Annotated in this window: 58 protein-coding genes (1 of these 58 cut by a window edge); 23 read left to right on the plus strand and 35 right to left on the minus strand. The window is 59.9% G+C overall.

Features of this window, described 5'->3' with window-relative positions; all coding sequences use genetic code 11:
• Positions 1–456 carry the 5' portion of a hypothetical protein gene (locus HCG46_RS21955; protein ID WP_168687379.1) on the minus strand. It extends 222 nt beyond the left edge of the window, so the window shows 456 of its 678 coding nt (coding positions 1–456); its start codon is at positions 454–456; the stop codon falls past the left edge of the window.
• A 209-nt stretch (positions 457–665) separates the two neighbouring features.
• Between HCG46_RS21955 and HCG46_RS21960 the strand changes: the two genes are divergently transcribed.
• The 4 genes from HCG46_RS21960 to HCG46_RS21975 are packed head-to-tail and all read left to right on the plus strand — an operon-like array spanning position 666 to position 2,509.
• Positions 666–1,244: a YqaA family protein gene (locus HCG46_RS21960; RefSeq protein ID WP_023002683.1), complete on the plus strand. Its 579-nt coding sequence runs from the start codon at positions 666–668 to the stop codon at positions 1,242–1,244.
• 15 nt (positions 1,245–1,259) lie between these two features.
• The gene (locus tag HCG46_RS21965) at positions 1,260–1,784 is read left to right on the plus strand and encodes a disulfide bond formation protein B (RefSeq protein WP_168687380.1); all 525 of its coding nucleotides are present in this window, start codon (positions 1,260–1,262) and stop codon (positions 1,782–1,784) included.
• Positions 1,781–2,047, plus strand: coding sequence for a hypothetical protein (locus tag HCG46_RS21970; RefSeq protein ID WP_168687381.1), 267 nt, complete (start codon positions 1,781–1,783; stop codon positions 2,045–2,047). Before HCG46_RS21965 ends, HCG46_RS21970 begins: the two co-directional genes overlap by 4 nt.
• A gap of 27 nt (positions 2,048–2,074) precedes the next feature.
• Complete coding sequence (locus HCG46_RS21975; RefSeq protein WP_031270101.1) at positions 2,075–2,509, plus strand: metallopeptidase family protein; 435 nt, start codon at positions 2,075–2,077, stop codon at positions 2,507–2,509.
• A gap of 81 nt (positions 2,510–2,590) precedes the next feature.
• Here the strand turns inward: HCG46_RS21975 and ppa are convergent, their stop codons facing one another.
• On the minus strand, positions 2,591–3,130 hold the full coding sequence (gene ppa / locus HCG46_RS21980; protein ID WP_023002687.1) for an inorganic diphosphatase: 540 nt from the start codon (positions 3,128–3,130) through the stop codon (positions 2,591–2,593).
• 134 nt (positions 3,131–3,264) lie between these two features.
• Between ppa and HCG46_RS21985 the strand changes: the two genes are divergently transcribed.
• The gene (locus tag HCG46_RS21985) at positions 3,265–3,831 is read left to right on the plus strand and encodes a hypothetical protein (RefSeq protein WP_168687382.1); all 567 of its coding nucleotides are present in this window, start codon (positions 3,265–3,267) and stop codon (positions 3,829–3,831) included.
• Between the two features lie 16 nt (positions 3,832–3,847).
• On the opposite strand, the gene HCG46_RS21990 is transcribed toward HCG46_RS21985, so the two are convergent.
• From HCG46_RS21990 to dctP, 5 genes are all read right to left on the minus strand, one after another.
• Positions 3,848–4,384: a GNAT family N-acetyltransferase gene (locus HCG46_RS21990; RefSeq protein WP_208992223.1), complete on the minus strand. Its 537-nt coding sequence runs from the start codon at positions 4,382–4,384 to the stop codon at positions 3,848–3,850.
• Positions 4,385–4,532: 148 nt separating this feature from the next.
• Positions 4,533–5,816 (minus strand): hydroxymethylglutaryl-CoA reductase, degradative, encoded by a 1,284-nt coding sequence (locus HCG46_RS21995; protein WP_168687383.1) that lies wholly within the window; start codon positions 5,814–5,816, stop codon positions 4,533–4,535.
• A gap of 17 nt (positions 5,817–5,833) precedes the next feature.
• On the minus strand, positions 5,834–7,147 hold the full coding sequence (locus HCG46_RS22000) for a TRAP transporter large permease subunit (protein WP_168687384.1): 1,314 nt from the start codon (positions 7,145–7,147) through the stop codon (positions 5,834–5,836).
• Complete coding sequence (locus HCG46_RS22005; protein ID WP_209009578.1) at positions 7,144–7,650, minus strand: TRAP transporter small permease subunit; 507 nt, start codon at positions 7,648–7,650, stop codon at positions 7,144–7,146. The genes HCG46_RS22000 and HCG46_RS22005 overlap by 4 nt, the downstream gene beginning before the upstream one ends.
• Positions 7,651–7,733: 83 nt before the next feature.
• Positions 7,734–8,765 carry a TRAP transporter substrate-binding protein DctP gene (gene dctP, locus HCG46_RS22010; RefSeq protein WP_168687386.1) on the minus strand — a complete coding sequence of 344 codons (1,032 nt, stop codon included), beginning with the start codon at positions 8,763–8,765 and terminating at the stop codon, positions 7,734–7,736.
• Positions 8,766–8,891: 126 nt separating this feature from the next.
• Here dctP and HCG46_RS22015 point away from each other — a divergent pair, with 126 nt between their 5' ends.
• Together HCG46_RS22015 and HCG46_RS22020 are read left to right on the plus strand one after the other, a co-directional pair.
• Positions 8,892–10,289: a PLP-dependent aminotransferase family protein gene (locus HCG46_RS22015; protein WP_023002694.1), complete on the plus strand. Its 1,398-nt coding sequence runs from the start codon at positions 8,892–8,894 to the stop codon at positions 10,287–10,289.
• A 464-nt stretch (positions 10,290–10,753) separates the two neighbouring features.
• A complete protein-coding gene (locus HCG46_RS22020; protein WP_023002696.1) occupies positions 10,754–11,143 on the plus strand; it encodes a DUF2794 domain-containing protein in 390 nt (129 codons plus the stop codon).
• Between the two features lie 316 nt (positions 11,144–11,459).
• Here the strand turns inward: HCG46_RS22020 and HCG46_RS22025 are convergent, their stop codons facing one another.
• The 4 genes from HCG46_RS22025 to HCG46_RS22040 form a co-directional block, all read right to left on the minus strand.
• On the minus strand, positions 11,460–12,242 hold the full coding sequence (locus HCG46_RS22025) for a Bax inhibitor-1/YccA family protein (RefSeq protein ID WP_023002698.1): 783 nt from the start codon (positions 12,240–12,242) through the stop codon (positions 11,460–11,462).
• A 182-nt stretch (positions 12,243–12,424) separates the two neighbouring features.
• Positions 12,425–13,198, minus strand: a complete 774-nt coding sequence (locus HCG46_RS22030) for a hypothetical protein (protein WP_023002699.1) — start codon at positions 13,196–13,198, stop codon at positions 12,425–12,427.
• A 329-nt stretch (positions 13,199–13,527) separates the two neighbouring features.
• Complete coding sequence (locus HCG46_RS22035) at positions 13,528–16,110, minus strand: ABC transporter permease (RefSeq protein WP_209009579.1); 2,583 nt, start codon at positions 16,108–16,110, stop codon at positions 13,528–13,530.
• Entirely contained in the window at positions 16,107–16,817 is a 711-nt protein-coding gene (locus HCG46_RS22040; protein WP_168687387.1) for an ABC transporter ATP-binding protein, read from the minus strand. Before HCG46_RS22040 ends, HCG46_RS22035 begins: the two co-directional genes overlap by 4 nt.
• A 123-nt stretch (positions 16,818–16,940) precedes the next feature.
• On the opposite strand from HCG46_RS22040, the gene HCG46_RS22045 reads away from it, so the two are divergent.
• The 4 genes from HCG46_RS22045 to HCG46_RS22060 all read left to right on the plus strand — a co-directional run bounded on the left by HCG46_RS22045 (position 16,941) and on the right by HCG46_RS22060 (position 21,831).
• A complete protein-coding gene (locus HCG46_RS22045) occupies positions 16,941–17,567 on the plus strand; it encodes an arylesterase (RefSeq protein WP_228870844.1) in 627 nt (208 codons plus the stop codon).
• 78 nt (positions 17,568–17,645) lie between these two features.
• Positions 17,646–18,698, plus strand: coding sequence for an NADP(H)-dependent aldo-keto reductase (locus HCG46_RS22050; RefSeq protein WP_168687388.1), 1,053 nt, complete (start codon positions 17,646–17,648; stop codon positions 18,696–18,698).
• 200 nt (positions 18,699–18,898) lie between these two features.
• Entirely contained in the window at positions 18,899–19,435 is a 537-nt protein-coding gene (gene thpR / locus HCG46_RS22055) for an RNA 2',3'-cyclic phosphodiesterase (RefSeq protein ID WP_023002705.1), read from the plus strand.
• A 431-nt stretch (positions 19,436–19,866) separates the two neighbouring features.
• Positions 19,867–21,831: a methyl-accepting chemotaxis protein gene (locus tag HCG46_RS22060; protein WP_168687389.1), complete on the plus strand. Its 1,965-nt coding sequence runs from the start codon at positions 19,867–19,869 to the stop codon at positions 21,829–21,831.
• A gap of 2 nt (positions 21,832–21,833) precedes the next feature.
• Here HCG46_RS22060 and HCG46_RS22065 read toward each other — a convergent pair whose 3' ends face one another.
• On the minus strand, positions 21,834–23,009 hold the full coding sequence (locus HCG46_RS22065) for a glycosyltransferase family 4 protein (RefSeq protein ID WP_353607844.1): 1,176 nt from the start codon (positions 23,007–23,009) through the stop codon (positions 21,834–21,836).
• Positions 23,010–23,095: 86 nt separating this feature from the next.
• Between HCG46_RS22065 and HCG46_RS22070 the strand changes: the two genes are divergently transcribed.
• The gene (locus HCG46_RS22070) at positions 23,096–23,881 is read left to right on the plus strand and encodes an alpha/beta hydrolase (RefSeq protein WP_168687390.1); all 786 of its coding nucleotides are present in this window, start codon (positions 23,096–23,098) and stop codon (positions 23,879–23,881) included.
• Positions 23,882–23,891: 10 nt separating this feature from the next.
• On the opposite strand, the gene HCG46_RS22075 is transcribed toward HCG46_RS22070, so the two are convergent.
• The gene (locus HCG46_RS22075) at positions 23,892–24,533 is read right to left on the minus strand and encodes a DNA-3-methyladenine glycosylase (RefSeq protein ID WP_055659951.1); all 642 of its coding nucleotides are present in this window, start codon (positions 24,531–24,533) and stop codon (positions 23,892–23,894) included.
• A gap of 127 nt (positions 24,534–24,660) precedes the next feature.
• Here HCG46_RS22075 and gluQRS point away from each other — a divergent pair, with 127 nt between their 5' ends.
• Positions 24,661–25,545, plus strand: coding sequence for a tRNA glutamyl-Q(34) synthetase GluQRS (gene gluQRS, locus HCG46_RS22080; RefSeq protein ID WP_168687391.1), 885 nt, complete (start codon positions 24,661–24,663; stop codon positions 25,543–25,545).
• Between the two features lie 12 nt (positions 25,546–25,557).
• On the opposite strand, the gene HCG46_RS22085 is transcribed toward gluQRS, so the two are convergent.
• Positions 25,558–26,532, minus strand: a complete 975-nt coding sequence (locus HCG46_RS22085) for an AEC family transporter (RefSeq protein ID WP_055659947.1) — start codon at positions 26,530–26,532, stop codon at positions 25,558–25,560.
• Positions 26,533–26,708: 176 nt separating this feature from the next.
• On the opposite strand from HCG46_RS22085, the gene HCG46_RS22090 reads away from it, so the two are divergent.
• The gene (locus HCG46_RS22090) at positions 26,709–27,872 is read left to right on the plus strand and encodes a hybrid sensor histidine kinase/response regulator (protein WP_168687392.1); all 1,164 of its coding nucleotides are present in this window, start codon (positions 26,709–26,711) and stop codon (positions 27,870–27,872) included.
• A gap of 19 nt (positions 27,873–27,891) precedes the next feature.
• Here HCG46_RS22090 and map read toward each other — a convergent pair whose 3' ends face one another.
• The 3 genes from map to HCG46_RS22105 all read right to left on the minus strand — a co-directional run bounded on the left by map (position 27,892) and on the right by HCG46_RS22105 (position 29,665).
• Positions 27,892–28,662: a type I methionyl aminopeptidase gene (gene map / locus HCG46_RS22095; protein ID WP_152505264.1), complete on the minus strand. Its 771-nt coding sequence runs from the start codon at positions 28,660–28,662 to the stop codon at positions 27,892–27,894.
• A 1-nt stretch (position 28,663) separates the two neighbouring features.
• A complete protein-coding gene (locus tag HCG46_RS22100) occupies positions 28,664–28,870 on the minus strand; it encodes a ParD-like family protein (protein WP_023002714.1) in 207 nt (68 codons plus the stop codon).
• Positions 28,871–28,987: 117 nt separating this feature from the next.
• Positions 28,988–29,665: a 2-hydroxychromene-2-carboxylate isomerase gene (locus tag HCG46_RS22105; protein ID WP_228932301.1), complete on the minus strand. Its 678-nt coding sequence runs from the start codon at positions 29,663–29,665 to the stop codon at positions 28,988–28,990.
• An 81-nt stretch (positions 29,666–29,746) separates the two neighbouring features.
• Between HCG46_RS22105 and HCG46_RS22110 the strand changes: the two genes are divergently transcribed.
• On the plus strand, positions 29,747–30,607 hold the full coding sequence (locus tag HCG46_RS22110) for a phosphatase PAP2 family protein (RefSeq protein ID WP_209009580.1): 861 nt from the start codon (positions 29,747–29,749) through the stop codon (positions 30,605–30,607).
• Between the two features lie 8 nt (positions 30,608–30,615).
• Here HCG46_RS22110 and HCG46_RS22115 read toward each other — a convergent pair whose 3' ends face one another.
• Together HCG46_RS22115 and HCG46_RS22120 are read right to left on the minus strand one after the other, a co-directional pair.
• Positions 30,616–30,876: a hypothetical protein gene (locus HCG46_RS22115; protein ID WP_023002717.1), complete on the minus strand. Its 261-nt coding sequence runs from the start codon at positions 30,874–30,876 to the stop codon at positions 30,616–30,618.
• A 120-nt stretch (positions 30,877–30,996) separates the two neighbouring features.
• A complete protein-coding gene (locus HCG46_RS22120) occupies positions 30,997–31,464 on the minus strand; it encodes a low molecular weight protein-tyrosine-phosphatase (protein ID WP_353621834.1) in 468 nt (155 codons plus the stop codon).
• A 125-nt stretch (positions 31,465–31,589) separates the two neighbouring features.
• Here HCG46_RS22120 and HCG46_RS22125 point away from each other — a divergent pair, with 125 nt between their 5' ends.
• A complete protein-coding gene (locus tag HCG46_RS22125; RefSeq protein WP_023002719.1) occupies positions 31,590–31,889 on the plus strand; it encodes a 4a-hydroxytetrahydrobiopterin dehydratase in 300 nt (99 codons plus the stop codon).
• Positions 31,890–31,921: 32 nt separating this feature from the next.
• Here the strand turns inward: HCG46_RS22125 and HCG46_RS22130 are convergent, their stop codons facing one another.
• Positions 31,922–32,155, minus strand: coding sequence for a sulfurtransferase TusA family protein (locus HCG46_RS22130; RefSeq protein ID WP_055660494.1), 234 nt, complete (start codon positions 32,153–32,155; stop codon positions 31,922–31,924).
• A 286-nt stretch (positions 32,156–32,441) separates the two neighbouring features.
• Between HCG46_RS22130 and HCG46_RS22135 the strand changes: the two genes are divergently transcribed.
• Both HCG46_RS22135 and HCG46_RS22140 read left to right on the plus strand, forming a co-directional pair.
• Positions 32,442–33,239 carry an ABC transporter substrate-binding protein gene (locus tag HCG46_RS22135; RefSeq protein ID WP_168687394.1) on the plus strand — a complete coding sequence of 266 codons (798 nt, stop codon included), beginning with the start codon at positions 32,442–32,444 and terminating at the stop codon, positions 33,237–33,239.
• A 56-nt stretch (positions 33,240–33,295) separates the two neighbouring features.
• Positions 33,296–33,847: a DUF924 family protein gene (locus HCG46_RS22140; RefSeq protein ID WP_077291489.1), complete on the plus strand. Its 552-nt coding sequence runs from the start codon at positions 33,296–33,298 to the stop codon at positions 33,845–33,847.
• A gap of 100 nt (positions 33,848–33,947) precedes the next feature.
• On the opposite strand, the gene HCG46_RS22145 is transcribed toward HCG46_RS22140, so the two are convergent.
• Positions 33,948–35,759 (minus strand): amidohydrolase family protein, encoded by a 1,812-nt coding sequence (locus HCG46_RS22145; RefSeq protein WP_168687395.1) that lies wholly within the window; start codon positions 35,757–35,759, stop codon positions 33,948–33,950.
• 679 nt (positions 35,760–36,438) lie between these two features.
• Between HCG46_RS22145 and HCG46_RS22150 the strand changes: the two genes are divergently transcribed.
• From HCG46_RS22150 to HCG46_RS22160, 3 genes are all read left to right on the plus strand, one after another.
• Positions 36,439–36,777 (plus strand): P-II family nitrogen regulator, encoded by a 339-nt coding sequence (locus HCG46_RS22150; protein WP_006938248.1) that lies wholly within the window; start codon positions 36,439–36,441, stop codon positions 36,775–36,777.
• A gap of 20 nt (positions 36,778–36,797) precedes the next feature.
• Positions 36,798–38,162 (plus strand): ammonium transporter, encoded by a 1,365-nt coding sequence (locus HCG46_RS22155; RefSeq protein WP_055659930.1) that lies wholly within the window; start codon positions 36,798–36,800, stop codon positions 38,160–38,162.
• A gap of 308 nt (positions 38,163–38,470) precedes the next feature.
• Entirely contained in the window at positions 38,471–39,691 is a 1,221-nt protein-coding gene (locus tag HCG46_RS22160; RefSeq protein ID WP_075282230.1) for an ammonium transporter, read from the plus strand.
• Between the two features lie 88 nt (positions 39,692–39,779).
• Here HCG46_RS22160 and HCG46_RS22165 read toward each other — a convergent pair whose 3' ends face one another.
• Entirely contained in the window at positions 39,780–40,463 is a 684-nt protein-coding gene (locus HCG46_RS22165) for an HAD family hydrolase (protein WP_077291491.1), read from the minus strand.
• 70 nt (positions 40,464–40,533) lie between these two features.
• Positions 40,534–41,358, minus strand: a complete 825-nt coding sequence (locus tag HCG46_RS22170) for an ABC transporter permease subunit (RefSeq protein WP_023002728.1) — start codon at positions 41,356–41,358, stop codon at positions 40,534–40,536.
• Positions 41,359–41,803: 445 nt separating this feature from the next.
• On the opposite strand from HCG46_RS22170, the gene HCG46_RS22175 reads away from it, so the two are divergent.
• On the plus strand, positions 41,804–42,289 hold the full coding sequence (locus HCG46_RS22175; RefSeq protein WP_023002729.1) for a hypothetical protein: 486 nt from the start codon (positions 41,804–41,806) through the stop codon (positions 42,287–42,289).
• Positions 42,290–42,312: 23 nt separating this feature from the next.
• Here HCG46_RS22175 and HCG46_RS22180 read toward each other — a convergent pair whose 3' ends face one another.
• Positions 42,313–43,206 (minus strand): cation diffusion facilitator family transporter, encoded by an 894-nt coding sequence (locus tag HCG46_RS22180; RefSeq protein WP_023002730.1) that lies wholly within the window; start codon positions 43,204–43,206, stop codon positions 42,313–42,315.
• Between the two features lie 222 nt (positions 43,207–43,428).
• Positions 43,429–44,202 (minus strand): DUF1223 domain-containing protein, encoded by a 774-nt coding sequence (locus tag HCG46_RS22185; RefSeq protein WP_023002731.1) that lies wholly within the window; start codon positions 44,200–44,202, stop codon positions 43,429–43,431.
• Between the two features lie 327 nt (positions 44,203–44,529).
• On the opposite strand from HCG46_RS22185, the gene HCG46_RS22190 reads away from it, so the two are divergent.
• Entirely contained in the window at positions 44,530–45,696 is a 1,167-nt protein-coding gene (locus HCG46_RS22190; protein ID WP_205838626.1) for a hypothetical protein, read from the plus strand.
• A gap of 15 nt (positions 45,697–45,711) precedes the next feature.
• Here HCG46_RS22190 and HCG46_RS22195 read toward each other — a convergent pair whose 3' ends face one another.
• The 10 genes from HCG46_RS22195 to ccmD form a co-directional block, all read right to left on the minus strand.
• Entirely contained in the window at positions 45,712–46,644 is a 933-nt protein-coding gene (locus HCG46_RS22195) for a diacylglycerol kinase family protein (protein ID WP_168687396.1), read from the minus strand.
• Positions 46,645–46,647: 3 nt separating this feature from the next.
• The gene (locus tag HCG46_RS22200) at positions 46,648–47,865 is read right to left on the minus strand and encodes a glycosyltransferase (RefSeq protein WP_168687397.1); all 1,218 of its coding nucleotides are present in this window, start codon (positions 47,863–47,865) and stop codon (positions 46,648–46,650) included.
• Complete coding sequence (locus tag HCG46_RS22205) at positions 47,862–49,094, minus strand: cyclopropane-fatty-acyl-phospholipid synthase family protein (RefSeq protein WP_168687398.1); 1,233 nt, start codon at positions 49,092–49,094, stop codon at positions 47,862–47,864. The genes HCG46_RS22200 and HCG46_RS22205 overlap by 4 nt, the downstream gene beginning before the upstream one ends.
• A 16-nt stretch (positions 49,095–49,110) precedes the next feature.
• The gene (locus tag HCG46_RS22210) at positions 49,111–50,046 is read right to left on the minus strand and encodes a fatty acid desaturase (RefSeq protein ID WP_055659916.1); all 936 of its coding nucleotides are present in this window, start codon (positions 50,044–50,046) and stop codon (positions 49,111–49,113) included.
• A 57-nt stretch (positions 50,047–50,103) separates the two neighbouring features.
• On the minus strand, positions 50,104–51,243 hold the full coding sequence (locus HCG46_RS22215; RefSeq protein ID WP_023002737.1) for a cyclic nucleotide-binding domain-containing protein: 1,140 nt from the start codon (positions 51,241–51,243) through the stop codon (positions 50,104–50,106).
• Between the two features lie 9 nt (positions 51,244–51,252).
• Entirely contained in the window at positions 51,253–51,882 is a 630-nt protein-coding gene (locus tag HCG46_RS22220; protein ID WP_168687399.1) for a hypothetical protein, read from the minus strand.
• Positions 51,883–52,024: 142 nt separating this feature from the next.
• Positions 52,025–53,143, minus strand: a complete 1,119-nt coding sequence (locus HCG46_RS22225; RefSeq protein ID WP_055659908.1) for an acyltransferase — start codon at positions 53,141–53,143, stop codon at positions 52,025–52,027.
• Between the two features lie 158 nt (positions 53,144–53,301).
• Positions 53,302–54,222, minus strand: coding sequence for an NAD-dependent epimerase/dehydratase family protein (locus HCG46_RS22230; protein WP_168687400.1), 921 nt, complete (start codon positions 54,220–54,222; stop codon positions 53,302–53,304).
• 163 nt (positions 54,223–54,385) lie between these two features.
• Complete coding sequence (locus tag HCG46_RS22235; protein ID WP_168687401.1) at positions 54,386–55,006, minus strand: DsbE family thiol:disulfide interchange protein; 621 nt, start codon at positions 55,004–55,006, stop codon at positions 54,386–54,388.
• Positions 55,003–55,185, minus strand: a complete 183-nt coding sequence (gene ccmD, locus HCG46_RS22240) for a heme exporter protein CcmD (RefSeq protein WP_023002742.1) — start codon at positions 55,183–55,185, stop codon at positions 55,003–55,005. The genes HCG46_RS22235 and ccmD overlap by 4 nt, the downstream gene beginning before the upstream one ends.
• Between the last annotated feature and the right edge of the window lies 1 nt (position 55,186).

Here is a 55,186-nt window from a genome sequence, read left to right on the forward strand (position 1 = left end):
CTGGCGGCGGATATTCAGGCGTGTATCGTCTGTGGTGCCGAGCTGTTTCAAGAGCTCGATGGCAACATAGTCGCCCACCTCGAGGCGCTTTTGCGGATCATCGGTCTTCATGGTGTAGGTGACGATCTGCAGGGACGAATAGATGCGCTTGGTTTCGTCGTCGGTGGTGAAGTAGATCTTGATCGGACCGCCGCCGGCCGGTTTCGCCTGGGCCAGAATTTGCTGTGCCTCGCGCCGGGGTGCGGCAAGGCTGAACGGTACGGGGACCTCGACATCGTGTTTTGCGCCGAACGCCGCATCCACCGTGTAGATCGTCGACAGGGTTACGCCCTGTGCTTCAAAAGGTGTCAGCTTGACCGATCCTTCCAGCTCGACCTGCTGGGCAACTGCCGCAGCTGGCGCGCTCATCGCGAGAACCAATGCCAGTCTGGCGATGCTTGAGGCCGTTCCGTTCATGTCCCCCTCCCAACGTCGTGTGAAACCTGGCGAGGTTTCAATGCTACCAGATACGGGCGAAAAGTCTGCCTTGTGTCTTGATGCCCGTTTTTGAGGTGGCTTCACATCAGGCTGGGATCGTTTGTGCCGGTGGCTACGCGACAACGTGCTGCTGGCGGTGCGCATTTCCCTAGGTGACTTTTTGCAGCGCAGCGGCTAAGGGAAGCGCCATGATCAGACGCCTCTACGACTGGACCTTGTCCCTTGCCGCCGGACCGCGTGCGCCTGCCGCACTCGGCACCGTATCCTTTGTCGAAAGCTCGGTGTTTCCGATCCCGCCGGACATCCTGCTGATCCCGATGGTGATTGCCCGGCGCGAGAAAGCCTGGTGGTACGCGCTGCTGTGCACGCTGACGTCGGTCGCCGGCGGTATCCTGGGATATCTGATCGGCCTCTTCCTGTTCGAACAGGTGGCGGTGCCGATCCTGACCTTCTACGGCAAGATGGGGTTCGTCGACGAGTTCAAGGACATTTATCATCAGTACGGCTGGTGGTTCGTCTTTATCGCCGGGCTGACGCCGTTTCCCTACAAGGTGATCACCATTGCCTCCGGTGCGCTGGGGCTCAGCCTGCCGGTGTTCATTGCCGCGAGCATCGTTTCTCGGGGGATCCGGTTCTTTGTCGTCGCCGGATTGCTCTATCTGTTCGGCCCGCCGATCCGCGATTTCATCGAAAAGCGGCTTGGTCTCATGTTCACCATATTTGTGGTGCTGCTGGTCGGCGGATTTGTTGTGCTTAGGTATATCTGACAATAAGAGGGTGAGATGACAGCCGACCGGATTTCGCGCAATCTGACGGGGCTCTTGCTGGTGGGCGGTCTGGCGGCAATTGCGACCGCCTGGGGCTTTCAGCTGATAGGCGGCTATGTGCCCTGCAAGCTGTGCCTCGAGCAACGCATTCCCTATTACGTCGGCCTTCCCTTGGCGTTGCTAGCGCTTTTCCTGATGCAGGCCAGGCGGACCGGGTTGGCGTTGGCTCTGCTTCTGGTCGTTGCGGTCGTGTTTGCCTATGGTTCTGGCCTCGGTATCTATCAGTCCGGCGCCGAGTGGCAGTTCTGGGACGGCCCGAGCGATTGCGGTGGCGGTACCTCGACACCAACGTCTGCAGCCAACATGCTGCAAGCGTTGAAATCGACGCGCGTCGTCAGCTGCACCGAGGCCAGCTGGCGCATGTTCGGCCTGTCCTTTGCCGGCTGGAACGCGGTTGCGTCCGTCGGGCTTGCCCTTCTGGCGCTTTTGGCCGCTTTCGGGTTGAAACGCCGTGGCAACACGGCCAGTGTAGGTGCATGAGCGAGAACAAGCACCCGAAGGAAAAACTGCGCGATGAAGCGCTCCGCACACTCGAACGGGTGAATGCGGAGAGCGAGACCGTTGCCGGGTCAACCTTCGTCCGCATGGCCGACCGGGCAAAGGATCACCTGAGCGCCGCCGACAAGGACGAAGACGACCGGATCGAGGTTTGGGGCAGCCGGATCGGCCGAGGTCTCGGGCTTGTGTTCGCAATCGGACTGGCGATTTATCTACTGGTCACCTACGTACTGCCCAACACCTGAATGAACCGATCCGTCAAAGGAACCGATATGGCATCCGTCCGGCCGGTCAGCCACAGCAGCTGGACCGAACGCAAAGCACCTGACCTGGAAGACTTCGAGGCGATGGCGAGCGAGATCCTCTCCGGGCTTCCGGATGATCTTCTGCTGCGCTGTGGTCATCTGCAGATCAGCCTTGCGGACTATGCGCCCGACGACGTTCTGGATGAACTTCGCATCGAGGATCCGCACGACCTTCTGGGCCTGTTCGAAGGCCAGGGGCTGAGCGAAGGCGAAGAGACCGTGATGACCGGCCAGATGCCCAACCGCATCTGGCTCTTCCGCCGGCCGATCCTCGACTACTGGGCCGCGATGGACGAGACGCTGGGCGATGTGGTTGCCCATGTGCTGATCCACGAGATCGGGCATCATTTCGGCCTGTCCGACCAGGATATGGAGCGCATCGAGGCGGCAGCGGAACGCTAATTCTGACCCTTGCAATGAAAAAGGCCTCCCGCGTCTTGCGACACTCGGGAGGCCTTTTTGATTTCGTCCGTTCGGAAGCGCTTATTCAGCGGCTTCCTTCTGGGCGCGTGCGATCGATTCGACGATCAGCCGCTTTGCGGATTCGACACCTTCAACACCGGTGATCTTCACCCACTTGCCCGGCTCCAGATCCTTGTAGTGTTCAAAGAAATGCTTCACCTGGGCAACGGTGATTTCCGGAAGGTCGGTCACGTCGTTGATGTTGTCGTAGCGCTTGCTGAGCTTGTGGGACGGAACCGCGAGGATCTTTTCGTCCTGGCCGGATTCGTCTTCCATCAGCAGTACGCCGATCGGACGGCAGCTCATGATGGCGCCCGGAACGATCGGGCGCTGGTTGACCACGATCACGTCGATCGGGTCGCCATCGCCGCACAGGGTGTGGGGAACGAAGCCGTAGTTGCCCGGGTACCGCATCGGAGTGTACAGGAAGCGGTCGACGTACATCGCACCGGCTTCTTTATCCATCTCGTATTTGATCGGCTCGCCGCCAACGGAGACCTCGATAATGACGTTGATGTCTTCCGGCGGATTCTTGCCAATCGGCACAGCGTCGATACGCATTTAGGAAACTCCTGTTATTCGTTGCTGCGTCTATCGCAATCCCGCCGAAGAAGTTCAAGTCCTTTATTTTTGCATTGCACCTAATTGATTAACATGCGTCTATTCGCGCGGCAGGCTCTGGAGGAGATAGATTTATGAAACGGCTTACTGTTTCCCTTTTGATGCTCGGCGGATTGCTTGTGTCTCTGCAGGCTGCAGGGGCAGCGTCGGTCGACAGTGCCTATACCAAGATCCTGCTGGACAGCTGCCCGCTGATCGAGGCCGGGGACGAGGAAGAAGGCACCTTCGGCGGTGCCTGGCAGTGCCCCGGCTACAAGGGAGAGGGTGTCTATGTTGCCGAGGGCGACCTGCGCATGTTCGTCTCCTTCGGTCCCGACGCCGCCAACGAGCCTGCGGCAGGCCAGACCCTGCCCAATTTCAACACGGTCAACGAAACACTGGAATGGCGCCTCAGGGGCGGTGTTCCGTTTGCGACCATCCTGCGCTGGTTTCCGAGCCTCGACGAGGGGTCCAAGACCGGCAGCGTGCTGATCGTGACCCAATTGCAGCCCGGTGGCGGCACCTGCCAGATTGCCCGGATCGATGCCCAGGCCAACAAGAACGCCAACGATTTGGCGCGCCAGGCCGCTGATACCATGGCCGGTTCTTTCGACTGCACGCAGCCGCCGCAGATCATCGGCAATCCCGGAATTCTCTATTAGGCAAGCGCCCTGTGGCTCAGGTGCTGATTTGCGGCCAGGCGTAGATGCTGAGCTCCAGCCTGCGGCCGCCGATCCTGTACCAGGATTTTGCCGCAAGCTTGCCACCGACGGCCTTGTAGAATGAGCGCGCGGGCTCGTTGGCGCTCAGGACCTGCACGGCGACACCAGGCATGCTCTTCGCCGACAGCGTTTCCCGAACATTCTGGAAAAGGGCCCTGCCGAAACCGAGGCCCTGATATTCCGGCTTCAGGTAAAGCTCGTAGATTTCGCCATCCATGCCGGTGTCCCTCAGTCGGCACGGCCCATAGGTCGCGTAACCGGCGGGAATTTCGGCAATGCTGAGGATCTTGATGTCGACACCCCTGGCAAGGGCACCGCGCCACCAGCTGCTGCCTCGGCGCGAAATCATCTTCTGAAGATCGACACCGTGCAAGACTCCGCGATAGGCGCCCAGCCAGGCTTCGCTATGGATGCCGGCGAGTGCCTCACAATCGGCGGTCCGGGCCGCGCGCAGATCTATCAGGTCGGTTGTCATGCTTTTAGAAAGATACAACAAGCAATCCGACGGAAAAGAGGCAATCGCGTCGTAGAAACGCCAATTATGCCGATTTCATTGCGTTCGGCATCCGGGAGTTGATCGGCCGGAGGGGCAACACGGTAATAGTGCCGAGACCTCTCCGGTCGAACCTTGTCAAAAGGCCTCAGGCATTGGCGCCCTGCCGCAGCCGGGCGAGAATTTCCTCGGCCAGATCCTGCCGCACCTTGCCAAGCGATTTCAGCTCGTTGGCCACCAGGTCGATTTCCTCGCCGGTCGCGCCCACCATCAGGGCAACGTTCTGGGCGTGCAGGGCCATGTGGCCTTTCTGGATGCCGGTGGTGGCAAGCGCGCGCAATGCGCCGAAATTCTGCGCCAGGCCGACGGCAACGATGATCCGGGCCAGTTCGTCTGCCGTGGTCACGCCGAGTATTTTCAGATTGGCCTGCGCGGTGGGGTGGATCTTGGTGGCACCACCGACCAGTCCGACAGCCATCGGCAGTTCCAGAATGCCCACAAGATTGCCGTCGCCGTCCTTTTCCCAGCGGGACATCGAGCGGTAGCGGCCGTCTTTCGACGCGAAGGCATGGGCACCTGCCTCCACGGCTCTGGTATCGTTGCCGGTTGCCAGAACCACCGCGCTGATGCCGTTCATGATGCCCTTGTTATGAGTGGCTGCCCGATAAGGGTCGGCATCGGCAAAGTGATAGGCCGACAACATGTCGTCCCGAACCTTTTCGCCTCCGATTTCCTCCAGCGGCCAGACAGCCCGCACGCGTGCCACGCGGCGGTCGGCGAGGTTGGTCAGGATCCGCAGGAGACTGCGGGCGCCGGTCCATTCCTCCAGCTTGGGTGCAAGGGCCTCGGCCATACTGTTGACGGCGTTGGCGCCCATCGCGTCGCGCGTGTCGACGATGATGTGAACGATGGTCATCGGTCCTTCGGCAGTGTCGATGACCCTTATGTCGAGGTCACGGAAGCCGCCGCCGAGCTTCACCAGAAGCGGATCGATCTCTTCGCAGATGGTGCGGATGTCGTCGATGCGTTCAAAAACCTGCAGGCGGACGTTTTCAGGGTCGCTGGCGCCCAGAAGCTGGATCTGGGCTGCCATCAGCGGGCCGCTTGTGGAGGTCTTGAAGCCACCGGTCGGCCGGCAGCGCTTGGCCGAGTTGCACACGGCGGCGATTACGGAGGATTCCTCGCTGGCCATCGGCACCAGAATGTCCCGTCCGTCCACGGTCATGTTGGTCGCGATACCGACAGGAATGGACATGGAAGAAATGGCGTTTTCGACAAGGCGGTCGGCCAGTTCGATGTTTCCGGATGCCGCTTCCACAAGGTCGGAGACGGACTTGTTGTCGAGATTCGCCTGGCGCTGGACCGCCTGGAGCCGGCCGGCCGGGTCCAGCTTGTGAAAACCTTCAATACGGGACGAAGTGACGTCACTCATCGGGGGAAACCTGTCTGTCAATTGATCATGGATTGCGGCAGCCACAACACCAGCTCCGGAAACAGGGCGCAGATGAAGATACCGATGGCTTGCAGCAGGATGAAGGGAACGATGGCACGGTAGACCGTGCCCATGCCGATGCCGGCGGGCAGGACGCCCTTCATGTAGAAGAGCGTGTAGCCGAAGGGCGGGGAGATGTAGGCCATCTGCGCCGAAACGAGGAACAGGATGCCGAACCAGAGCCGGTCGAACTCGAGGAAGTCGATCACCGGCAGGAAGACGGGCACGCACAAGAGGATGATGCCCATTTCGTCCAGGAACATGCCGAGGAAGAACAGAATGCCCAGCATGATGGCGAGAACGATCCAGCGGTTGGCATCGAGATCCTGAATGAACGACAGGAGGAAGTCCGCGCCGCCGGTGCCGGTGAAGATTGCCACGAAGGCCCGCGCACCGATGGTGATCCAGAGGATCATGGCGGTCACCTTGACCACGTCGAGGGCAACGCCGGATATGAGCTCCCAGCCGAAGCGGCGCTCGATGAGCGACGACAGGAGCGCCAGGAAGACGCCGACGGCTGCTGCTTCCGTGGGTGTTGCGATACCCATGTAGATCGTGCCCAGGACGCCGACGATGATCAGCAGCGGCAGGATGAGGGATTTCAGCGAGGCAATGCGCTCTTCCCAGGTGGCCGGGGCGTCGTTGTCCGGACGCGGGGCGATGGACGGGTTGAGCGCGGACCGCAGAACGATATAGCCGATATAGAGCGAGGCGAGCAGCAGGCCCGGCACCACGCCGGCGATGAACATCTGGCCGATAGAGGCCTGTGCGGTCACGGCATAGACGATGGTGATCACCGAGGGCGGGATCAGGATGCCGAGCGTTCCGCCGGCACAGATCGTCCCGATCGCGAGCTCCGGACTATATTTGCGCTTCAGCATGGAGGGCAGGGCCAGCATGCCCATGGCGGCAACCGCGGCACCGACGATGCCCGTCATGGCGGCGATGATCGTGCAGATGGCGATGGTGCCCACCGCAAGGCCACCCGGTAACCGCCGCGACCAGAGCTCCATGGCCCGGTAAAGGCTTTCGATGACGCCGGAACGCTGAAGAATACTGGCCATCATCACATAAAGCGGGATCGCGAGGAGCGATTCCGACGTCATGGTGGAGTAGAGGTTGAGGACGGTAACGGAGAGGGCGGCGGGGCCCCACAGCGTTAGCGTGAAAACGAGCGCAAGTGCGCCAAGCGTGAAGGCAAGCGGCAGGCCGGTGAGCAGCAGGCCCACCAGGCTGGCGAACATGATGGCAAGAACGAATTCGGAGCTCATGCGCTTGCTCCCGTCTGTTCCTGCGCCGGGCGCGTTGCGTTGTAGGCTTCAACAAGGGCCTGCAAAAACAGCAGCGCAAAGGACAGCGGCACGACGAATTTCAGCCACCAGACGGGTGGGTTCCAGGCGGAAAAGCTGGTTTCGCCGAGGGAGTAGGCGTTGATTGCAAGCGGCCAGCTGACCCAGGCAAAAACGCCTGCAAACACAGCAATGACGGCATAGGAGAACACGTCGAGAACCACTTTTGGCAATCCCGTCAGTTTTTCGCTGAAGATGTCGACGGCGACGTGGCCCTTCAGGTGCAGAAGGTAAGGTCCGGCCAGCATGAAATGCGGGCCGAAGATCAACGTGCTGGCTTCCATGGCCCACACCGTCGGCGCATCGAACAGGTATCTTGCGACCACTTCGAAAAGCAGGATCGGCACCACCGCGAAGATGAGCGCCGCCGCAAGGAGGAAGAACAACCGGTTGATGCCGGTGACGATGGAACTGACGGAATTCATGAAGCTGAGCATTTGCCAATCGAAAGGACGACCGGACGGTAGACGGCAGGGAGGTGCCGTCTACCGTCCGGTGGGAGGAAGGGTCAGATCAGCCCGAGGGCTGTCATGAACTCAATCTGGCTCGCGAGCACGCGATTCGCCAGATCGTCTTCCTTGGTAGCCTTTTTCCAGGACTCGACAGCCTTGGACCGGTTGGCCGCGACATCGGCCGGGTCGAGCTGGATGATCTCGACGCCTTGTTCGCCGTATTTCTTCAGGACATCGACATTCTGCACCATGATGTGCTGGCGCAGCGATCCGGAGATCTCCCGAGCCGCAACGGCAAGCGCCGCCTTGTAGTCGTCCGGCAGCGCGTCATAGGCGCCCTGGTTGGCGACATAGCTGGTGGCGGTGGTCGGCTGGTGCACGCCCGGCAGGATGATGAACTTGGCGACTTCGCCAAGGCCTGCTTCGTAGTTGGCGGTGAGATCGCCGCGGTCGGCAAAATCGATCAGGCCTTTTTCAAGCGCCGTATAGACTTCCGCCGTCGGCAGCGGGGTCACGGAAACGCCCTGGTCGGCCATGACCGCGGAAGCGAGCCCGACAAAGCGGCCCTTCTTGCCGGCCATGTCGGCGATGGTTTCCATCTTGACGGTCGAGTGGATCGGCTCTTCGCCATAGACGGTGGGGGCAATGTAGAAGAGACCGGCCCTTGCATAGGCTTCGCGGGCGAGATCCAGACCACCCTTTTCGTAGAACCAGGCTTCATACTGGTCGGACTCGGGGAAGCCGAACGGGATGGTGGACGTGAAGGCAAATGCCGGGATCTTGCCGGCTTCGTAGCCGTCGAAGGTCTTCATCAGCTGGAAGGCGCCGGCGCGAACGGCATCGAATGCCTGGTTGGCAGGCACGAGCTGGCCGGCGGAGAACAGCGTGATCTTGAAGTTGCCGTCGGTCAGTTCGCTGACGCGCTCGACAAACTTCTTCTCGAATTCGAAAGGTGTGGTGCCGGCGTCCCAGAGAGCCTGCATGCGCCACTCAACCGCATCCTGTGCCTTGGCCGCAATCGGTGCTGCGAGGGCGGTGCCGCTAACGGCTGCACCTGCAAGAAGGCTGCGTCTACTTACTTTGGTCATTTTTCCCTCCCAAGGAAATTGCCATTTGCTGGCGTAATGGGCAAACTGTCATAAAATTGATTGGGACAATCAAGGGACAGTTGTTGGATTTATGGGCAGCACTGTCCCAGTGAATTTTGAGGGACAATGAGGGTTACGGGTAGCGGTCGGAAACTGTCTCGCGTCGATCAGATCGTCGAGAAAGTCGCGCTGATGCTGGAGGCAGGGGCATACAAGACGTTTGAGCGGTTGCCTTCCATTCGTCAGGCCGCGCGGGAGAACGGCGTTTCGAAAAACACGATGGCGGAAGCTTACGACCGGCTGGTCGCCCGAGGGCTACTGGAAGCGCGGGCCGGCTCCGGATACTACATGTCACAGGTCGGACCGGCTTCCAAGACCCCGCCAGCGCCACATGTCACGGCTGCGGTTGACGGCATGTCGTTGCTGCGGGAGCAGCTGGAACAGCATTATGAAGTGCGTCCGGGAGATGGGCGCCCGCCGCCGTCGTGGATGGAGGGGGCGGAGCTGCGCCGCCATTTCGCCAACGCCAAGACGCCTTTTCCCGAAGCGATCGAATTCGGCTACGGCAGTTCGTGGGGATATGGTCCGTTAAGGGACCGGCTGCGGATGCAGTTGCTGGAGCGGTCGATCCCGGCCGATCCGCAAGGGCTTCTTTTGACCCATGGCGTCAACCATGGCCTGGATCTGATCATCCGGCATCTGACGGAGCCTGGCGATACGGTTTTTGTCGATGAGCCGGGCTATTATCCGCTCTTTTCCAAGCTGACCTTCGCCAAGGTGCAGATTGTCGGTATCCGGCGGGACAGGGACGGTCCGGACCTGGAAGACCTGACCGCCAAACTCGCTCTTTACCGGCCGAAGATGTTTGTCACCCAGTCCCATGGCCACAATCCGACCGGCGGTTCCCTGTCACCTTCGCGGTCATTCGGGTTGATGCAGCTTGCCGAGCGCTGGGGGTTTCTCCTGGTAGAGAACGATGCGCTTGCCGACATTCTTCCGGCCACGCTGCCAAGGCTGGCGGCGCTGGACCAGCTGGAGCGGGTGCTTTATCTCGGTACTTTTTCCAAGACACTGTCGGCCAGTCTCAGATGCGGTTACGTGGCTGGAAATCCGGACATCATCCGCCAGCTTGCCGATATCAAGATGCTGACGGTGGTCAATTCATCCGACCACGTCGAACGCTTCGTGTTCAATCTGATGCAGGCCGGCCATTATCTGAGACATCTGCGGCGTCTCAGGAGCCGGGTGGAAGACGCCTACAAGGCATCCTTCGGGACACTGGAGGCGATCGGGTTGTCTGTGCGGGAGTGCTCCATACCCGGGTTCTATCTCTGGGTGGAGTTTCCCGATGATGTGGATGAAAGGGAACTGTGCGCCGCAGCCAGCAAGCAAAGCATCTTCATTGCACCGGGCGCCGTCTTCTATCCGAACCGGGAGACCCGGCAGAAGCCGGCAATGCGGGTCAACGTCGCCTATGGAACCGATGCGCGGTTCCTGTCGTTCCTCAGGGATTTTCTGAAGTAGTTTGAAAGCAGAAGAACAGGCAGGGCCACAAATGAAAAGGGCCGGCATAATGCCGGCCCTTCAGTTGCCCTGATGTTTGACTCACTAAATCTGGTTGGCCAGTAAAAACCCCGGGGGGCTGGGGGGCTAATGCATTCCGCGGCTTCTACGGGCCATACCCATCAGGGTATGATCCTAATATGGGTGTCTAAAATGGCTGGCCAAGGGCTGGAATGCGGCAAAATCAAGGAAATTTATGCATTCTTTCTTGGCAAAGTGCCGTTGCGTTCGTTTTTGCACTTCTTCCCGTAAAACTTATTGGCAAAATTACTCTGGTTTCGGACCTCTGTCTGTCAATATGACGTTGCGGGCTTGCCAGAATGGCTAAAGAAGACGCATCATGACAGCCAGGTGACAGGCGTCTCCCGACGATTCTCTTGTCGGTTACCTGTTAGCAGCGAAACCGCGAACGGAATGGAGGCGGAATGAGCGAAGCCGACGACAGCGCGTTTCAGCGTGGTGCGGGTGCAAGCCCGTCGCCACAACATCAACCGGCTCCCCCTCCCAAACCCATTGTTGCATTCAACAGGCGCGAACTCGATGTCATTCTGAGGCTCTATGGGCGCATGGTCGCCGACGGCGAGTGGCGGGACTATGCCATCGACCTCCTGAAGGACCGGGCAATCTTCTCCGTGTTTCGCAGATCTTCCGAAATGCCGCTTTACAGGATCGAGAAGGACCCGAAGCTTGCCCGCCGCCAGGGCGCTTATTCGGTCGTGGCGACCGGGGGCATGATCCTGAAGCGTGGCCACGATCTGGCGCAGGTGTTGAGGGTTCTGGAGAAGAAAAAACATCTTCGGGTGGTCGACGCCTGACCAGGCATCCGGTCAGTCAGCTGATGGCCGGATGAGGTTCATTTCCCCTGCGTTGATCCGGTCACAGGCATGTTCCTTGATGGTGGCGTCAATGACCGGCTGATGCTGGTCGGTTACCCACTGGCCGCGGACCAGACGATTGGTTCGACCAAGCCTGGCAGCGCAGTGTTCTGCCGCTTCATTCCATTGATTTGCGCAAGGCTTGCGTTGACGCCCATTGACGCAAGTGTCGGCGTGCGATGTGTCGGACAGTCGTGCGGTCACAAAAAAGCCCGGCACAAGGCCGGGCTTTTCCGTTTGTTCAGTTTGGCTGCGCTTAGTCGCGGTTGCCGAACAGCTGCAGCAGCATGATGAACAGGTTGATGAAGTCGAGGTACAGACGCAGCGCGCCCATGACGGACTTCTTCGTAGCGACTTCACCGCTGTCGCCTTCGTAGTACATTTCCTTGATCTGCTGGGTGTCGTAGGCGGTCAGGCCGGCGAACACCAGAACACCGATCACGGAGATGGCGAACTGCAGGGCGGAAGATGCCATGAAGATGTTGACCAGCGACGCGATCACGATACCGATCAGGCCGATGAACAGGAACGAGCCCCAGCCGGACAGGTCCTTCTTCGTGGTGTAGCCGAACAGGCTCAGCGCGCCGAAGGTACCGGCGGTGATGAAGAAGACCTGAGCGATCGAACCCGGGGTGTAGACCAGGAAGATCGAGGACAGGGAGATACCCATTACGGATGCGTAGACCAGGAAAAGGGTCCGCGCTGCGCCGGCACTCATGGACTGAATGCGGAAGGACAGCCAGAACACCATTCCGAGCGGTGCGAGCATGACAACCCATTTCAGCGGGCTGCCGTAGATGGCAACACCCAGCTGGGTGAGCATGCGGCCGTTGCCAAGGCTGGCGACAGCAGAGTTCGGATCGGTGGTCGTTGCAAGCATGACCGTTGCCAGCGCAAGAAAGCCGGTCAGCGCAAGGCCGATGGTCATGTAGTTATAGACGCCCAGCATGTAGGAGCGCAGGCCCTGATCGATGCCGGCCTCGGCGCGTGCGCCGGCGACGGTATACGCGCCTTGAGATTGACGGTCATAGGTCGACATGGTCGTAAAAATCCCCTTCTAGATAGACGTGCGCATGCAATCGCGCATGCAACACAACTCCCTCAACATATGGGAAAAGCCTATCCCGAGCACAAGTCGAATTCGATGAAAAATTCGTAATCTTTGCGCTCAGGACGTATTATTTGAACCTATCCTTAAAAACAGGCTCAGATTCAGTCGTATTATTTCATGGCTTTCAGTCGGGATTCGATCTGCCGGTCGCAGGTGCCGCCGGGGTTGCGAACGATTTCTTCCGACGCGAAATCGAGGATTTCCTTTTCCGGATCCTGCATCTGCTCGACAGTCACACCGGGCTTGAACCACTGCAGAACCGCATAGTCGCCGCCGGCATCGGTGAGGAAAGCGATCGGCTTGCCATTTTCTGTAATGCCCATGCGGCCGACGCGGACTTCCGCAATCGATACCTTGCGCGCTTCTCCGTCGATGGTCAGCCGGTTTTTCGACACGTTCAGTTTCTTCAGCTTGGAGCCTTCAGTGCCGACCCAGTTACCGTAGAAGCGCTTGCCTTTTTTCTCGACGGAAAGGCAGGAGTTCTCGAAATTCGGGATGGAGAGACGGACGGCGGAAACCTCGATCGGATCCTCGCCCTTGGGCGCCAGCGTGTATTTCATTGCGTTGTCGCCGGTGCGGTACACCCGGATGCCGACCGGCGTATAGCCGGAATCATTCATCGAACGGGTGAAGAAATCGAACTGGTTGGCGTCGTTGGTGCCGGCCCGGCGATAGAGCCAGCGCTTCGGCAAACCGTTTTCGAAGACCAGCCAGTCACTGACGACGAGGCCGCGCGGGCCTTCCGGCGTGTTCAACTGCCAGACCCCGGTATGAAACGGGCTTTCCGCCGACGCGGCAGGGGCGAAAGCCATAGCGGCAACTGCGGACAGGGCTGCAGCCCCGGCAATGGTCTTCAAACGAATTTTCGGGAGAAACTTGAACATGGAATGGCCCCTTCTTAACAAACTGCCCGGAGCTGAACCGGATAGCCAAGATCAATTCAGTATGCAAGTTGTGTGGAGCTGAAGTTTGTCGCGATTTGGTTGTATTTCAGGATTTTTTCCTGAACGAAGTTTGCCAAGAGCTGTGGGCGCCGGATCGAAATAGATCAGCGCCTGCCAAGAATTCGTTCGATCTTGTTTTCGGAAGTCTACCGGTTCACCGGAAATAGCCTTGCTGATCAAAGGAGGCACGACCGAAGCCGGCAAACGTCCTTTGATCAGCTATTTCCTGTGCGCACGTTGGCCGCTACAGCAGCTGACCGCATTTTGCGCTAGAGATTTCGCAGGACAGGTGCGGGCTTTTCACCCAGCACTCGCCATGTGCCGATGAGGCCGAAACCCACCGTCAGCATCAGCGCGATGAGCGCGGCACCTGCTGCGGTCACCGGCATCATCACGAACGACCCATCCATGATCTGCGTTATCACGTACCAGGCGGCGACCCCTCCGGCCAGCAGGGCGAACACCGCCGTTGCAAGGCCCAGAATGGCGTATTCGAGTGCATAGGCGAAGATCAGGCGAGCCCGCGTCGCACCAATGGTTTTCAGAATGACCGCATCGTAGATCCGGCTGCGATGACCGGCGGCAAGTGCACCTGCCAGAACCAGAACGCTGGCGATCAGCGTGATCGAGCTTGCGCCGCGGATGGCCCAGGCAAGCTGTGCCACCAGATCGTTGACCTGAGAGATCGCGTCCTTCACCCGGATTGCCGTCACTGTCGGAAAGGCGTTCGAGACAGTCTTCAACAAGGCAAGTTCCGTCTCTTCCGGCACATCGTCGTCCCAGCCAAGGGTCATCAGATGGGCATGCGGGGCACCGGCAAAAGTGTTCGGAGAAAACACCATTACGAAATTGATCGCGAGGGACTGCCATTCCACCGTACGCGTGTTGGCAATTTCCGCCGTGATTTCCCTGCCGAGCACATTGACCGTGATCCGGTCTCCGATCTTGAGGCCGAGATCGGTGGCGGCCTCTTCATCGAAGGACACCAGCGGAATGCCTGTGTAGTCCTCCGGCCACCAGGAGCCTTCTTCCAGCTTCGAGTTCTTGGGCAGACTTGCGTCATAGGTAATGCCGCGGTCACCCCGCAGCACCCAGCCGGAGCCTTCCTGGGCGGGGACGAACTTGTCGGCTGCAATACCGTTCAGCGAGACAATGCGTCCGCGCAGCATCGGGACGCTTTGCAGGTTGGCGTCGGATGCTTCAGCATTCAGCAAGGCCTCGAAGGCATCGCGTTCATGGCTCTGGATATCGATGAAGAAGAAGCTCGGAGCCTTGTCGGCAATGGTTGCGGTCAGCTCGCGCCGCAGGTTTCCGTCGATGAGGGCAAGCGCGACCAGCAGCGACAGGCCAAGTCCCAGCGACAATACGACTGACGGGGTCAGCGCTCCGGGGCGGTGAATGTTTGCAATCGCCAGCCTGAGCTCGGTCGAGCGGACACTGGGCAGGCGCCTGGCTATGGCCATGATCGCGCGTGCGACCAGCACCAGCAATACGAACGCACCGGCGGACGCGGCGATGTAGGTGCCGGCCATGCGCTGGTCGTGGGCAAGCAGAATGGCGATGGCGGCAAGGGCAAGCACTGTTGCCGCGGTAGCAAACAGATAGCGTTTGCGCGGCAGCTTGGCGCCACCGGTCACGATATCCCGGAAAAGGGCCGTCGGCGGTACGTCATGAGCCCGCCCCAACGGCCAGATTGCAAAGGCGAGAGCGGTCAGGAGGCCGTAGACGAGGCCAAGGGCAAGCTCGGTCGGATAGATGCTGGCCGCGAGCTTGACCGGTAGAACCGGCGCCAGTGCGGCAGCGGCGGCAAAGGGGATCAGGGCACCCAGCACAAGGCCGACGACGATGCCGAGCAGCGCAAGCACCAGCATCTGAACCAGATAGATCTTGAAGACGAAGCCGCCCGTCGAGCCCAGGCACTTGAAGCTGGCGATAACCTCGCGCTTGGTTTCCAGATAGGCGCGGATGGCATTGGCCACGCCAACACCCCCAACCACCAGCGCGGTGAGGCCGACCAGTGTCAGGAATTGTGCGAAGCGATCAATGCTGCGTTGAAGGCCTGGGGACGCATTGGCGCGGGAGCGGATACGCCATCCCGCGTCCGGCTGGGCGGATTTGGCCTCTTCGACGATCCCTTCCATTGCTTCCAGGTTGGGAGCCGGCGCCATTCGAACGCGGTAATGCCAGCGCACTAGGCTGCCGGGCTGGATCAGGCCGGTTTCAGGCAGGGCGGCATCGGAAATCAGAAGGCGTGGACCGAATTCCATGCCCCCGGCCAGTTTGTCCGGTTCGTTGGCAATGGTGTCGGCAATTCGGATAGTTGCTCGTCCGAGGGACAGCGTATCGCCAACATTCGCACCAAGCCGCGCGAGAAGAGAAGGGTCCACAACGGCGCCCCAAGTCCCGTCTTTCCGGGCCAGGGCCGTTTCCAGGGCCTCTCCGGAGGCAAGTTCAAATGTACCGTAAAGGGGATAGGGACCGTCGACGGCTTTCAGCTCTACCAATGCCTGATCGCCGGTCTCAGGTCTTCTTGCCATTGCCCGTGTGGTCGCAACGCGGGATAGGTCACCAAGGCCGCTCAGATAGGCAAGTTGATCGGCGTCGGCCTGCCGGTGGATCAGGGAAAAATCGAGATCACCGCCCAGGATGGACTGACCTTCGCGCGAAATCCCTTCTGTAAGAGCCCGTGAGACAGACGTGACGCCTGCGATTGCCGCTACGCCGAGCGCGATACAGGCAATGAAAATGTAAAAGCCCTTGAGGCCGCCGCGCAGTTCACGAAAGGCGAACCGGGCAGCAAGGCGCATCGTCTGGTGGTTTGCCGGTGTGCTGCCCGGGACAAACGCGTTCATGCAGACACCTCGCGGCGGGCGCGGTCAGACGTTTCTTCTTCGATTTCTCCGGAGCGAACGCGGATCATGCGGTCGCAGCGGGCGGCAAGGCTCGGGTCGTGGGTGACCAGAACCAGCGTCGTGCCCCGGTTCTTCTGGGCGGTGAACATCAGGTCGACAATCTGTGCGCCGGTGCTTTCATCTAGGTTGCCAGTCGGTTCGTCTGCGATCAGGATCGCGGGTTCGACGACCAGCGCTCTTGCCACGGCGACACGCTGCTGTTCGCCGCCGGACAGTTGCGCCGGGTAGTGGTGCATGCGGTGTCCGAGCCCGACGGCATCCAGCTCCGCCTTGGCCTTGTCGAAGGCGGCGGTATCCCCAGCAAGTTCCAGCGGCACGGCCACGTTTTCCAGCGCGGTCATGTTGGGAACAAGGTGAAACGACTGGAAAATGATGCCGACATTGCGGCCGCGAAACCGGGCCAGCTGGTCTTCGGACAGCGGGCCGAGTTCGGATCCGGCCACGTTGACCGAGCCTTCATCGGCGCGTTCCAGCCCCGCCATGACCATCAGCAATGTCGATTTTCCGGACCCTGACGGGCCGACAAGGCCGACGGAGACCCCCTTCTCGATCTGAAGGTCGATCCCCTTCAGGATATGCACCCGCCCGGCGCCTTCGCCGAGGGTCAGGTGGACGTCTTTCAGGGCGATCGCGGGCGAATTTGTCATTCTCTGGCCTTTACAATGGACGTGTGATCGTCTTCCTGACAGTCACAAGCCCTCGACAATTGGACGCTCTGCGACCATATGGGCCTGTTGAAGAGCGTCTTCCAGTCCCAAAAGAGTGTTCACGTGAACCGGTTTATTGCCTGCCTGACGATAATCATCCTGTCTTTCCTGCCAATGGCCGCCCAGTCGGCCGATCTGAAACTGGTGGTGCTGGGGGACAGTCTGTCCGCCGGCTATCAGCTGTCAGCAGGAGAGGGCTTCACGGATCAGCTCCAGAAAGCGCTTGATGCGAAGGGGCAATCGGTCGAGGTCGTCAATGCCGGCGTGTCTGGCGACACGTCAAGCGGCGGGCTGTCGCGGCTGGACTGGTCGGTGGGACCGGACACCAATGCCGTCATCGTGGAGCTAGGAGCAAACGACGCGTTGCGAGGGATCTCTCCAGAGCTGACGCGCAAGAATATCGATGAAATCGTCCGACGCCTGACGGAACGCGGGGTTGCCGTGCTTGTCGCGGGCATGCTGGCTCCGCGCAATCTTGGGCCGGAATATGCCGAGGCATTCGATCCGATCTACTCCGATGTTGCCAAGGCGCACGATGCGTTGTTTTATCCCTTCTTCCTCGAGGGTGCCGCCCTCAATCCCGATCTCAACCTTTCCGACGGTATGCATCCCAACGCCAAAGGGGTGGAAGTCATCGTCGAAAACATTCTGCCGAAAGTGGAAGAGCTTTTGGCCAAAGCCCGATCCTAGGGGCTTTGCTCTGGACCTGGGGTGGAAGCCTATCCGGCTTCCGGGACGCCCCGTTTTCAAAATTTGAAGGATAGTCTTATGGAAAAGCGCCGTCTTGGCCGCACGGATATACAGGTCAGCGCCCTTTGCCTCGGTACCATGACCTTCGGGGAGCAGAACTCCGAGGCGGAAGGTCACGCCCAGATGGACCACGCCGTTGAAAAAGGCATCAATTTCTTTGACGCGGCAGAGCTCTATCCGATCCCGCCGAAGAAAGAGACCCAGGGCCGCACCGAACGCATCATCGGTACCTGGTTCAAGAAAACCGGCATGCGGGACAAGATCGTCATGGCCACCAAGGTGGTCGGGCGGACCGACATGGACTGGTTCCGTGAAAACGGTGCGAAGGCGAAACTGGTTCGCGAAGAGATCGAATTTGCGGTCGACCGCAGCCTGAAGAACCTGGAAACAGACTATATCGACCTCTACCAGATCCACTGGCCGGACCGGAACGTCGGCGGCTTCGGTTCAAACCCGACGCGCTGGGCGGATGTCGAACCGGCTGCGGACGAAAACAGCATCCAGTCGACGCTGGAAATCCTTGGGGATCTGGTCAAGGCCGGCAAAATCCGTCACGTCGGTGTCTCCAACGAAAGTGCCTGGGGCACGATGCGCTACGTCGCCGCGTCCGAGATGTATGACGTGCCGCGGGTGGTCTCGATCCAGAACGCCTATTCCCTGGTCAACCGGACCTTCGAAACCGGCCTTGCGGAAGTTGCCCGCCGGGAAGATGTCGGTCTTCTGGGATATTCGGCACTGGCCCAGGGATATCTGACGGGCAAATACCGCAATGGCGCCCTTCCGGCAGGTGCCCGCAAGACGCTGTTCAACCGCCTGCAGCGCTATGAGCACCCGCGCGCCATCGAGGCGGTCGATGCCTATCTGGACCTGGCGCAGGAGGCGGGACTTGATCCGTCGCAGATGGCACTTGCCTTTGCCATGTCGCGGTCTTTCATGACATCGGTCATCCTGGGTGCGACGACCATTGAGCAGCTGGATACCGACATCGGAGCTGCGGACGTTACGCTGAGTGCCGATGTTCTGGAGAAAATCGATGCGCTGCATCAGGAATTCGGCAATCCGGCGCCGTAACGGGTGTAACTTCCTGATCGATAAATCTTTTTAGAGAATCATCTGCAGATCGGAGGCCGGGCTGGTTATGAACCAGCCCGGTTTTCATTTGAGTGCGGCGCCGAATTTTTGAACGCGCTCAAAAACTTAGCTTTTTGTCTTGCGATTTTCATGAAGTTGATTCCTCATGGGATTCATCAGCGACAGCGGAGGGAACACCCATGCCGCGCCTATTTACAGGCCTTGAGATTCCGTCCCAGACGGCACTCATGCTTTCGATGCTCCGGGGAGGCCTTCGGGGCGCCCGCTGGATTGATCCGGAGAACTACCACATCACCTTGCGCTTCATTGGCGACATCGACGACCGTACGGCCGACGAGATCGCCGCCGCGCTTGATCGTGTCCGCAGGGATCCGGTGGAAATCCGCCTCAACGGACTTGGTTCTTTCGGCAACGGCAAGCCGCATGCGGTCTGGGCCCGGGTTGAGCCGACCGCTCAACTTGCCGAATTGCAGGCGGAGCAGGAACGCATCATCCAGCGTCTGCATCTGCCGGCCGAGCGGCGCAAGTATGTTCCGCATGTCACCCTTGCCCGTTGCAGGACCTCGACCAACGAGGACGTGGCCAAGTGGCTGAGCGAGCGCGGCAACTTTCAGGCGCAGCCCTTCATTGCCGGACGTTTTGTGCTGTTCTCGGCGAAATCAAGTGTCGGTGGCGGCCCCTATCTGGTGGAAGAGGCCTATCCGCTGGCCGCGTGACGCCCGCATTCTGATGGCGTGCAGCGAGACCACAGGATTTGCGTATCGGCAGAATGAACCCAAGCCTTTGCCGGTTTGGGGTCATTTTTGGCTGAAACCCTGAAAAAGATTGCACCGACCCGACGCGAAAAAATGACGCACACTGGCGTCCGCGCTCCTTTCGTGATGGTCAAAAGTGACAGGAGGGGGCCGAGAAACTGTGCGGTTTTTGGGCAGGCCGGAATTCCAGGGCAGTGAAAAAGGCTGTTTTGCCTAAATAATAAGTTGATTGAATTCTCTGAATGATTGAGTGCGTAGAAGTATAAACCTCTGGTTTAGAAGATTAGTCGGCTCAGTATTCAAGTTGCGTAAAGGAAAATTAATGGCTTGAGCGTTTTCTGGGCACACTGTGCAAGGCTCGACAAGAGCTGCCCCAAAAAAACGAGACCATTATGAAGTTCTTTGCAGATCTGCCCATCGCGGTGCGTGTCGGAGCGCTGTCCGCAATCGCCGTGGTTGCCATTGGCGTATTGCTTGGCACGGCGCTTTACAGCCAGCAAATCGTGTCGCACGAAATCGACAATCTGGCTGAATATTCGCAAATGGACTTCAAAGTGTCGCAGGTTCAGGCTCATGCGCAGAACATGCAGCGCAGCCAGAAGGACTTTCTTTTGAACAAGGACATGGCCTTTGTCGAGGAATACAAAGCCGAGTTCGAGAAAGCCCAGAGCAACCTGAACGATGTCGATACGAAGCCGCAATCGGCTTCCATCAAGGATAACATCGCCAAGCTTCGCGATGTTCTTGACCAGCACAAGGCAAAGTTCGACGCTTTGACCAGTGAGCTTACCCGAATGGGGCTTGATGAAAGCACCGGGCTGCAGGGGTCTCTGCGCACTGCCGTGCATGACGTGGAAAGCAAGCTGGATGCCGCCAATCTGGATGCCTTGACCGTCAAGATGCTGATGATGCGCCGTCATGAAAAAGATTTCATGCTGCGCGGTGACGAGAAATATATCGGCAGGATCAGCGAACGGCGGGCTGAATTCGCAGATCTGCTGCCGAAAAGCGGGTTGCCCGACGCCGAACAGGCTGAAATCGGCAAGCTGCTGGATACCTATCAGGCCTCCTTCCAGGCTTATGCCGAATTGTCCCTGAAGATTGCTGCCGATCTGGCCGAGATCGAGGCAATCTACGCCCAGGTCGCTCCGGAATGGGCGGTGATGTCTGAAGCTGCCTATGCGGGCAAGCTGGCCGCCGGGGAAACGCTGGACACTGCCCAGGCCTTCTCCAAAACAACATTCCTGACCGTCTCCGCCATCGCGCTGGTGCTGTCCATCGGGCTTGGCTGGCTGATCGGCCGCAGCATTACCAGGCCCGTGAAAACGCTCACCGGAACCATGGGAACGCTCGCTGGCGGATCCATCGACATCGACGTCCAGTACACCGACCGCAAGAGCGAGATCGGCAGCATGGCCCGCGCCGTGGAAGTTTTCCGCGCCAATGCCGTCCGGACCCGCGAACTGGAAGCGGAACAGAAGGAACAGGCAGCAAGAACCGCCGCCGAACAAAAGCGGATGATGATGGAGCTTGCCGATAGTTTCGAAAGCTCCGTTGGTGAAATCGTCCAGGCGGTATCGTCCTCGTCGTCCCAGCTGGAATCGAGCGCAAGTTCCATGAGCGCCACCGCCGAGCAGACCCAGCATCAATCCTCGAACGTTGCCGCGGCAGCCGAGCAGGCATCCGCCAACGTTCAGACCGTTGCCTCCGCAGCCGAAGAGCTGTCGTCGACGGTTTCTGAAATTTCCCGACAGGTCGCGCAGTCTTCAAATGTTGCTGCCACGGCAACGGCGGAAGCCAAGAAGACCAACGACCAGGTGCAGGGACTTGCCGAAGCCGCTTCGCGGATCGGTGAAGTGGTGAAGCTCATTTCCGATATCGCCGAGCAGACCAATCTTCTGGCACTCAATGCCACCATTGAAGCGGCCCGTGCGGGTGAGGCCGGCAAGGGATTTGCCGTCGTTGCGTCGGAAGTGAAGGAACTGGCCAGCCAGACGACCAAGGCGACCGAGGAAATCTCCCAGCAGATTTCCGGTGTCCAGTCGGCGACTCGTGACGCGGTCTCTGCCATCGACGGCATCACCAAGACGATCTTCGAGATCAATGAGATTGCCGGCGGGATCGCGGCGGCTGTCGAAGAGCAGGGCGCGGCAACCACCGAGATCGCGCGCAATGTGCACGAAGCTTCCACCGGTACACGCGATGTGACCCGCAACATCAGCAGCGTCAGCGAAGCAGCCACCCAGTCGGGGCATGCGGCGGAAGAGCTGCAGGCGGCGTCCGGCACGCTTGCGAGCAATGCCCGGGCGCTTCAGGCGGAGGTCGACGGCTTCCTGGCACGCGTACGCGCCGGCTGAGATCAGGTGCCCAGCAGGCCGGCATAAACACCGAGCGTGCGGGCGCACATGGTTTCGACCGAGAAATTCTGGCGGACATGGGCGAGAGCCCGGTCCGCCATTTTGTTTTTCTCGTCCACGTCCTGGCCCAACACACGGACAATGGCATCCGCCAGAGCCTGAGGGTCGCCCGGTGCCACCCGCCAGCCGGTGCGTTCGCTTTCGGCCGCATCGGGCGGGGAGAGGACGGTTTCAGGTACCGCCCCGAGGTTGGAGACGATTACAGGCACCCTTGCGGCCTGTGCTTCAACTGCCGCCCGGCCGAAGGCTTCCGGTTCGACAGAAGCAACAATCGCAATATCGGCCAATGCCATCGCAGCGGGAACGTCGGCGCAGTGACCGACGATCCGGACCTTGTCCTGCAGGCCGTTGTCGGCAATCAGCTTCTTCAACTCCGCCAGATATCCGTCACGCCCCTGGGCATCGCCCGCCAGAATGGCGATCGGGTCGGAAGGTAGCCTGTCTTGCAGAAGCGCCATCGCCTCGATCACGACGCGCTGTCCCTTCCAGGCAGTCAGCCGGGCCATGTTGAGGAGTATCGGCCGTCCCATCGGGATGCCCCACTGGTCCTTCAATGCCTGCAGCCGCAGAGCGCTGACATTGTCGGGTAGCAGGCCTTTCAGATCTGATCCGCGCTGGATGACGGTGATCTTGCCTTTTGCGAACGGGTGCCGGTCTTCGATCAGCCCGCATATGAAATGCGAATTGGCAATCACCGCATCCCCCCGTGCCATGACCGAATTGTACCAGCTCTTCAGTGCATTCGACTGGTTATAGGTGCCGTGGTAGGTGGTCACGAAAGGGGTTCTGGTGCGCCGTGCGGCCCAAAGGCACGACCATGCCGGGGCCCGGCTGCGAGCGTGAAGCAGGCTGACCTTGCGTGTGGTCACGATGTCCGCCAGCCTGGCTGCATTCTTCCAGAGGGTTGCCGGGTTCTTCGACTTGACGGGCAGCACAATGTGCTCCGCGCCAAGGGCTTCCAGTTCCGGCACCATCTGGCCGCCCTGGCTTGCAACGAGAGCCTTTCCACCGGCTTCCACCACCGCTTTGGCAACGTCCAGCGTCGTGCGCTCGGCGCCACCGGAGTTGAGATCCGGGATCACTTGCAAAATCGTGGTCTCAGAAGGCAGATGAACCAAATCGGATCTCCGGTGAACTGGTCAAGGCGGGGCGTCTGTGCCAAATGGCATAAACAGAAAACATCTATCAGAACGAGAGCCTTAATATGGGTGATTCCGAACCGCAATTCATCCAGATCGGAAAAAACGACGCGAAACGCCGGATTGCCGTGCGGAATGCGCCGGGTTCCGGGGCAAGTTCGTTACCCGGCATCTTGTGGTTGTCCGGGTTCAAGTCGGACATGTCCGGGACAAAAGCCGAGGCATTGGCCGAGGAGGGGGCACGAAACGGGCAGGGTGTGGTGCGGTTCGACTATTCCGGCCATGGCCTGTCGGAGGGTGATTTCGAAGATGCCTGTGTTTCCGACTGGCTGGAGGAAGCGCTTGCCGTTTTCGATGCTTGTTGCCCGGGCGAAACCGTGTTGGTCGGCTCCTCCATGGGCGGGTGGCTCGCCTTGTTGCTGGCGCTCGCCCGCAAGGACACTGGCCGTATCAAGGGGCTGGTTCTGATTGCTCCCGCGGTTGATTTTACCGAAGAGCTGATGTGGAAGCAGCGCTTCAGCGATGAGATCCGTGCCGCTATTCTTGCCGATGGCCGCTGGGAGCAGCCTTCAGCCTATAGCGATGCGCCCTATGTGATCACGCGCAAGCTGATCGAAGATGGCCGCAATCACCTACTTTTCGGGACGCCGCTTCATCTCGGTGCTCCCGTTACGATCCTGCAGGGCGCGCAGGACCCGGATGTGCCGGAAAGTCATGCACGCCGCCTGGTTGAGGCCTTGCCGCTGGACGATGTCACTTTTTCGCTGGTGCCGGATGGCGATCATCGTCTGTCCCGGCCGGAGGACATCGATCTTCTGTTGCGGGCCGTTGCGGACATGTCGGCCCGATAGGGGCCGCACCCTAGACCGGCAGGGCTTCCCGGCCCTGTTTTTTCACCTTGTACCAAGCCCAGAAGAGACGGGCGGCGACAGCACGGTGCGGTGCCCAGGCCTCGGCGATGACGTCGAGCTCTTTTGGTGCCGGACGTTCTGCCAAGCCGAGGGACTCCTGAACCGCGACTTGCAAGGCCAGGTCACCGCTCGGGAAGACATCAGGATGTCCCGCGCAGAACAGCAGGAAGATATCCGCGGTCCAGCGGCCGATGCCCTTTATCTCGCATAATGCGCGGTGGGCTTCATCCGCCGGCGCCTGTGCCAGATGAGCAAGGTCGAGACCATTGCCGCAAGCTTCCGTCAGCGCGCGCAAGGTCCGGATTTTCGGTCGGGACAGGCCGGCGCCTGCCAGTTCCTCGTCGGTGAAGGTTGCCAGGTTTTCTGCCGTCAGCGGCGCAATCAGCATCTGAAGGCGTGCGAAGATGGCAGCCGCGCTGGCAACCGACACCTGCTGTCCGGTGACAATCTGTGCAAGACCTTCAAAATCGGCCTCGCGTCGGCGCAAGGGGATCGGACCTGCTGTTCCTGCAATTTCCTGCAGGCGCGGGTCGAGACGGATCAGCGCCTTGAGACCGGCTTCGATGTCTTCTTCGGTGGCAATCGGGGTCATGTCGGCGGGGCTTGTCCGGATATGTCTTGAACTGCCGGGCGATACTGTCTCTTGCGCGGCGGCTGGGGAATGATAGGTAGGACTTCACTCATCAGCCCGCTCCGCGTCAACAGCCTTTGCCGATCTCATGACCCAGCCCGTATTCCGCTTTGCTCCTTCACCCAATGGGCACTTGCATCTGGGGCATGCGCTTTCGGCTCTCCTGAATGCGCGTGCAGCTGTTGCGCTCAGTGGCCGGTTTCTCGTGCGGGTGGAAGACATCGACCAAACCCGGTGCACGCCCGACCTGGAACGGGAGATGTTCGAGGATCTCGCCTGGTTGGGCGTGCCGCTCGATGAGCCCGTGTTGCGCCAATCGGAAAATTTTCCGCAATACCGGGCAGCCCTGGAAAAGTTGCAGGACATGGGCCTGGTTTATCCCGCCTATCTGACCCGTGCTGAAATCAAGGCGTTCGTTTCTGCCAAGGAAGCTAATGGAAAAAGCTGGCCGCGGGATCCTGACGGTGCGCCGCTTTATCCTGGCGATGCTGCGGTTCTTTCGGCGGAAGAGCTCAAGAGCCGGGCGGCCAGCGATGCGCCGTTCTCATTGCGTCTCGACATGCAGCGCGCCCTCGCGGAGATCGGAAGGGCGCTGTCGTGGCAGGAAACGGGGGCGGAAGGCGAAAGCCTGTTTGCCGAACCTGTCGCGGTGCCTGTCGAGGCGGCTGCGTGGGGTGATGTGATCCTTGCCCGCAAGGACACGCCGACGAGCTATCATCTGTCGGTGGTGGTCGATGATGCCAGGCAGGGCATCACCGATGTGCTGCGCGGACAGGACCTTTATCACGCAACCAGCGTGCACAGGGTCCTGCAGGAACTGCTCGGCCTGCCGTCACCAGTCTACCGGCATCATAGGCTCGTCCTGGGGGCGGACGGGCGCAAGCTCTCGAAATCCAGCAAGGACACCAGTCTCCGGTCGTTGCGTGAGGCCGGCATGACCCATGCCGAATTGCGCAAGAGGATCGGGCTCTAGCGCGTTCAGGGATTAGCGCAGGCTCATGCCGAACCAATGATCCAGGAACCAGATCCACAAGCTGGCTGTAACGATGGCGCAGAGCGTGGTCATGGTAATCGCATTTGCGGACATAGAATGGCCAGTGCCGTAGCGGTTGGCGAAAATATAGGCGTTCACACCTGTCGGGCAGCTGGCCGTCAAGGTCGCAACGGCTGTCCACAGAGGCGGCAGATGGAACACGAAAGCCCCGAAACTAAAAACGACGATCGGCATAAGCAGCATCTTGATGATGCTGAGGATCAGTCCTGGCACGATATTGCCGCGCATGCCGTATTGCACGAGGCTCATGCCCAGTGACAGCAGTGACAGAGGCAATGCCGTGGCAGCGATGCGGCTGATAACGTCGAGACCGATCTCCGGCAGTTCCAGGCCTGTCTGCCGCCAGACAAAGGCGGCGACGATGGTGACGACGAGGGGGTTCTTCACCAGGCTTTTTCCGGCTCCCATCAACAGTTGGGAAATGGGAGGTGAGGCCGTGCCGTTGTCGATCGCAGCTGCCCGCTCCATCATCACCGCCATCAGCACTGTCATCGTGGCCAGGTGGATCGAGATGATCAGCAGCAGCGGGGCCAGGCCTTCGTCGCCGTATACCGAGGCGACCAGCGGCAGGCCGACCAGAATCGTGTTGGCGAAGGCGGCGGATATCCCGCCGATCGCGCTTGCCCGGGCATCGCGGCCGAAACCCTTGCGAATGATCAGCGATCCGAGCAGCCAGGCAAAGCCGACGCCGATAAAGTAGGTTGCCCAGAGCGCCAGCGGAACACCCGCGCTGAGGTCAGCGCCGATCAGCGATCGGAAGATCAGCACCGGGATCGCCACGATATAGACGAACTGCCCGAGTGCTTCGCTGATGCTCTGGTTCAGAATGCGGGTTTTGGCGAGACAGTAGCCAATGCCGATCAGCAGGAAAACCGGGGCGACGATCGTAAGTGTTTGAGCAAGCATCTATGCGGCAGCCCAAAGGCTGTTTCCGGTTGATTTGGGACTGGGTGCAGGTGGATGCCGGTCTGGATGGACAGCGGCCACACGGCAAGGTAAGCAGAATTTCGACCAACTTGGCTTTTTGGCGCGTGTCTGGCAAGCCCGGTTGAGACCCATTCAGGCGAAGGATCTCCGGCCGCATGGCAAATCATGACGAGGACAGCGTCAAACTTGCGCTTCTGGCCCACGATCTCAGAACGCCGCTTGCCGCCATGCGCCTGACGGCGGAGCTGATCGGCACCGGTCCGCTGAACGGGACACAGAAGGATCAACTGTCGATCCTCATTCGCTCCATCGATGCACTTACGCAGATGACGGGCGAGCTTGTCACGGCTGCCGAACCGGGATCGCAAGCGGAAACAAGACCCAGTCGGATCGCAGATGTCGTTTCGGAAATCGCCGACCTCTTCCAGGTCGCGGCCGAAGCAAAAAACCTGACCTTGACGCTGAAAACAGACGACGAGGCCCGCGAGGCGGTGACATCAAGTGGTGGGACACTGCGCCGTGTGATCACGACATTGCTGGACAATGCCGTCAAATACACTGCTGAGGGCGGGGTCACGGTCGAGGTTCGCGCAGCCGGCCTCAAATCGGAGGATGCATCCGGTCAGGGCAATCCTTCCTCCATCCTGATTTCCGTTGCAGACAGCGGCCCCGGCATCGAGCCTGAAGAAGGTGCACGGCTGTTCCGGCCCTTCGTCCGGGGCCGGCACGGCCGGGAAACCGCGCCTGGAACGGGTCTTGGTCTTTGGGGGACGGCGCAGTTCGTCCGGGACATGAATGGCCGGTTGACACTGGCGCGTTCCGAGACCGGCGGCAGCCGGTTCAATGTGGAAATTCCGCTCGGTGAGGGCGACGACGGCCTGTTGCAGGCCGAGGCAGACCAGCATGGAACGTCGGAAACATCCGAAGATGCGTCTGTCACCGGGCCCTTGTCGGCGCATGTGCTTATTGTTGATGACAACGAGACCAATTGCCGTCTGCTGGCAGCGCTGCTGGAATCCTTCGGCATTTCGTCGGAGGCCGCCAGATCGGGCGAGCAGGCTGTCGGCCTCGTTCAAAAGAGCGACTTCGATGCCGCTTTGCTCGATCTGCACATGCCCGGCATGAGCGGTGTCGAAACGGCCGAGGCTCTCGGCTCTCTGCGACCGGACCTGCCGCTGATCGCCGTGACGGCGGCTCTGGAGTCTGTTGGCGACACGCGTTTGCGGGATGCGGGGTTCCGGGAAATCCTGACAAAACCCCTGTCACCTGCCGCCCTTTTCGAGGCGATGAAACTGGCGAGCGGACGCAAAGCGGGCTGAGGGCCACACCTTACGGCCTCTATGCTGTCAGGGCTGTTTCATCTCGGCGCAGGGTCAGAACCTCGACGCCATCGGCGGTAACGGCGACCGTATGTTCGAACTGCGCTGACAGCTTGCCGTCTTTGGTCACAACCTTCCAGCCGTCCTCTTCGGTTGAAACTCGGCTGGTGCCCTGGTTGATCATCGGCTCGACGGTGAAGACCATGCCTTCGCGCAATCTCATGCCCGTACCGCGCCGTCCGAAATTCAGTACGTTGGGCTCCTCGTGCATTTCACGGCCGATGCCGTGCCCGCAATAGTCGCGCACCACCGAGTAGCCGTTCTTCTTGGCGTGTTTTTCGATTGCATGGCCGATATCGCCCAGATAGGCGCCCGGCTTTACCTGCTCGATCCCTTTCCACATCGCTTTCTGGGCAACACGCACCAGCCGCCTTGCGGCCGCACTGGCGTTTCCGACGACATAGGTCTTGCTGGAATCGGCAATGAAGCCGTCCTTTTCGAGCGTGATATCCAGATTGATGATGTCGCCGTCGCGGATGATCTCGTTCCGGTCCGGAATGCCGTGGCAGACGACCTGGTTGATTGAGCAATTCAGCACAAATTCAAAGCCGTATTGCCCCTTGCTGGCCGGACGGGCGGCAAGGTCCTCGGTTATGAAACGCTCCACCATGTCGTTGACAGCGAGTGTCGACATTCCGGCAAGGTCAACACCATCGAGCATCTCGAAGACGGAGGCGAGCAACCTGCCCGAGTTGCGCATGAGTTCCAGTTCTTCCGGGGTCTTGACCATGTCAGGCAACCGCCGCATCTGCCGAGGGAGCCTGCGCTGCTTCGAGCTGCATCTTGATGATGTCGCTGAAGGACAGGGTCGGGTTTGCCTCGGCGAGCATGCCGATCTTCATCCAGAATTCGGCCTGCGCATTGATGGAGCGGCACATGACGGTGCTGGCTCGGCGGATTTCCTCGTGCAGACCCTCGTCGATCTTGACGATGCCCATGACTGTCTCCCGAAATGGCTGGTTATATGAAACGTATATGTTTCGTATATAGCCTTCGATCTCGGGTCCCGCAAGCCGGGTTTTGAGTTGGGATGTCGGATGAATGCGAGGCGGTCTTCAGGCGTCTGTTTCAACCAGGTTTCCGGCTGCCTCGAGGGCCTGTTCCAGCCGATCGTCGCCCCAGTAGAGGTCTCCGCCTGGAATGACGAAACTCGGTGCGCCGAAGATGCCGAGTTTCTCGGCTTCGGTAACGGCTGCGCGCAGACTTATCTTGTTTTCCCGGCTGTGGGCGGTCGACAGGGCCGTCCGGGCCGGAGCGCCGATTTCCAGCAGCAGTTCGGCCATCAGGCTTTCGTCGGCGATGTTCAGCCCCTGTCCGAATTCAGCGATGAAGACCGCACGGGTAAAGGCCCCTATCCAGGGCTGGTTCTGTGCTGCGTGTGCGATCCTGGCGGCCAGCAGTGCGTCCTGGGGAAAGGGAGACGGCAAGGTGAACGGCAGGCCGTATTGTCTGCAAAGCCGTTCCATGTCGCGCCACATGTAGTGGCCCTTGGCGGGATAAAGGTTGAAGGGAGAGGTTGGCCAGCCCTGCTTCTTGAAGATCGGACCGAGCAAAAATGGCCGCCAGGCGATCTCAACGCCATAGTCGCTTGCAAGCGTTTCGATCCGCATGGCCGAGAGATAGCTGTAGGTGGATGCAAACTCGTACCAGAATTCCACCACCGGTTTCCGGTCCTGCCGCAATGACACTATATTCGTGCCGGTAGGTGCCGCAGGCGGCTGACTGTTTTTCACATTCCGCATCTCCGCAAAATCTGAACCGGCCGGTTTCAGGAAGGGATTGGATCGGGCAATTGGATGCGTTAAAGAGCAGCCATGACGCAAACCCAGCCCCAGCAGCATAATCCCAAGACCGGACTGAGCAAACTATCCATCTGGTGCATTAACCATTCGATGGTGTGCGTTGGGCTCTATATCTGCCTTGTGTCCCTGTTCTTTCTGGCCTTTCCCGGCGTCGATCTCTGGGCGAGCGGGCTTTTCCATTTTGGCGATGAGGGCTTCAAGGCCGAGAACGTCGCGTTCTTGCGCGATGTCCGTCACTTGGGACCGTTTCTTGTCCGGGTGATCGCCATCGTCTGCGTGGCGGTTCTGCTCATCAAGCTGCTGGTGCCCGGCCGTCAGCCGCTGATGCCACTGCGTCAGCCGGTGTTCCTGCTGTCGACGCTGATCCTTGGACCGGGGGTTCTGGTCAATCTGATCCTGAAAGACAACTGGGGCCGCCCGCGGCCCCGCAATGTTGAGATCTTCAGTGGGGATCTGCCGTACCAGCCGGTCTGGAAAATCTCGAACTATTGCGACAGCAACTGTTCGTTCGTGTCCGGGGAAGGGTCGGCTGCCATGTGGCTGGTGGCGGCAGTTACCTTGCTGGTGCCCGCAACCTGGCGCAAGGGCGCTCTCGTCTTTCTGATCCCGCTCGGCCTGATCCTGTCAGCCAACCGGGTGGCTTTCGGCGGGCACTTCCTGTCCGACACGCTGTTGTCCTGGGGCGTGACGCTGCTCCTGATCCTGGCGATCCACCATCTGCTTTATCGCAAGACCCCTCCGCTGGTGAGCGATCGCCAGCTTGACGAGTGGTTCACCGTGAAGGGGCGGCGCTTGCAGCGGGTGTTGCAACGGCTGGCGGTTCGGGTCCGACGGGCACTTCGCGGCATCGGTCGCGTTTTTGCCGAACGCTGACAAACACCCTACTTCTTGCGTGGTCTTGTGCGTTTCAGGATGCGGGCAAAGCGCAAGGGCGAGCGGTCTTCCACCCAGGTAATGGCATCGTTGAGCGGCGGCGTCTTGCGTCTGCGGCTGCGCAGCATGCGTGCCGCACTCCGGTTCGTGCCGACAATGACAATCATGCCGAGCGCAAGCAGGGGGACGCCGGTCGGGATCGGCAGCCAGACCGTTACCAGCCCGGCCAGGATCAGCGCGGCCGCAAGAGACCACCACAGAATTTTCATTTTGGTGCCAAGGAAGTCGTGCAGATCAGACACCCATACACCGGTGTCTGAGACGGATTTATGAACCCGTGCCCGGCAATCCCCGGCTTGTCGTGTGGTCAAGCAGCGTGCCTGACTTTGTCAGGCGCTCGTCATCAGGTCCTGAAAGAGACGTTGACCACCAGTCCGCACGAGCTGGTACACCTGTTCAAAGCCGTCCGGGCCGCCGTAGTAGGGATCGGGAACATCCTGCGGCGGTCTGTTCAAAAGCAATCGTAGCCGGGGGCTGCTCGCTCCGCCCATGCGCTTGAGGGCCGCGAGATTGTCCCTGTCCATGGCGACGATGGTGTCGAAGCGGCGGAAATCATCTGCCCGCACCTGCCGTGCCCGTTGGGCGGAGATATCGACCTCATGCCGCGAGGCTATCTCGATGGAGCGTGGGTCCGGTGGATTGCCGATGTGCCAGGCACCGGTTCCCGCGCTATCGACCACGAAACTGTCTGCCAGTCCTGCCTCCTGCACGATGTCCCGGAAGACGCCTTCCGCAAGTGGCGACCGGCAGATGTTGCCAAGGCAAACGAAGAGGACGGCGTGGGGCAAGCGGGTTATCCTTGAAACAGGCGCCAAGTGGATGCTGGCAGCCCGCCATTGGGCTGACACAGAACTGGATTAGGTGCACGGCAGGCAGACGGCTCGTTTTCGAGCCGGGCCGTTACGCAAAACAGGAGGACCAGATGGTTGAACGACTGAAGCCGGAAGACCGCGCCGCCGGATTGAACGATCTGCCGGGCTGGCACATGTGCGAAGACCGGGAGGCGATATCGAAATCCTTCAAGTTTCACAACTTCCGCGAAGCCTTTGCCTTCATGACCCAGATCGCGCTGGTGGCGGAAAAGATGAACCACCATCCCGAATGGTTCAATGTCTATCGCAGTGTCGATATCACCCTGTCGACCCATGATGTTGGCGGTCTCAGCAAACTGGACCTGCAGCTTGCGGCGGACATCGACAAGATTGCCGGCAAGATGCAGTGACACTTCAAGCCGGGTGCTGATCGTTTGCTGATCTAGCCGCCCTTGGTCAGCACGAACCGGTGGCCGCCCTCTATGCGCTCTGCTTCCAGCAGGGTATGGCCCTGCTCGTTGCAGAAATGGGGAATGTCGATTTCCGCCATCGGGTCCGTGGTCAAAACCGTCAGTTGCTCGCCGCTGGATAACCGGGTGAGGGCCTTGCGGGTCTTGAGCACGGGCAGCGGGCATTTCAGGCCCTTCAGATCGAGTGTCGTTCCGGTCGTCAACAAAGTCTCCGTTTCAGGGGCGCCGGTGGTGGGTCGAATTTTCTTCCCTTTGTTGGCCATTCATACAAGATTAGGAAGTCAAAACTAGCCTGATTTGCCGGTGTCATCGGGGTGCAGGGATGAAAACCGTCCCAGGCGGCAAGCCAGGTGGGTCCGGTTCCGGAATGACGGCTGTCGCAAAGGCGCACCCGCAATCCGCCGGCAGGGTCTAACTACAAGAAACAGCTTCTTCAAAGGTGCGGGACGATTGCATGGTGCAGGAATGAAAGCAGGACTCCGGAGCGCAATCATGCTTGCGGCCGCGGCCCTTTCGCTTGTTGCCGGCCCGGCAAAGGCAGACCCCGCCGAAATCCAGATCGTCACCCAGAGTTTCGCACCGCTGCAATGGGACAACGCGGGCAAGCCGGACGGTTATGTCACTGCCTATATGCTCGAAGTTGCCAGGCGGGTCGGGGAAACAATCCCGCTGAAGATCGGCGCTTACGAATTCCTGCCTTGGAAGCGGGCAATGCTCCTGGCCGAAACCATGCCGAATGTGCTTTTTTTCTCGCTGTCGCGAACGCCGGAGCGAGAAGATAAATTCATCTGGCTGGGCGAGGTCTCGCCCTATGGGCAGAATTTCTACCAGCTCTCGACCAGACCGAGGATCGAAGCCGACACGGTCGAGGACCTGCGTGATCAGAAGGTGCGGATCGGTGTTCAGGACGGCTCCAATCTTCTGTCCCACCTCAAGCAGCTCGGGTTCGAGAAAACCGGGAACCTGGTGCCGATCACCGATTTTCACCAAGGTATCGAGATGCTTTACCTGGAGCGGATCGATGTGCTGCCGCTGACCGGGTTCCTGGCAGAGGCGAGCGCCTGCAAGCAGGGATATGACGGCGGCCTCCTGCAGCCGGTGGTCTTTGTCGAAGCACTTGCCAACCCGCTGTGGGCCGTGTTCAGCCAAGGAACGGATCCCGCGCTGGTCGAGGCGTTCAGGCAGGAAATGACCGCCCTGAAGGACAGTGGCTTTCTGGACGCCCAGACGCGGCAACACCAGGTCAACTGGCAGACATTGGCCTGCGGCGCGTTGACAGCGGGCAAGTGAAGCTGGCAGGAACGGATCGCACCCCTTCCACTCCTTCATCTCCGGAAATTGCCGCCATGACAGACCAGCCGATCACCTCCCTCGACGTTCTCGATTTCTGGTGGAACGCCGGGCCGGCGAAATGGTTCGCAAAGGACGACAAGTTCGACAAGTTGTGCCGGGACAGGTTCCTGGCCGCTATCGAGGATGCGGCTGAGGGCAAGCTCGATGGCTGGGCGGATACGGCCGATGGTGCGCTCGCGCTCCTGATCCTGCTTGACCAGTTCCCGCGCAATGTCTTCCGCGGCAGCCCCAAGGCTTTCCGGGCGGACCCGAAGGCCGTAGAGGTCGCCGAAAAAGCGCTTGATCGTGGTTTTGACAGGGCGTTTCCCAAAGAGGCGCGCGGCTTTTTCTACCTGCCGTTCGAGCACGCAGAGGACATGGCGCACCAGGAAAGGTCTGTTGACCTGTGCCGCGTCCTTGGTGACACGGAACTTTATCACTACGCGCTGATCCACCTCGACGTCATCCGCCGCTTCGGCCGCTTTCCGCATCGCAATGCCGTTCTCGGCCGGCAATCGACACCGGAAGAAATCGCCTATCTGGAAAGCGGCGGCTTCTCAGCCTGAGGATCTGCCCGGGAGCTGCTTCTGCGGTTGAGGCATTGACCGAGTTGCCCTGTCTTCAGGACGGCCTTCGGAGGCCGTCCCGACGCAGCATGCAGTCTGCTTACTGATTGGAAGCGCCGCTCAAGCCGTCATACATTGCATGCATCAGATGATGCGCTGCTTCCGGATTGCCGAAGACCGGAAATTGCGGGGAGAGGTCGCCCCGACGGCTGTCTTTCTGTGCGTCATAGACCAGATTGCCGCCTTTCACTGTCCCTTCGATCTTTATCCCGGCCAGCTTCTCCGGATCGATCGCCGTCGGGTCTTCGGACAGCAGAACGAAATCGGCCAGCTTGCCGACTTCGATCGACCCCTTGTCGTTTTCCTCGAATTGTTGCCACGCGGGCCAGATGGTCATGGCTTTCAAGGCGGTCATGACGTCTACCCGCTGGCTCGGGCCAAGGATGTCGCCCGACCGGGTGCGCCGTGTGACCGTCGCTGAGAGAATACGCATGCTGTCCGGGAAGGCGACGGGAGCATCGTGATGGGAGCCGAACTTCATGCCGCGTTCGCGCACCCAGCCAGTTGGCGAAATATTGTCCGCGTTCACCGGGCCAACCGTGTGGTCTCGGTGCCAATCGCCCCAGTAGAAGGTGTGCATGGGGAACAGGGACATGAAGACGCCAAGCCGCTTGTAGCTGTCCACCTGGTCTTCACGCAGAAACTGGCCGTGGATGAGCACCGGCCGGTTGCCGGGGTCTCCATATTTTTTCTGGGCTGCGCCAATGGCGGCAATCAGCATGTCGGAGGCGCCTTCGCCATTGGCATGCGTGATGATCTGGATGCCGTTTTCGTAGCACCAGTTCACGGCGTCCTGAACCTTTTCCATCGTCACCGACGCATAACCGGCATAACCGGGAGGATAATCGCCGACGGGATCGTAGTAAGGCCGGTCTCGCAAGGCGGTAAAGCCTTGTGGCGAGCCATCGATTGTCAGCTTGCATCCGCCCACGCGCACTTTGCCTTCGTAGTCGCGCGAAACATGCTGGGCAATGTATTCCTTCGCTTCGAGCACGTCGGGATAGGCGATAACGTCCACCGGAAGGCCCTTGTCCGCGTCCACCGCCTTCAAGGCTTCGACCACCGCCCCGGAAGAGCGGCCATCCTGTGCGGTCGTATATCCGTAGCGCATCCAGAGGTCTGCTCCGGCTTCTGCGAAAGCAGACAGTCCTTCCGGCCCCAGAGTTCCGAGCAGCGGGATGAGCACATTGAAAAAGGCATATTCTTCAAGAACGCCATTGGGAGTTCCATCCGAAGAGCGCTGAATGACACCGCCTTCCGGATTTTCGGTCGAGGCGGTGATCCCCGCGAGTTCGAGCGCCTTGGAATTGGCAACACCGAGGTGGCCTGACTGATGCACGATCACGATCGGGACTTCCGTCGAGACCGCGTCGAGGTCCTCACGCGTTGGATGGCGGAGTTCGGCCAGCTGTGCGTTGTCGTAGCCGAAGCCGATGATCATCTTCACCTTGTCGACTGTCGCAGAATTCTTTTCCGCCCAGGCTTTCAGCGTTGCCTGCAAGCTGGCGATATCCGTGACTTCCCCGTCCGGCGGCGCAAGCAAGTTCGCCGAAAGGGCCTGAATTCCGCCCATGACCACGTGTCCGTGGCTATCTACGAACCCCGGTAGCATCGTCCGGCCGTTCAAATCGAACGCCTCCGTCGTTTCGCCCTTAAAGGTCGAAATATCGGCCAACGTTCCTGCCGCCAGTATTCGCCCGTCTTTCACCGCGACGGCTTCAACCTTCGACTGGCCGTCATTGATGGTCAGGATGGGGCCGCCGGAATAGATGGTGTCGGCCACGTCCTGCGCGTTCGCAAGACCCGGCAAGAACGAAAGGGCGATGGCCGCTAGCTTGGTACTGTGTCTCATTTCAGCCTCTGCCGGTTGGTCCGTTGGGATGGGGTCATTGAAAATGGCAAAGCAACTAATGGCTGCATCTGCCGGAGTTACGTCTGAAAAGTATACTCCAGGATCCCGAACAAGCTCGAACTTATTCGATGTGGCGGCTCTTTCTCTGGAGGGGTGGAGCACAGGCGTGCAGCGCCAATCCTCCATCTGGAACTTGAGATACGGATTGTGCCTCCGCACTGAGACGGTAGCTGCTTTCGCGGCGGGCTGCCGCCGCGGTGGCGAAGCACGGCCATTTGCACTGCCGTAACTTTGTTGACCGGTTCAGGTGCCGCATTTTTATGCGAGGAGCGATTGCCGGTCTTTTGTGCACAATTTTTAACCCTCAAAGTATGCGATGTGCAAAAAATAGGCAGAAAAACTGCCTGAAAAGCCGCCATCCCATTTATGCCACAAAGTTGGCTCTGGCGTTTTTTGCACTGCAAAACCGCGGGATTCCGCGAAAGACTCTCCGAAAAAGCCAAGTTGGCACGGTCCTTGATTAGTAAGAGCCGACACCGGCCCGGGGCCACGACACGTGGTGAAGCCGAAGACCTGAGAAGATCCTTCCAGAGGGGGACAGAACCAGGCGCAGTTTCCGGGGTGGTAGGCCGAGCTTCTTCGACGGGAAGGGGCGCTAAGAAGGGGAATGGAACGAGCAATGAAAATAGTGATGGCCATCATCAAGCCGTTCAAGCTCGACGAAGTGCGCGATGCCTTGACCAGCATCGGCATCCAGGGGCTGACGGTGACTGAAGTGAAGGGCTATGGCCGCCAGAAGGGGCACACCGAAATCTATCGCGGCACCGAGTATGCCGTCAGCTTCCTGCCGAAGCTGAAGATTGAAGTCGCTGTGGATGCCGCCTCCGTCGACAAGGTCGTCGAAGTGATTTCCGGCGCTGCCAAGACCGGCCAGATCGGGGATGGGAAGATCTTCGTTCATTCGATCGATCAGGTCGTGCGCATCCGTACCGGCGAAACCGACGCCGAAGCTCTGTGATTTAGGTAAGGAAACGTATCATGAAAAAACTAGTCGCTAAGGGCGCGACGGCGCTGGCTCTGCTGAGCCTTACGGCTCTGCCGGTGCTTGCGCAGGATACCGAGGCTGCCGCTGCAGCTCCAGCCGCAGTCTCTCCCGAGGTTGCCTATATCTTCAATACGCTGCTGTTCCTCATCGGTGGTTTCCTGGTCATGTGGATGGCCGCCGGCTTCGCAATGCTTGAAGCAGGTCTCGTCCGCTCCAAGAACGTTTCGATGCAGTGCCTGAAGAACATCACGCTCTACGCCATCGCTGGCCTGATGTTCTGGATCACCGGCTACAACCTGATGTACACCGGCGTTGACGGCGGTTTCATGGGGTCCTTCGGTCCTTACGCGTTTGACGCCGTCGGCGGCGACGCACTCGACACCGGTTACTCCACGGCGTCCGACTGGTTCTTCCAGATGGTCTTCTGTGCGACCACCGCGTCGATCGTGTCCGGCACGCTCGCCGAGCGCATCAAGCTGTGGCCTTTCCTGGCATTCACCGTTGTCCTGACGGGCATCATCTACCCGATCACCGGTTCCTGGGAATGGGGCGGCGGCTGGCTCAACGGCGAAGCCGTGAAGGCTATCGGCGGCGCTGAGTTCTCCGACTTTGCCGGTTCCACTCTCGTTCACTCCGTCGGTGGCTGGGCTGCGCTTGCCGGTGCGGTTATCCTCGGTGCCCGTAAAGGCAAGTATGGTGCGGATGGCTCCGTGCACCCGTTCCCGGGTTCCTCCATGCCGCTCGCAACCCTCGGCACGTTCATCCTGTGGCTGGGTTGGTTCGGCTTCAACGGTGCGTCCCAGCTCGCTATGGGTTCCATCGGTGACGTCTCCGACATCTCCCGCATCTTCGCCAACACCAACATGGCTGCTGCTGCCGGTGTCGTCGTCGCGGTTGTTCTCACCCAGATCCTCTACAAGAAGGTCGACGTGACCATGGCTCTGAACGGCGCTCTGGCAGGTCTGGTTGCCATCACCGCAGAACCGCTTGCACCGAGCGTGTGGGTTTCCGTCTTCGTCGGCGGTGTCGGTGGTGTGATCGTGGTCTTCGCGGTTCCGATGCTCGACAAGCTGAAAATCGACGACGTCGTTGGCGCCATCCCGGTTCACCTGCTGGCAGGTATCTGGGGCACGCTCATCGTACCGCTGTCCAACTCCGACGCTTCCTACGTCACCCAGCTGATCGGTATCGTTTCCATCGGTGCGTTCACCCTGGTCGTAAGCTCGGTGATCTGGTTCGTCCTCAAGGCCACCATGGGTATCCGGGTGTCCGAGGAAGAAGAGGCCCTTGGTCTCGACAAGGTCGAAATCGGTGTGGAAGCCTATCCGGAATTCGGAACCGGCTCCGGCCGCCTCTGAGGCGGCGCCGACAAAAATCTCCCAGGCGGTCTATTGGCTCAGACCGCAAACTTGGAAAGCCCGGGGGCAACCCCGGGCTCTTTTTTTGGTTGGTTGCCTGAGTTTCTGTTTTTGCCTAAAAAAAATTGCGAATGATTACAAAATAATCGATCCACACGTTCCCTTTGGTGGGGTCACCAAAGGTTTCGATTAAAAAATCGGCTGATTTCCGGGTCTTTTTTGAGCTTTTGCCCGTTTGGCATGCAGTTTGAATGCTGTGCGCACCGAAACGCAAAAACAAACGGCAAATTGCCTATCTGGGGGTCAAAATGAATGAAACCGGGGTCGGGGCGGACGTCTTTTTCGTCCTTGTGGGAGCTATTCTCGTTTTCGCCATGCACGGCGGCTTCGCTTTTCTTGAAGTCGGCACCGTCCGTCAAAAGAACCAGGTCAACGCGCTGGTAAAAATCCTTGTCGACTTTGCCCTGTCGACAGTGGCGTATTTCTTCGTCGGATATGCGGTTGCCTACGGCACCACGTTCCTGGTGAACGCGGCGACCTTGTCAGGTGGTGGTGAAGGCTTCGAACTTCAGGGCCTGAGTCTGGTGAAGTTCTTCTTCCTCACAACATTTGCCGCCGCAATTCCGGCGATCATCTCCGGCGGTATCGCGGAACGCATGAAGTTCTGGCCGCAATGCCTGGCCACCGTTGCGCTGGTCGGTATCGTCTATCCGTTGTTCGAGGGTCTGGTCTGGAACGGCAATTTCGGTTTCCAGGGCTGGCTGGAAGCGACCTTCGGCGCGCCGTTCCATGACTTTGCAGGCTCTGTGGTGGTGCATGCGGTCGGCGGCTGGATCGCGCTCGGCGCCGTTCTGCTGCTGGGTGCCCGGATGGGCCGTTACGACCGCAACGGCCGTCCCATCGGTATTCCGCCCTCATCGCTGCCCTGGCTCGCCATGGGATCCTGGATGCTTTGTGTCGGCTGGTTCGGTTTCAACGTGATGACGGCTGCCTCTCTTGAGAGCATTTCCGGTCTTGTGGCGATCAACTCGTTGATGGCCATGGTTGGCGGCATTCTTGTGGCGCTGGTCGTCGGCCGGAATGATCCTGGCTTCGTGCACAACGGTGCGCTGGCCGGTCTCGTTGCCGTCTGTGCCGGTTCGGACGTCATGCACCCGATCGGCAGCCTGATCGTCGGGGGTGTCGCCGGCGGCGTCTTCGTAATCGGTTTCGAGATCTGCCAGAACAAGCTGAAAATCGACGACGTTCTGGGTGTCTGGCCGCTGCATGGCATCTGCGGAGCGTGGGGTGGTATCGCCGCCGGTTTCTTCGGGCTCGAGGCCCTGGGCGGCCTTGGCGGTGTGTCTCCTGTTTCGCAGGTTATCGGTACGGTTCTGGGGGCGGTCTACGCCCTTGGGGCGGGTCTTGCCGTCTACGGTATCCTGAAAACGACGATGGGTCTGAGGCTGTCTCAGGAAGACGAGCACCGCGGAGCGGATCTTTCGATCCACAAGATCAGTGCAAATCCGGAACACGATCTCGGGCGCTAGAATGGCCTGCCGCGCGCCGGGTAACGGCGCGCGGATCTCTCAGGAGCATTCGGGTTCTGTCAGATTTTTGGATCGACCCAAAACAGCCTCAGGCTGCTGTGCTTTCACTGATCAGCAGAGCGGCCAGGTTGTCATGGCTGTCGACGACCCGATGTGCACCGGCAGCAAGCAGCTGTTCCGCGTGGCCATCGTGACAATGACCGCCGCCGACAAAACCCCAAACCGTCATGCCGGCGGCAAGGCCCGCCTTCACGCCGTTGACACTGTCTTCCACGACGAGCGCGGCTTTCGGGTCCACACCCAGCTTATCCGCCGCGAACAAAAACAGATCGGGCGCGGGTTTGCCGTTGGTTACCTGCTCGCCTGAATAGATATGCGGCTCGAAATAAGGGAAGAGCCCCGTGTGCTGAAGCTTGTGGGTCAGCCGGTGCAGGCGGGAGGAGGAGGCGACGGCACGTGGGCCGTCATGGGCTGCCAGCAGCTGTTTGATGCCTTTGATTTCCGCCAGTTCGCGGTCGATCCGCGCCTGGGTGGCAGCGTCCAGATCCGGTCCGAATGTTGCTGGCAGCGGTCCCTTGCCAAGGGTCTGGTAATCCGCGTCGAGCGCCGCCCAGAAGTCTGTGCTGCCCAGGCCCTGGAACCGGTCCATATACTCATGAAGCTCGTACTTCAGGCCGATCCGGGCCAGATGTTCGCGTTCGACATCGACATAGATGATTTCCGAATCCACCAGAACGCCGTCACAGTCGAACAGGATCGCTTCAAATGCCATGGATGAGGTGCCTTTCGGGTCGTTCTGGAAAAATTGGGGCAGGGACCGCCGGTTTCAATGCCGGATGTCGTCAGTGTGAGCCGTCGAACAGGCCTTTAACGACTTGTCGTTGAAACAATATGACAAGCAGGGCCGGAGGCACGAACGCGAGTACCGCCAGCATCAGCCCTCGCAGGCTGGAATTGCCGAAAAACTGCATGCCGCGCACCAAGGTGTAGGTGCTTTCCTCCGAGGTGACCATTACCGGCCACAGATACTGGTTCCAGCCGTTGACAAACATGACCAGGAACAGCGCGGCCGCTGTCGGCGCCGACAGGGGAACCAGAATGTCCTTGAAGAACTTCAGCGGACCAGCGCCGTCGATCCTGGCCGATTCCAGCAGCGCATCCGGAACCGTCATGAGGAACTGGCGGAAGAACAGCGTCCCAAGGCCGGAGGCGACCAGCGGCAGGATGAGGCCTGCACGCGTGTTGACGAGGCCAAGTTCGACGGTCACGGCATAGGTCGGCAGGAACCGGGATTCCAGAGGCAACAACAGGGTCAGCAGAAGCACGGCGAAGATGGCGCTGGCAAAGCGAACCCGAAAATAGATCAGTGCATAGGCTGTCATTAGGGACAGAACGACCTTCAGGGTCGCAAATCCAGCGCCCAGCAGGAAGGAATTCCACATCATCGACAATGCTGTGACGTCACCGGAAAAGCCCGCGCCGGTCTGCAGAAAGTGTCCGTAGTTTTCCAGCGTGCCACTGCCCAGATCGAGCCTTGGCCGGACCCTTCCGCCCTCATGGGTGGTTGCGGCGAAGATCGAATAGACAGGCAGCGTCATCACAAGCGCGCCGCCGATCAGGATCAGATGATCAAGAAGCTGGGCCTGCCAGCGCCGCCAGTTGGGCATATGAGACTGGTTCCTCAAATCGTTCCGAAGTAACCGGGGCGTGCTGCGGGGACGGAGCGGGGAAATCTCGACGTTGCCGGGGCAGGCGCCAAGACAGTTCCGCAGTGAGCAAATGCCCGGTTCAGACCCGTCGGTGAGACGGCGGCGAGGATCGCCGGGTGCAGAGTATTATGGATTGTGACGGGCGAGGGCAAGACGCAATTCGGTCTGCCTGCAGGTGCCGCCGGCGGGAGACAGGCTGGTTGGCCGGGCCGGAAAATACCTTGTCCGATGACGTAGCGTTCCGAGAGTGCTGCCATTTTAAGGGGGCGTTCTGGAAGTAGATTTTACCCCGATCCTGTCCCTTGAGTGACAGGGAGCAGTTCTTCAGGCAATATTTCGCGGTATTACGAGACTTTCTTCATCCTGAAAGCCATGTTGCACATTTGGTGCCGGGGGGCGCGATATGACACGGATACTCCTTTATAATGGTGAGCTTGATTTTTTGACGCGGGGATATATGGCCGCGCATTCCGGTTACAGCTATTCCTCGACCGATGAAATTCTGGGTCATCTGGTTCAAAACGCGCCATCGGGTGGCTTCGGCGTGGTCGAGCTGGTCTTTCACAGCGGCGTTCCCGGTCAGGTGACCCTTCTGGATGCAGACTGCGTAGGCGGATTCACGGCGGCCAGTCCGGTCGGGATGGTGTCTCACAGTTCCGGAATGGAGAACTTTTGGAGAACGCTGGGCCAATATATCCGCCCTGGCGGCGTCCTTTCCCTCAATGCCTGTTCGATCGCGGAGGGGCGCGCCGGCGGGCACCTGCTTCGGCATCTCTGCCGCGCCATCGGTGGTGGCAAGCGAGTTTGCGGTGGGCTGGGCGACCAGACCTCCGGTGTCTTCGAGTATAACAACGCCTCGCTCATGCGCGGTTATCCCTACTATTTTTAAGACCAGAGGGTTCGGGCCACCGCCTATAGCACCACAATGCCGGAATGCTTGGCCTTGTGTTCCGGTTCGACGTGAATGGTGATCCGGGCTCCGGGGACATCTTCGACAATGGCAATCTCGATCCGGTCGCAGATCTCATGTGCCTTGTCGACGGACATTTCGCCCGGCACCACCAGGTGAAAATCGATGAAGGTGGATTTGCCGGCAATGCGAGTGCGCAGGTCGTGTGCCTCCAGGGCGCCTTCGCCATGTTCGGAAATCAGAACACGGATCTTGTCCAATGTGTCGTGCGAGGCGGCTTCGTCCATCAGTCCGCCGACGGATTCCTTGACGAGGCCCCAGCCGGACCAGAGAACGGTGAGGCCGACAAGAACCGCAAGCGCGGGATCCATGACTTTCCAGCCGGTGAGCATCACCAGCACAACACCGCCCAGAACCCCGACGGAGCTGACCACATCGGTCATCAGATGCTTGCCGTCCGCAACAAGGGCAGGTGATCTTGCGTGTTTGCCATATCTCATCAGGTACCGCGCCCAGGCGCCGTTGATGACGGCGGCAAGCAGGTTCATGCCGATACCGGCTGGCGAATATTCCGGACTGTCGCCACTGATGAAGCCGAGCCAAGCCGCGCGGAAAATCGACAGGGCGGCAAGCACGATCATCACACCGACGAGAACCGCCGCGAAATACTCAACCTTGTCGTGGCCGTAGGGGTGGTTGCTGTCGGCGGGTTTGGCGGCGAACCAGACGGCTGCAAGCGTAGCGATAGCGGACGCGATATTGACCGTCGTTTCCAACGCGTCTGAATAAAGCGCTATGGAGCCGGTCAACAGGTAGGCGCCGATCTTGAGACCGAGAACGACCACGCCGAAAACGATGCTCAAAAAGGCTATCTGAAGCCTGCGCTTCAACTTCATGCGTTCCCCCAGGACCGATTTGCTTCACCAGACGCCGGCAAAGCAGAGAACCTGACCGGCCACTGCGTTTCGCAAATTGCCCTTGCTTTGGGCGTTTACGATCCCGAGGCGGGTCGAACGGGGCAAGGGGTAGCAGTTTTCTCGGGGGTTACAACCCGGCTTTGAGGCCGGTGGGCTCGTTTTTCAGAGGGAATTGATATTTGGCCACACCACTGCGGCGGTTTACAGACCGCCGCTCTTGTTCATGGTTGCCGCGCCGATGATCCGGCCGGGGCCGTCGGGATTTTCAAGCTGCACGACAACTGCGCAGCGGGCGTCGCCTTTCAGCATCAGTTTGGACTTCGGCATGCGGAATGTCTCCTGGCCGCCGGACCACATCCCCATCGGCTGCAGATTGCGCACCACGTTGACGTAACGCACCTTGCGGCCCGCGTTTTCGCCACGGCCGATATCCACGAGGGCTTCATCCTGCATGCGCAGGAAATAGACGGTCGCCATGTTGAAGCCTTTGGGCAGGGAGCCTTTCACCGTTGCCTGTACGACCATGTCGGTAATCTTCAGGTCGATTGTCGCGGTAAAGGGGTCGGTACGTGCCAGCGCGGCCCTTACATCGCCTTCGCGGCTGCCGACGACGTGTTCCTCGCCGTTGATCACCATTTGCGGGGTGTAGACCGACCGGTCGCCGCGCCGCGCGGCATAGGCCCGCTGACGCTGCGAGTTGACGGGACTTGCGAGCGTGTCCTTCCAGCCGAGATAATCCCAGTAGTCGACGGGCATCACCATGGTCAGGACGTTGTTATCTTCCTGCACCAGCTTTTCCGCCAGCCGATCGGCCGGCGGGCACGAGGAGCAGCCTTGGCTGGTAAACAGTTCGATGACTTTTTCGGGTTGCGCCTGCGCGCCGTTGATTGGCGCGGCCAGGGCAACTATTCCGCCGGTTACAATAAGCGCGGTGCGGAGGGCCTTGCCGGCCTTCCGGGAAAACGATCCCACCATTTGGCTCAATTCCTTGTTCGATTGCCCCTAAAATATGCAATGGAGCACTCAACCGAAAGTCACGAGCGGGTGACTTTCGTCTTAGACGGCCTCATTCGCGCGTTTGTGACAAGGCCTCACCATTTGGCGTGCCAGGCGTCTTGTGGAAAATACAGGCCGAAACGGGCGTTAGCGTTCTGGCCTGTCTGGCTTTCCTGACCTGCGATGGTGGATTGTCTCGGGGGGAGAATCATGTGTTCTGGTGTCTCGCGCCAGCCTGTCGCCTCCTTCGCTTCAGGGCGCTGGCCGATCGTTGCCCGTGGTTCTGGCTGTTGAAACTGGAGACAAGTGCCCCTGTCTGGCGAACGTACCAAAGGTCAAGAGATCCATGACTTTGCGGTTCTGACGAGTGCCGCCCTGCCGTGGATGACCGGACCGTCCTTCATCTCGCTGTGGCACGCCTGCGGGTTGGCAACGCTTGGCTATCGGGTTGTCTATGTTCTTCCCTGGCTGGATGAGGTTTCACAGCAACGGCTGTGGGGCGAGACCCGTTTCGTCGATTTTGACGAGCAGGTCGACTGGCTCCGGACGGAACTTGAAGCCTTCGGACCCTACAAATTTCCGGAATGCCGGCCTTATCGGGCAAGGTTTGTGGCAGGCATGGGGTCGATCGTGCCGATGGAAGACGTCTACCGCGCCGCGCCGCCGGCCCGGTGCCTGATCGCGAGCGAGCCGGAGCATCTGTGCTGGTATCCGGTAACGACCGGGCGCAGAGGCATCCGGGCGGACAAGACGATCGGCCTCAGCATGACGGATTATGAAACCTACATCCGCATGTCCGGGCTGCCGTTTCCAAACAGCCTCGCCCGGCTGGTGTCCTTTCTTCACGGCCGTGCCCTGCGCCTGCGCATCGATCTGCCCCTCAGCCTGTCGCCCGCCCTCACCCTGCCGGGCATCACGATGCCTGTGGAACGGGTGACCGGTGTCATGCCCGGTTACGCGCAGGTGCCTCTCGTTACGCAGGAAACCGAAGGGATCTATTTTCTCGGAGCTTTCCTCTGGGAAAAAGGCCTGGACGACCTTGCCCGCATCGCTGCCCGTGCCAAAAGGCCCATCGATGTCATTGGCGGGGGGCGCGATGAAGCAGAGTTTCGCGCCTTCGCACGAGAGGAAGGCGCGGATTTGCGGTTCTTCGGACCGAATCGGCGGTTCTGGTCCGATATCGGACGATACCGGGTCATGGTGAACCCTTCGCGCAGCGAAATCCTGTGCACGGCAACCGCCGATGCGCTGGTTGCCGGCCGGCATGTTATCCTGCCGGACTGTCCGGGTAACCTTCCCTACAAGGCCTATCCCAACGCCCATTTCTACACTGAGTTGGAAGGGGCTCTCGAGGCGCTGGAGTATGCGTTGACGACTGTGCCGGAGCCGCCCATTGCCGCGCGCGAAGACTTCGACTGGATGAGCGCATGCCGCCGGCTGGCCCATCTTGCCGGGCTGGAAAGCGAAGATTGATCTTCCTGGCTCGTGTTATCGCCGGGACATCGGAACGCACAGGCGTATCGGCTGCTCGCAAACCGAGATCTGCGCAGGCGCATGCGCGACGATATCGCCGTCGGCCTGTATCGGGTCGCCCAGGGGACCCAGGATTTCGACTGTTCTGGCCGGCTGTTGGGCAACGAGACCATGCCGCAGGAGCAGGCCTGCCGGTATCAGCAGAAAACGTCCGAAGACAGACAGAGCGCTGCCTGGAGGAAATATCGTTGCGCAAAAAGACGGGTTGGCGAGGTCGCAATTCGGTGCGAGGACAAATGTCCCGCCATACCGTTTGCCACGGCTGACGATCAGCGTCGCTGCCTTTTCGGGCTCACCGTCCAGTTGGACGTCCACCGGCGGGCAGGACCATCGCCGCAGTGTCCGGAAAACTTCGATCAGATAGGCGGCCTTGCCGAAACGGGTCTTGGTGGCGCGGCTGAGATCCGAAACCACCTGGGCGTCCAGCCCGATGCCGGCCATCATCATGAAGCGGTGCCCGTTGACCTGGCCCGGCCGGATCTTAAGGATGCGCGCTTCCATAAGGCAGTTCGCAATCCGGTGTGGATCCGTGCCGACGCCGAGCTCATGTGCCAGCACATTCGCCGTGCCGAGCGGTATGAGCCCCAGGGGCGGCGTGTGCGGGCCGGCTCCCTGGATTGCATCGTTGATCGTGCCATCGCCACCGGCGATTGCCAGGATATCGGCGTCGTCTGATGTGGTTTCCCGAACGAAACCGGCGGCATCGCCCGCCTTCGTCGTGATCAGGATTTCGCATGTGTGACCGCGTGCCTCGAGCAGCGCCAATACCGCCTTGAAACGCTTCTCGCGCTTGCGGCCTGTGCGGGGATTGTAGACGACCCTGATTTTCAGGCTGCGCTCTTGAGGGCGGCTGCCGCCCGTCGCGGGGCCCTGGTCGTCCTCAGGCATCGCTCAGGCTCTGGACACGTGCCGGGCGTGCGGCAATTCACCGGCCGGCTGCAAGGAGCCTGCTGCCGGAACACGGGAAGCGGCGATGCGGTCCATGATCTCAAGAATGTCGGCGGGCGATGTGTTGGCGGCAACCGGTTGCCGCGCCTGGCCGCGCTCGATGGCGGACATGGCCGCCTTGAAGCTCTCGCTGAAATCGGAGGACGTCGAAAAGGCCAGTCCGGCTCCCGTCTTCGTCACGTGGCGCAGGACCGCAGCTTCCTGCGGCAGCGCTAGGCTCTTGTCGAGCAGCATGGATACGCCAAGTGCCATGGCTTCGCTGGTGCTGCCCGGACCCGGCTTGCCGATGAAGAGATCGCTGGCGGAAAGATATTGGGCGACCCTGTCGGTAAACCCGAGAACCTGGACCGGAAAAGGCAGGTCCATGGCGCGCAGCTGATCGGCAAGCGCTTCGTTCCGGCCGCAAAGAAACACCACCTGGGCGTTATGCGGAATGTCGCGCATCGCGGTTGCCAGTTCGATCATGCGCATGCTGCCCTGGGCACCATAGAGCACGGTCACGACAGGTCTGGAAGGATCGAGGTTCAGCGCTTCCCGGCTGGAGCGTTGGGTGGGGTCGGTGAATTCCGGCCGGATCAGCAAGCCGCCCATCGCATGGATCTTGCCGGAAAGCTTTGGCAGTTTTTCGGCATTTCGCAGGGCGTCCTGCGTGCCGCAAATTGCGTGGTAGTCGGCCCGATTGGGAAACCAGACACCCTTCGCCAGTTCCGCCCAGTCCGTGATCATGACGGCGCCTTCCGGCAGCGGGCCTTCCGTTATGCCAGCGCGGTAGCGTTTCAGCGCCTCCAGCATCACCCGGTTGCCGAGCGGCATGACCGACAGCACGATGTCCGGGCGAATGTCCTCGAAATGCCGGGAAAGAATACTGATGGCCGGCGGTTCGCAGAAGACGTAGTTCAGGCGCAAGGCTGCATAAAACAGCCAGCAGGTGAGGCCGGTACGTCCCTGACGTAAGATGACCTCGTTGTAGATATTCTCCCCTGTGCGTGATCCGAAGCGGCTGAAGAGGTCGAGATGCGGGATCAGCGAGGTATAGGGATTTATCAGGCTGACCCGGTATCTGCCGGACCCTTCGAGGCATGCTTTCAGGGCGAAGGCGCTGGCCCTGTGGCCACCGCCTGCGTCCGTATAGATCACTGCCACATGGACGGGTTCCGTCATGCACCACCTTCTGAAGATGTACCGGCCGGGGAAGTGCCGGACTTCGGCAGGACCAGATGCTCCCGGGTCATCGGGACATCGTTTTTCAGGCCCCTGGTCATCAGCAGATGGTACAGCCGGTTGTCGCCCCAGCTGAAGGAGGAACTTGCGACTTCCAGATACAGCCGGAAGCTTCTGACGAAGGTGTCGTCATACATTTCGCGGATAAGGTCGATATTGGCGTCGAAATTGGCGAGCCAGTATTTGACCGTCGGCGGATAGTGCAGCCGGATATTCTCAAGGTCGATCATGTAGAGATCATTGTTGCCGGCAGCCTCGACCATGGTCGTCAGCGGCGATGCCTGAGTTCCCGGGAAGATGTATTTGTCGATCCAGGGGTCGATCGGCCGGGGGATTTCGTTGCCGATCGTGTGGACGAAGGCAAGGCCCTGTGGCTTGAGAATGTGTGCGATCCGTTCGAAGACCGGTGCGATCTGGGCATTGCCCATGTGTTCGACCATGCCGATCGAGGCAACCTTGTCGTAAAGGCCGTCCGCTTCGCGAGCGTCCTGCAGGCGGATCTCGATCTTGTCGGAGAGGCCGCGCTCGGCGATCTTCTGAATTGCATAGTCGCGCTGTTCTGCCGAAATGGTGAAGCCTACGCCCGTGATGCCGTAGTTTTCGGCGGCATACATCAGGAAGCCGCCCCAGCCGCAACCGAGATCGGCAACATGTTCGCCCGGCTTCAGGCACAGCTTGCGGCAAACCAGTTCCAGCTTGTTGTTCTGTGCTTCATCCAGCGTGTTGTCGGGCGAGGTGAAATAGGCACAGGTGTAGATCATGCCCTTTCCGAGCAGGATCTCGTAAAAATCGTTGCCGATGTCGTAGCTGAAGGAAATGTTCTCGCGCGAGCGGGCAATGGTGTTGCGTGCGCGCAAGAAGTGGAAGGCCAGTTTGATCCGCAGCATCAACGACATGGGCCGTTCCGCGAAATCGATGGCAAAGCCCAGGTAGAAGAGCTTCTTGATGTCGCCTTCCACCTCGATATCGCCCAGCATGTAGCTCTCGCCAAAGCCCATGAAGGCATCCGAAAGCACCCTGGAGAGAGCCCGCTCGTTCTTGAAATGCAGAATGAACTCTGGCTCGGTCCCGATGGAGAAGCCGGTTCCGTCCCAGTAGCGGACCTCGAACTGCGCATCGGGAGAGGCCGCAGACATGGCTTCTGCGAGCTGGCGAATAACGTCTTTCATCGGCGGGCTTTCTAAATCAATGAAGAGAATTTGCAGGACGGCGTTTGGGGCCGCTGATCGCGGTCCAGAGCGAAATGATGCTGTCCCGGTACTCGGGAATGGTGCGCTTCAGCTCCTCGTGGAGTGCGGGCAGATTGTGATAGGGCACCCCGGGATACATGTGATGCGCCGTATGAAAGCGGAAGCCGACCGGCTGCACGATCAGGGCCAGCGGAGACTCGATCGTGAAGCTGTCGATCATCTGGTCTTCCCGTCCGGAGGTTTCGGCAAGGCGTTCCAGTTCATGTTCCAGCGGAATACGCGCGGTCAAAAGCGCCCAGCCCAGAACCAGGACGGCATAATAGAAAGGCAGCGCCGCGGGGAAGAAGATGATTGCCGCAATGAAGAGCGCGAGCGTAACCCGGGCGTGCCGGGTCACTTCGGCCTGCTGTTCCGGTGTCAGGGCGGAGCTGAGCGAAAAGCCGAGCTTCTCCGTCGCCCAGCGATCGAGCGCAGCTTCGACCCGGAACGCACCGAGCGCGGCGGTCACCGTCATCAGAAGGTTGGTAAAGGGCACCACAAAGGGGATCACGAGCAGAACCATGGCCATGGCAAACGCATTGCCGCGCACGAGCGGGTATTGCGGATCCTCGGGCGTTCCGAAAATGCCGAGCCGATGATGGGCCAGATGCGGCAGTTGAAACCGCAGCGGCGGAACCATCACGATGAGCGCCACGGTCCAGGTGTAGAGCGCCCGGAAACCGCGCAGCTTGTCGTCCTTGATGTGTACGATTTCGTGGCAGAAAAGTCCTGCGCGGTGCAGGCCGAATGTCGCCAGCAACCAGGGCAGGATAACCATCGGCCAGGAGGCGTTCAGACCCCACGCAAACCCGACGACAAAAAGCGCCAGATAAAAGCAGAAATCGCGATAGTAGATGGCTGGTCGCGGTATGAAATAGTCACGGGCAATCATGTCGTTCCAACCTTCAGCGATAGGGTCGAGCAAGCAGCACTAGCTTAGGCTTGCGTCTCAGATCAAGCCTGTATTGAAGGCCGCGACACCCATCATGTAGTGAATCAGGATCACACCGGCGATGTTCTGATGCCTGATGTAGATCCAGCCGAAGATAAATCCGGTGCCGATTGTCATCAGCACGGCCGGAATGCCGAAATGAAGGTGGAACATTCCGAACAGCACCGAGGCGAGAAGGACCGACCGCCATTTGCCCTGGTCTCCCAGGAAACGCTGGAAGGAAGACTGCAGAAAGCCCCTGGCGATGATTTCCTGCAAGGCGCTGTGAAGAAAGTAGCTCAGTGTTCCCAGCAGGTTGAAGGGCAGTGGTTTGCCGGGCAGCGCGTCGAAATATTTGAGCACTGCCGCCAGTCCCCAGGCAAAGATGCAGAGCCCGACCGAAATGATCGCGCCCTCGATCAGGGATTTCTTCAGGCCGACGGTTGTCAGTCCGAGCGCCGAAATCGAAATGCCCATGTGCCGGATGACAAAGAGGCTTGGCACCATCAGGATGGCGAGATACTGCCAGGCGAAGACTTCGGTATAGACGTCCACGTTGACGATCGTCCGCGCCAGGACGTTGTTCACCAGCGTGCCGATGGACATCATGATCAGCGAATAGACGAAAAACTTGCCGAACTGCTGCTGTTCGTTCCGGAGGTCCAGTTCACGCTGCAGGGCTGCGACATGCTCTTGTGTGGAGGCGCGCATGCGCCGTGTCACGAAGGATGCCAGAGCCCCCTTGAATTCTGCAAGTCTGGCTTCGCCATCGGCCAGTTCGAGGATCCGCTCCGGCTCGATTTCAAGCACGGCACCGGCTGTTTCAGCACGCACGGTTGCCGAGCGTGGTTCACCGTCGAGAAGCGCCATTTCGCCGAAAGGCTGTCCCGGCCCAATTTCCGCAACACGGTGGTCCGAGGCCGTGCCGTCACCCTTGCGATAGATGCCGAAGGTGCCTTCGAGAACGATGTAGAGCCCGTCGCTTGTCTCGCCCTCGACGATGACGTCCTGATGCGCTGGGACCGGCACCCTGCGCGAGGCCGCCCGCACCGCATCGGCGACCCGCTCCGGCATGAATTCCGTCATCCGATGAAAGATCGTTTCAAGATCTTCCGTTTCCTGGACCTTTTCTTCAACGGGGATGGAAGCCGTGCGCATGGGGTTACCCTACCTCGTGGTCCTGAACCAGCGGCCGCCGAAATACAGAAGCACGACGATCGGCATCAGCAGGACGTGATAGCTTCCATAGAGGCCAAGACCCCAGAACCCCGGGCTCTGCATCGGGATCATCGCTGATACACCCAGCGTGAGAAGAATGCCGGTGATCATCGGCAGCGTTCCCTTGTTCTGGCGGAATCGGACAACGCTCAGCACCAGCAGGAATATCAGGCCGACGGAATAATAGAGGATCACGGACAGAAAATCGTCGGAAGTCAGGATCATGAAGACCGGCCAGAGTGCACCCAGGACGCCGGCAGCCACAAATCCCTGGCGCAGCGGCGAGGTCAGATACTGAAAGCTGGCCGCGATGATCATGCTGAGACTGCCCAGAACGATGACGACGCGCGTTGCGATCACAAGCGGACGGTGCGCTTCGTGACCGATTGTTTCGAAGAACCCGTGGTCAATGGCACCCAGCATCGAGGCAAGCCCGATCAATGCAAGTGTCAGGCTCCAGATCCAGGCAGGTGAGAAGGTCTGAATGCCCGGACGCAGGCTCAGGCCGGCGAGAAAAAACAGCTCGCAGGCAAGGATCACATCAGTCAGGGCTGAAAGGACGAGTTCGGAAAGCAACAAGAATACTCATGGTTGGCGCCAATCTGACCGGTGGCGGCTGGTGGTGTCCGGCCTGAAATTGGCCGGTTCGCCGCAATAATCCGCCGTCAGCATTGAGATTATGTTAAGCGGCTCGCCGCAGCGAGACGCGGAATTCGACGCGTCAGGATGTTGCCTCGTTCGGTGTTTGTGCGGACCGCTTTCCCTTGACCCATGATTTCAGCGCCCGCTCCGCCGGCATCTCATAAATGCGGTAGAGGAAGATCGAAAACGCTGCCGTGATGCACAGCGATACCGGAAAGAAAACGATATCCGCCGGGATGGACGGCCTGAGGAAGATGTTCATCAGGTGAAGCGACGGCTGGTGCACAAGATAGAAGGCGAAAGAGGCATTGCCGAGAAGCACGAGCGGGCGGGTTGCAAACACCCGTGTGAGTGCGGCGCCTTCCGTCAGATGTGCATAGAAGAACAGTGTGATGACCGGCAGGTAGAACAGGGAATAGCGGAAGGGATCCGGGACATCCGGTGCCAGCCACATCGCCAGGAACAGAAGAAGATAGCTGAGTGGCTGCACTGCGCCGGGCAGCCGGACGCCGCGACGCCAGACCTCATGCAGAACCATGCCGACCAGAAACTCCAGAATGCGGAAGCCGGGAAAGACATAGAACAGCCAATGCGAGAACGGGTATTTGCCGAAGAAGATCACATCGCCCAGGAATACCTGAACCAGCAGGGCGGAAACGAACACCACCACACCGAGCCCCAGGGTCACCGCCACTAGCTTTCGCGGTGAAAACGCGACCAGGCCGAAGAAGCACACATAGAAGAACATTTCATCCGACAGCGACCAGGACGGTGCGTTGAGAGAGAAATAGATCGAGGAAACCGGAATCCAGCTCTGCAGGTAGGTCAGGTTCAGAACCGTCTTGATGACGCTGAATTCTTCCGAGTAGATCGCCTCGACCTGCATGATCGAGAAATAAAGAAACGGCAATCCTGTGAGGAAATGCAGTGGTGTCAGACGGGCAATGCGCAGCAGGAAGTAGTCGCGAAAGGACATCGTGCCGGCAAGGATCCTCGTCTTGTAGGACTGCGTCAGCACGAAGCCGGACAGGATGAAGAAGAAAGAGACGCCGACATAACCCTGTTCGGCGATTGTCTTGACGAAGTCGCCACTGGTATCCCAGCGGAAATGAACGCCAAACACCAGCAAGGCTGCGAAGAAGCGCAGTCCGGTCAGTTGTTCCAGTCGAACCTTTGCCGCGCTGTCGGTCACGTTCATGCGCAAATCATCCCCTCGATTGACCCAGGGACACTAATGCCCGCAGGCTTCCGGGAAATCTATGCCAGCGTCGATTTTAATATGGGTAAATGAACTGATGCGGCGGGTCCAATTCAGTCAGTCGCCGATTTTCTGCAGGTTCCAGCGCTAACGGCACATCAAGGTGCGCTGTGCTGCTTCACCCATTCCCACGTTTCTCCGATGCCGCGCCGCAAGGGAACGGCAGGCTGCCAGCCGAATGTCGCTCGTGCCCTGGCAATATCCAGCACGACCCGTGGCACATCGAAGTTGCGGCCCGGCTTGTAGACCGGTTCCAGGGTGCGCCCTGTGGTCTGGCCGATGATGTCGACGATCTGCGAGATGGACGTGCCTTCGCCACTTCCGGCGTTGAAGCTGCCGGACGCGCCGGAGATCAGGGCGAGATGGCACAGGTCGGCAATGTCTTCGACGTGAACGAAGTCGCGCACGACGCTGCCGTCCCCCCAGATTTCGATGGGGGCGTCCTCCGCCACCTTGCGCAGATAGGTTCCGATCACGCCCAGAAGGCCGACCTGTGCCTGGCGCGGTCCATAGATGTTCGCCGGACGTAGGGCGACGAACTCGAGCCCGTGGAGCTGTTGTTCCATGCGCAGGTACTGTTCGATCGCCAGCTTGACGATGCCGTAGGATGAGATCGGGTTCAGCGGATGATCTTCCGGCACCGGATCCTTTGTCGGGATGCCATAGACTGTGCCACCGGAGGAAAAGAATACGAGTTTCCTCGTTCCGCTCGCCCGCATGGCTTCCAGAAGGCGAACCGCGGGAACGAGGTTGCCGGAGATGTCGGCGGCCGGATCGAGGTTCGAGGTCGAAGGAACGGTCGTGCTGGCCAGATGCACCACCGCATCCACACCGGACAGGGTGTCGGCGAGCCGGTGATGATCGGACAGGCTGTGGAAGACGTAGTCGACACCGGGAAGAGGCGGCCGGTAAAGTTCCGGCCGGGTGTCCATGACCCGCACCGACAGGCCTTGCTGAAGGCACTTGTCCACGACATGAGACCCGATGAACCCGCAGCCACCGATCACAAGTACTTTCAAGATGGCCTTCTCCGGAATCGGCTGAAAAAGATGATCCGGACTTTAGAACGGCCCCGTGGCGATTTGTAAATGGGGCTTGGCCGGTTCGCCGTTGTCACGGCAGATAATCAGCGGGGACAAAGGCCTGCGCAGGTGACAGGCCGGCACCACAAGGTTGGCAAGATCAGGATTTGTTGCCGTCCATGATCTTCTGCAGTTCCGGCAGGAAGACGTCGTAATAGGTTTCGGGGCTCAGAGGACCGATGAACTTGTACCGGATCGTGCCTTCGCCATCGACGACGAAGGTTTCCGGCACGCCGTAGACACCCCATTCGATCGCAGTGCGGCCACCGGTATCAGCGCCGACGCGCTGATAGGGATTGCCGAGACTGCCCAGGAAGCGACGCGCGTTTTCCGGCTTGTCCTTGTAGTTGATACCGAGAAGCTGGATGCCCTCGACCTTTGCCAGCTCTTCCAGAAGCGGGTGCTCCTGGCGGCAGGGCACGCACCAGGATGCAAACACATTGACGACGGAAACCTTGCCGATGAGATCCTGACGGGAAAACCCGGCAACGGCGGTGTCACCATCGGTGAGGCCTTCAACCGGCGGCAGGTCGAATTCCGGCGCCGGCTTGTTGATCAGCGCAGAGGGAATTTTCTGCGGATCGCCGCCGAGGGTCAGCTGAAACAGGAACAGGGCGGCGAGCGCTGCGAACACCACCAAGGGCAGCAGCACCAGAACCGGGAAACCGCGTTTGGCAGTCTGCTGCCCGTGTCGGCCGGCACCGGTATCGTGGGACGTCATGAGCTTGCTTTTCCTTCACCGGCCGGCCGGGCGCGGGAAATGCCCCGGGCTGCCAGGTCCTTGAGGGCTTTTTCCTGTTGGGCCTTGTCGATGCGCACCCAGGCGATCAGTCCGATGACCGTGAAGAGGCAAAGGCCGTAGGACGCCCAGATGAAGCCAGCGTGTGGGCCTAGATCCATG

The organism is Labrenzia sp. PO1 (assembly GCF_012273635.1).
GTDB lineage: Bacteria > Pseudomonadota > Alphaproteobacteria > Rhizobiales > Stappiaceae > Roseibium > Roseibium algicola.

Coding starts and splice junctions, on each gene's coding strand:
- HCG46_RS21960 (WP_023002683.1), top strand. CDS start 666: ATGATCAGACGCCTCTACGACTGGACCTTGTCCCTTGCCGCCGGACCG.
- HCG46_RS21965 (WP_168687380.1), top strand. CDS start 1,260: ATGACAGCCGACCGGATTTCGCGCAATCTGACGGGGCTCTTGCTGGTG.
- HCG46_RS21970 (WP_168687381.1), top strand. CDS start 1,781: ATGAGCGAGAACAAGCACCCGAAGGAAAAACTGCGCGATGAAGCGCTC.
- HCG46_RS21975 (WP_031270101.1), top strand. CDS start 2,075: ATGGCATCCGTCCGGCCGGTCAGCCACAGCAGCTGGACCGAACGCAAA.
- ppa (WP_023002687.1), bottom strand. CDS start 3,130: ATGCGTATCGACGCTGTGCCGATTGGCAAGAATCCGCCGGAAGACATC.
- HCG46_RS21985 (WP_168687382.1), top strand. CDS start 3,265: ATGAAACGGCTTACTGTTTCCCTTTTGATGCTCGGCGGATTGCTTGTG.
- HCG46_RS21995 (WP_168687383.1), bottom strand. CDS start 5,816: ATGAGTGACGTCACTTCGTCCCGTATTGAAGGTTTTCACAAGCTGGAC.
- HCG46_RS22000 (WP_168687384.1), bottom strand. CDS start 7,147: ATGAGCTCCGAATTCGTTCTTGCCATCATGTTCGCCAGCCTGGTGGGC.
- HCG46_RS22005 (WP_209009578.1), bottom strand. CDS start 7,650: ATGAATTCCGTCAGTTCCATCGTCACCGGCATCAACCGGTTGTTCTTC.
- dctP (WP_168687386.1), bottom strand. CDS start 8,765: ATGACCAAAGTAAGTAGACGCAGCCTTCTTGCAGGTGCAGCCGTTAGC.
- HCG46_RS22015 (WP_023002694.1), top strand. CDS start 8,892: ATGAGGGTTACGGGTAGCGGTCGGAAACTGTCTCGCGTCGATCAGATC.
- HCG46_RS22020 (WP_023002696.1), top strand. CDS start 10,754: ATGAGCGAAGCCGACGACAGCGCGTTTCAGCGTGGTGCGGGTGCAAGC.
- HCG46_RS22025 (WP_023002698.1), bottom strand. CDS start 12,242: ATGTCGACCTATGACCGTCAATCTCAAGGCGCGTATACCGTCGCCGGC.
- HCG46_RS22030 (WP_023002699.1), bottom strand. CDS start 13,198: ATGTTCAAGTTTCTCCCGAAAATTCGTTTGAAGACCATTGCCGGGGCT.
- HCG46_RS22035 (WP_209009579.1), bottom strand. CDS start 16,110: ATGAACGCGTTTGTCCCGGGCAGCACACCGGCAAACCACCAGACGATG.
- HCG46_RS22040 (WP_168687387.1), bottom strand. CDS start 16,817: ATGACAAATTCGCCCGCGATCGCCCTGAAAGACGTCCACCTGACCCTC.
- HCG46_RS22050 (WP_168687388.1), top strand. CDS start 17,646: ATGGAAAAGCGCCGTCTTGGCCGCACGGATATACAGGTCAGCGCCCTT.
- thpR (WP_023002705.1), top strand. CDS start 18,899: ATGCCGCGCCTATTTACAGGCCTTGAGATTCCGTCCCAGACGGCACTC.
- HCG46_RS22060 (WP_168687389.1), top strand. CDS start 19,867: ATGAAGTTCTTTGCAGATCTGCCCATCGCGGTGCGTGTCGGAGCGCTG.
- HCG46_RS22070 (WP_168687390.1), top strand. CDS start 23,096: ATGGGTGATTCCGAACCGCAATTCATCCAGATCGGAAAAAACGACGCG.
- HCG46_RS22075 (WP_055659951.1), bottom strand. CDS start 24,533: ATGACCCCGATTGCCACCGAAGAAGACATCGAAGCCGGTCTCAAGGCG.
- gluQRS (WP_168687391.1), top strand. CDS start 24,661: ATGACCCAGCCCGTATTCCGCTTTGCTCCTTCACCCAATGGGCACTTG.
- HCG46_RS22085 (WP_055659947.1), bottom strand. CDS start 26,532: ATGCTTGCTCAAACACTTACGATCGTCGCCCCGGTTTTCCTGCTGATC.
- HCG46_RS22090 (WP_168687392.1), top strand. CDS start 26,709: ATGGCAAATCATGACGAGGACAGCGTCAAACTTGCGCTTCTGGCCCAC.
- map (WP_152505264.1), bottom strand. CDS start 28,662: ATGGTCAAGACCCCGGAAGAACTGGAACTCATGCGCAACTCGGGCAGG.
- HCG46_RS22100 (WP_023002714.1), bottom strand. CDS start 28,870: ATGGGCATCGTCAAGATCGACGAGGGTCTGCACGAGGAAATCCGCCGA.
- HCG46_RS22110 (WP_209009580.1), top strand. CDS start 29,747: ATGACGCAAACCCAGCCCCAGCAGCATAATCCCAAGACCGGACTGAGC.
- HCG46_RS22115 (WP_023002717.1), bottom strand. CDS start 30,876: ATGAAAATTCTGTGGTGGTCTCTTGCGGCCGCGCTGATCCTGGCCGGG.
- HCG46_RS22125 (WP_023002719.1), top strand. CDS start 31,590: ATGGTTGAACGACTGAAGCCGGAAGACCGCGCCGCCGGATTGAACGAT.
- HCG46_RS22135 (WP_168687394.1), top strand. CDS start 32,442: ATGCTTGCGGCCGCGGCCCTTTCGCTTGTTGCCGGCCCGGCAAAGGCA.
- HCG46_RS22140 (WP_077291489.1), top strand. CDS start 33,296: ATGACAGACCAGCCGATCACCTCCCTCGACGTTCTCGATTTCTGGTGG.
- HCG46_RS22145 (WP_168687395.1), bottom strand. CDS start 35,759: ATGAGACACAGTACCAAGCTAGCGGCCATCGCCCTTTCGTTCTTGCCG.
- HCG46_RS22150 (WP_006938248.1), top strand. CDS start 36,439: ATGAAAATAGTGATGGCCATCATCAAGCCGTTCAAGCTCGACGAAGTG.
- HCG46_RS22155 (WP_055659930.1), top strand. CDS start 36,798: ATGAAAAAACTAGTCGCTAAGGGCGCGACGGCGCTGGCTCTGCTGAGC.
- HCG46_RS22160 (WP_075282230.1), top strand. CDS start 38,471: ATGAATGAAACCGGGGTCGGGGCGGACGTCTTTTTCGTCCTTGTGGGA.
- HCG46_RS22165 (WP_077291491.1), bottom strand. CDS start 40,463: ATGGCATTTGAAGCGATCCTGTTCGACTGTGACGGCGTTCTGGTGGAT.
- HCG46_RS22170 (WP_023002728.1), bottom strand. CDS start 41,358: ATGCCCAACTGGCGGCGCTGGCAGGCCCAGCTTCTTGATCATCTGATC.
- HCG46_RS22175 (WP_023002729.1), top strand. CDS start 41,804: ATGACACGGATACTCCTTTATAATGGTGAGCTTGATTTTTTGACGCGG.
- HCG46_RS22180 (WP_023002730.1), bottom strand. CDS start 43,206: ATGAAGTTGAAGCGCAGGCTTCAGATAGCCTTTTTGAGCATCGTTTTC.
- HCG46_RS22185 (WP_023002731.1), bottom strand. CDS start 44,202: ATGGTGGGATCGTTTTCCCGGAAGGCCGGCAAGGCCCTCCGCACCGCG.
- HCG46_RS22195 (WP_168687396.1), bottom strand. CDS start 46,644: ATGCCTGAGGACGACCAGGGCCCCGCGACGGGCGGCAGCCGCCCTCAA.
- HCG46_RS22200 (WP_168687397.1), bottom strand. CDS start 47,865: ATGACGGAACCCGTCCATGTGGCAGTGATCTATACGGACGCAGGCGGT.
- HCG46_RS22205 (WP_168687398.1), bottom strand. CDS start 49,094: ATGAAAGACGTTATTCGCCAGCTCGCAGAAGCCATGTCTGCGGCCTCT.
- HCG46_RS22210 (WP_055659916.1), bottom strand. CDS start 50,046: ATGATTGCCCGTGACTATTTCATACCGCGACCAGCCATCTACTATCGC.
- HCG46_RS22215 (WP_023002737.1), bottom strand. CDS start 51,243: ATGCGCACGGCTTCCATCCCCGTTGAAGAAAAGGTCCAGGAAACGGAA.
- HCG46_RS22225 (WP_055659908.1), bottom strand. CDS start 53,143: ATGAACGTGACCGACAGCGCGGCAAAGGTTCGACTGGAACAACTGACC.
- HCG46_RS22235 (WP_168687401.1), bottom strand. CDS start 55,006: ATGACGTCCCACGATACCGGTGCCGGCCGACACGGGCAGCAGACTGCC.
- ccmD (WP_023002742.1), bottom strand. CDS start 55,185: ATGGATCTAGGCCCACACGCTGGCTTCATCTGGGCGTCCTACGGCCTT.